Here is a 56,866-nt window from a genome sequence, read left to right on the forward strand (position 1 = left end):
TGCTTTTATATAACCACTATATCATTTTGAGCCGATCTGTATAGGTCTGGTAACAAGATCATAACGAATTATTTATGGAATTAATTAAAGTCTCGATAGCATTCGCATTTAGGCTTTAAGCTAAAAAACTAGGTCGCTTGTCTTGATACAAAGATGAATAGTTATGCAAATTAACGCGCAATATTTGGCATCACAGATTTTGGTTTTTGCATAAAAAAACCGGTCAGTAATCCTGACCGGTTTTAACCACTTTTTAGCGAAAAAACGTTAGATTATTTCTTAGTTTCAACCCATTTTCCGTCAACGAAAAATGCGGTCCAACCTGTCGCTTTGCCGTCTTTTTCTGAAGAGACATATTGCTGTTTAGTCTTACGACTGAAACGCACCATCGTCTTGTTACCTTCAGGGTCTTTCTGCGGTGCATCGGCCAGATAGCTCAACTTTTCAGGTAAGCGATCTTTGAAACGAGCTAACTCTTCCACCAGAGGTGCACGCGTCTCACGCGATTTAGGGAAGGTATTCGCCGCCAAGAACACACCCGCAGCGCCATCACGCAGCACGAAGTAAGCGTCTGACTTTTCACACGGCAATTCAGGCAGCGGCACCGGATCTTCTTTCGGTGGTGCTACGTCGCCGTTACGCAGGATCTTACGGGTGTTCTTGCACTCTTCGTTGGTACATGCCATGTACTTACCGAAACGCCCCATTTTCAAGTGCATTTCAGAACCACATTTTTCGCACTCAACGATCGGGCCATCGTAGCCCTTGATGCGGAACTCACCCTCTTCGATCTCGTAGCCGTCACACGCTGGGTTGTTACCACACACGTGCAGCTTGCGCTGATTGTCGATCAGGTAACTGTCCATCGCCGTGCCGCACTTGGCACAACGGCGCTTAGCGCGCAATGCGTTGGTTTCAGCATCATCGCCTTCCAGCACGTTCAGCACTTCGGCTTCTGGCACCAGATTGATCGTGGTTTTGCAACGCTCTTTCGGCGGTAGCGCATAGCCAGAACAACCCAAGAAAACGCCGGTGCTTGCGGTACGAATTCCCATCTGACGTTCACAGGTTGGGCAAGCAATGCTGGTCAGAACCATTTGGTTCGGACGCATACCGCCTTCTTCTGGATCTTTTTCAGCGACTGAAAGCTGTTTGCTGAAGTCTTGGAAGAAACCATCAAGCACGTTTTTCCAGTCTTCTTTGGCGTTCGCAACCTGATCGAGCCCATTTTCCATGTGCGCGGTGAAGTCATAATTCATCAGCTCACGGAAATTTTCTTCCAAGCGATCAGTGACAATCTCACCCATTTTTTCAGCGTAGAAACGGCGGTTGTCCACACGCACATAGCCACGATCCTGAATGGTTGAAATGATTGCCGCATAGGTAGAAGGACGACCGATGCCCCGTTTCTCCAACTCTTTAACCAACGATGCCTCGCTAAAGCGAGCCGGTGGTTTGGTGAAATGTTGGCTAGGTAAGAGCTGCTGCAACGTCAATTCACTACCAATTTCGACAAATGGCAATGTACGATCTTCGTCACCTTTACGCAGCTGAGGCAGAACTTTAGTCCAACCATCAAAGCGTAAAGTACGGCCTTTCGCTTTCAACGTATAATCACCCGCTTTCACGGAAATCGTGGTTGAATCGTATTTTGCCGGTGTCATCTGACAAGAAACAAACTGGCGCCAGATCAGCTGATAAAGCTTCTGAGCATCTGCTTCCATGTCTTTTAACTGTTCAGACAGCACGTTCACATCAGAAGGACGAATCGCTTCATGTGCTTCCTGCGAGTTGTCTTTGCTCGCGTAGGTATTTGGCTCTTTCGGCATATACTGCTCGCCGAAGTTTTCACCGATATACTCACGCACCATGCTTACCGCATCCTGACTCAGGTTAGTGGAGTCAGTACGCATATAGGTGATATGACCGGCTTCATACAGACGCTGGGCCATCATCATGGTTTTCTTCACGCCAAAGCCAAGACGCGTGCTTGCGGCCTGCTGCAACGTGGAAGTAATAAACGGCGCAGAAGGCTTGCTACTGGTTGGCTTATCTTCACGATCTAAAACCGTGTAATGCGCATTCTCAAGCGCCTTCACGGCGGTCTGAGTTTGATCGCCATTAACCGGTTTGAACGGTTTGTCTTTGTGATGCGTAACCTGCATTTGCAGAGCAACGGCATTCTTGTCGTTCAGATCGGCACGCAGTTCCCAATATTCTTCAGGAACAAACGCTTTGATCTCACGTTCACGATCGACAACCAAACGTACAGCAACCGACTGAACACGACCGGCAGATAGCCCACGGGCAATTTTTTTCCACAGCAGCGGAGAAACCATGTAGCCCACAACGCGGTCCATAAAACGGCGCGCCTGCTGTGCGTTAACACGGTCGATATTTAATTCGCCGGGTTTATTAAATGCCTGCTGAATCGCGTTCTTAGTGATTTCGTTAAACACCACGCGGCTATAACGACTTTCGTCGCCGCCAATCACCTCACGTAAATGCCACGCGATGGCTTCCCCTTCGCGGTCAAGGTCGGTTGCGAGATAAATGTGGTCAGCTTTTTCAGCTAATGTTTTTAACTCAGCAACAACTTTTTCTTTACCGGGGAGTATTTCGTATTGCGCTTTCCAGCCGTGATAAGGATCAACGCCCATACGATTAACCAGCGCTTCACGCTCATTCTTTTTGACTTTAGGCTTCGCTTTATCTTCAGCGGAGGCTGCGCCCTTTTTACTGGCTGAACCACTGGTCGGCAAATCGCGGATATGACCGACGCTGGACTTAACCACGTAGTCATTACCCAGATACTTATTTATCGTTTTAGCTTTTGCCGGGGACTCAACTATTACGAGAGCTTTACCCATAATTACCTTTACCTGAATGAATCCTTCTGTCTCCAGAAGCCTTTGTTCGCCATTATCATAGCGATTGAAAAATTCTTTTTTATATTGCGGCAGACCGCGCTGAGATCAAGCCATTTTTTGATAAATCGCTTCTAACTGCTCAACACGACTGCAATTTGCGGCACCAAAAACATAAGCGACGCACTCGCAACCTTATGACATGCGGAACTTTTATTCAAAACGCCAATCTTTCGTTCCGCCAAAGGTCAGAAAACCCATCACTCTACCGGATTGAGAACATCACGCAACTTAATTAGCACGGAATGGAGATTTTTACCAATTATCGGCCAAAACTTAGATCAAAATAACGCGATAATTTGCGATACCCCTAGCGTACGCAGTACTATATTAGGCAGTGTTATTAATAGACGACGTCATTTGTTGGAGAACGAAAAATGTTCGGTGAAACAACCCCAATCAAACGTGAAGCTCTACTGGCAGAAGCAAACCAAATCATTAAAGAGCACGAAGATTATATGCAGGGTATGGAAGCGACCGAAGTCGAGCAAAAAGGCGACGTATTAGTATTCCGTGGCGAGTTTTTCCTCGACGAAGACGGAATTCCAACCCGTAAAACGACCGCCGTGTTTAATATGTTCAAACATCTCGCTCATGTATTATCTGAAAAATATCATTTAGAAGATTAATTCATCATTCTGAATTAAATAGTTAAAAAAATGCCCCTTTAAAGGGGCATTTTAATTTCATTAACGTTACTCAATGTTAACAATATTCTCTTATATATCGTAACGCTGGCTACGTTGCCACCAACGTAACATCAGACGATCGGCACTGTTCGCGGCGCTATTGGTGAAGCGATCCATCATGCGTTTACGACGGGTATAACGCACACCGATCACGTCATGATTTTCCATTTCAGCAATCAACAGATCGTCGCTGGTACCAACGGAGTCGACCAAACCTTTCTCTTTCGCTTGGATCCCATACCAGTGTTCGCCGGTTGCGACGGAATTAATATCCAGTGAAGGTCGCTGCTGGCTGACAAACTCTTTGAACAGCTCATGGGTTTCATTCAGCTCTTCGCGGAATTTTTCACGCCCCTGCTCGGTATTCTCGCCCAACAGCGTCAGTGTGCGTTTGAACTCTCCGGCCGTATGCAGCTCCACGTCGATATCATTCTTCTTCAGCCAACGGTTGAAGTTAGGGATTTGAGCCACAACGCCGATTGAGCCAATAATAGCAAAAGGTGCGGCGACAATGCGGTCAGCGACACAAGCCATCATATAGCCACCGCTCGCGGCGACTTTATCCACCGCAACGGTTAATCGCACGCCCGCCTGACGTAAACGTTGTAGTTGGGAAGCGGCTAAGCCGTAGCCATGCACTACGCCACCGGGGCTTTCCAAGCGCAAGAGAACTTCATCACCCTGCTTAGCGGCAGCCAGTACAGCGCTGATTTCTTCGCGTAACGAACTCACCTCATGGGCGTCCATACTTCCTTTGAAATCGAGCACATACAGGCACGGTTTTTCTTTCGCCGCAATGCCCTGTTTGACCTCAGCTTTACGCTGTTTTGCTTTCTCTTTATCCTGCTTTTTCTGCTGCTTATACCACGCTTTTAAGGCGCTATCGTCCATGCGTGCTTCCTGCATACTGCGCTGCATATCACGATACTGCTCGCCTAAATCCGTTAGCAGTAATTCTCCGCGGCTCGCTCCCTTTTTATGTCGCAGGCTGACAAACAACACAATCAATGCCCCTATTGCGATCACAAAGGTCATCACCTTCGCCAAAAATAGGCCATACAAGGATAACCACTCCACATTCACCGCCTTGTTTAAGATTTTCTGATACAACTTATATTAGCGTTATTCCACTGTAACGCGTCCGCCAGTATGTAACATACTGGCGGACGCGTCATTTTCAAGGGGCTTATACGTAAAGTCCCTGTAAATTCAGCACATAATGTCCGCTCTAGGAACAATACCATTGACCAGCAACCGTGCAATAGGTCAAGATCGGCGACTATTGGTTACAGCAAATAAACAATTTAGTCATAACTTGCCGACCCAGCCGAAAAGCCTTGATGCTAAAGCGGCGTGAGGAAATACAACATGCACTATCAACCACAGCCTGAGCTTTTGCAAAACCGCATTATTCTTGTAACCGGCGCGGGAGACGGAATTGGCCGCGAAGCGGCACTGACCTACGCTCGCCACGGCGCACAGCTGATTCTACTTGGTAGAACGCTGAGTAAACTTCAGGCCGTGCAGGAACAAATACGCCAGCTTGGTTTGTCGCCTGCGGCCATCGTTCAATTCGATCTGTTAACGGCGAAGCCCGCCGACTATCAGAAACTCGGCGCAGAATTAGCCTCTGCCTATCCCTATCTCGATGGCGTATTAAACAACGCCGGTTTGCTCGGCACTATCAATCCTTTAGCGGAACAAGACTATCAAGAGTTTTGTGATGTCATGCAGGTTAACGTTAACGCCTCGCTGCTGCTGTCGCAGGCACTGCTGCCGTTGCTGCTAAAAGCCCCCTCGGCTTCACTGATTTTCACCAGTTCAAGCGTGGGCAAAATCGGCCGTGCGGGATGGGGCTCTTACGCCATTTCCAAATTTGCCACCGAAGGCATGATGCAGGTATTGGCTGACGAATATAAGAACACCAATTTGCGGGTAAACTGCATTAATCCAGGCGGAACACGCACCGGAATGCGCGCGTCAGCGTTCCCAGACGAAGATCCACAAAAGCTCAAAACGCCTGCCGATATCATGCCGCTCTATCTCTATTTGATGGGTGACGACAGTCGCCGGAAAACGGGAATGAGTTTTGATGCTCAGCCAGGGCGAAAAGCAGGCCCTGCAGAATAACCACACATCATGTTAGCGTTGCTATTTATACCGACGTACAACAATAAATTAATAGGTTAGGAGAAAGCATGTCTGAAGAACGCCACCAGCAGCGCCAACAACGTATTAAAGAAAAAGTGGATGCCCGTATTGCCGCCGCACAGGAAACTCGCGGCATCGTGATGATTTTCACCGGCAATGGTAAAGGTAAAAGTACGGCGGCCTTTGGCACCGTAGCGCGCGCTGTAGGCCATGGGCATCGCGCGGGCGTGATTCAATTCATCAAAGGTTCATGGGAAAACGGTGAACGAAATCTGCTTGAGCCACACGGCGTTGAGTTTCAGGTAATGGCGACCGGTTTTACGTGGGAAACACAGAATAAAGAGACGGACACCGCCGCCGCACTTGCGGTTTGGGAACACGGCAAACGCATGCTGAAAGATGAAAGTTTAGATCTCGTGGTCATGGATGAGCTGACCTACATGGTGAGTTACGGCTACATCGAGCTTGAAGAGGTGCTGACAGCGTTGAAACAGCGTCCAGCGCATCAATCCGTGATTATTACCGGACGAGGCTGTCATCGCGAGCTGGAAGAACTGGCGGATACTGTGAGCGAAGTTCGTCCGGTGAAACACGCATTTGAAGCCGGTATCAAAGCCCAGAAAGGTATCGACTGGTAATGACCAAATGCCGAAGCTGCCCTTGCAGGCTTCGGCATATTAATCAGACAATCGCTTTACCACTATTGTTTAAACAATGAATAACGCTGAATCCTTCGCGGTAATCGATTCTGCTATGCGCTCCCTGCTCGATGCGGAAATGCCACATAGCACGGTCTTCTAGTTTGAGAAGCTGCGTGCAGATGATCGAGATAACGCCTTGATGTGCAACGATCAACACGCGCTGCCCCGCATGATTTTGCTGAATATCGGCCAAAGCCAATCGTACCCTTGCAGAGAAATCACGAAATCCCTCCCCGCCCGGCGGAACGGTTCGCTGCCAATCGGCACACCAAGCAGCGTAGTGCTCAGCATCCTGTTGCTGTAATTCTTTGTGGTGACGAAGTTCCCACTCGCCAAATGCCATTTCGTCCAATCCGATAAGTTGGACAAATTCAGCATCGGCACCGAGTATTCTCTGCGCAGTTTGATGAGTGCGTTGCAAGCCGCTGGTATACACCACGTCGAACGAAACTCCCGCCAACTGCGCCGCAACCGCATCAGCCTGCTGCTCGCCCAGCGCCGTGAGGGCCAAATCGCTGCTGCCGCAATACACACCGTCTAGATTGGCCTGAGTCTGACCGTGGCGTACTAGATATAACTCCATCAGTGCTCCTTGGATTCAGATTCGCGGTGCTCTAAATTTTGGATTTAAATAACCGCAAACAGGAAGATAAGGCCGAATAGTTCGTTGCCCGCACCGATGGTATCACCGGTTTGCCCACCAATACGTTTATTGATGAAGCTACGGTATAGCAGCGCAAACAGATAAGTAATGATCGCTGCCAATCCACCGTGCCAGCTGGCAAAGCCCAGCGTCATTAATAGACCAATAATCAGCGCAATCGCGTAATGCTGGCCGCCGATTTTCCCGATATACAGGTTTCCCATGCCATTTTCACGCGCATATTTTTGCTGATACATCAGAACAGGCAGCAATGCGCGGCTCAGCGCCGGAGCCGCGACTAGCAAGGTGTAAACGTTATGTCCGGTCTGCGTTAGCTGATAGATAATCGCCACCCGAGCCAAAATCACAAAAATCAGCGCCAGAGCACCGTTCGAGCCAATACGGCTATCGCGCATGATCTCGAGAATACGCTCACGTGGACGCGCCGAGAAAATCCCATCGCAGGTGTCGGCCAAACCGTCTAAATGAAACGCGCCCGTGACCAATGTGGTCGCCAGCACCGCGGCAACCGCTGCCAACAAAGGGCCATAAACCGGCAATACCACGGCAAACGCCAGCGCGCTCAGTAACCCAACGATCAGGCCAACAAACGGAAAATAGACCACGCCTTTGGCGTAATCATTCATATCGAGATTATCTGTCCAGCGGGCAGGCACGGGAATGCGGGTCATAAACTGCAGTGTGGCGAGGAATAGTTTCATTATTACGGGTCAGTCCATGTCGTCGGTAAGCAAGAGCAAGAGAATTAACTCTCTGATTGCCTTCTATATTAATACCAGACGCTTATCTGGCGCTAGCGCCAGATCGCAGATATAAAAAAACCGCGGCGGATTAACGCTACGGTTTGATATTTGCTTGGCAATTCTACGTTGCAGCAACGCGCTGTGATTAGCCGCGTTTGTTTCCTTTGCTGGTAGCCGCTTTATTACCCGCTGCGCTACGCGTAGAAGACGTGCCTTTATTCGCTGAACCAGAACGACGGTTTGGCGCTGCAGCTGCAGCACTGCCACCCTGACCATGACGTTTAACCGCACGGCGGATCTGATTCGCTTTCATACGACGACGTTCACGCTCAACCGGCAGCTTGCTCACGGTTTCCGCGTTCAGCTCAACCAATTCGCGCAGATAGTTGATGTCGTTAAGTGGAAGCTCTGCCCAGCCGCCGCGTGGCAGGCCTTTTGGCAAAGGCAAATCGCCATAACGAACACGGATCAAACGACTCACCTGCACACCAACGGCTTCCCACAAACGACGAACCTCACGGTTACGCCCTTCGGTTAAGGTCACGTTGTACCACTGGTTAATTCCTTCACCGCCTTGGAAACTGATGGTTTTAAATGATGCAGGACCATCTTCTAACTGTACGCCACGGCTTAATTGACGAATTTTTTCATCATCAACCTGACCGAACACACGTACCGCATATTCACGCTCAACTTCACGGCTTGGATGCATCAAACGGTTTGCCAGTTCGCCATCGGTGGTGAACAACAGTAAACCAGACGTATTGATATCCAGACGGCCTACGGCGATCCAACGAGAACCGCGCAGTTTTGGCAAACGATCAAATACCGTTGGGCGACCTTCAGGGTCGCGACGGGTACATAGTTCGCCTTCTGGCTTGTAATATGCCAAAACGCGACAAACAGATTCGGTTGATTCGCGGATTGACACAACGCGTCCATCAACACGAATTTTCATAGCCGGAGTAACCTCAACACGGTCACCAAGCGTTGCTAATTTACCATCAACGCTGACACGGCCTTCTTTAATCATGGCTTCAATTTCACGGCGTGAACCATGACCAGCATTGGCAAGAACTTTCTGTAACTTTTCGCTCATTGAGCAACCTCTAATGTCGCCTTCACAGGCGTCGTGGGGTATTGTGGATGTCTCTGAAATTCAAACAATTAATTGAATTTTAACGCGGCATTATACACGAAAACGTGAAAATGTCCGAACGCTATGCTTTTTTATCCGCGAGGAAAAGGTATAAAAGCGCCAATTTTCTCGGCGGTATAGCGATTCACATCAACGCCTTGCCGCTGAATTTCTTCGCGTAAACCACGAGGAGGAGCATCCAAAGCTTCGTCGGCTAACTCAAATACGCCCCAATGCATGCCAAAAGCTCGCTGACAACCTAGTTCCTGAAATAATCGAACCGAATCCGCGGGATCCATATGCTGAGAATGCATAAACCAGCGCGGTTCATAGGCGCCCAACGGCAGCGCTGCCAACGAAAAGGGCCCTAATCGTTCGCCAATCTCTTTGAGCCGTGGCGTATAACCACTGTCGCCAGCGAAATAGAAGCTATCGGTTAAATGCGATAGCACCCACCCGCCCCACAGGCTACGATTGCGATCCCAAGGCGTTCTCATACTCCAGTGTCGTGCGGGCACATAATGGACCTGCACATCGCCTACCGCACGCTGATCCCACCAATCCAGTTCGTGAACGTGTATCGCACCACAACGGATAAACCACCGTTTCAGCCCAAGCGGCACCATGAAAATCAACGAGGGAAAACGCTTCAACAGCGCATCGATAGTCTGTTTATCAAGATGGTCGTAATGATTATGTGAGATCAAAACCGCATCAATATCTGGCAGTTGTTCAACATTGATAGGCGGCGGCGTTTTTCGCTCTGGCCCGTAGAAGTTCAGCGGTGAAGCTCGCTGGGAAAGCACGGGATCAATCAGGACCTTTTTGCTCCCCATTTTCACCAGCATCGCTGCGTGACCCAGCCACCACACGCCATCCTGTGACTGTTCCAGATCAACCTGCTGCCACCAGCGCTCAACGAGCCCGCGATATCCCTGCTCAGGCTTTAGCGGCAGTCGATTCTTTTTGCGTTCGTTTTGCCAACGTTTTAAATCACCAGAACGATGCTCATTGGGCTCAGGATTGGTAAAACCCTCTGGCGTGTGGTGTGTTTTATTAGGATCATAATAAGGATTTTTCTTCACTCGACGCCCTCTTAGGTGACAACGTCACTTGAATATAGTCAAAATAGCGCCATATTTCCTGATAGCGACCAAAACAAAATAACCACATGGGTGCCGCGTTAAGAATAACTTAATAACTACAGACTATTCTCGATGTCAGCTTTTGTCAGCCACGTAAAGTAGGCTAAAGGTGCTGGGGTTTTGAAAGAATTCTCTTTAGTCTCATTTTCAAGAAACAAACGACGGGTGGATCACAAATTGGCCCGTTAGCGAGTCATCAGGAGTTAATTAAATATGAAAAATAATAAGTCACACACTCGCACTCAACGTCTGCGCAGCGCTCTACAGGGCCAGATGCAATATTGGAAAATGTACCTATCGCTGAAGTCTCGCCAGATGGGGCTCAGCGGTAAAATGCGCCAGATGACGCTTATCGTATCGGCGGTAATGATGGTCGCCATGCTGATGGCAGGCTTCGTGCTCTTTAACCTTGTGGTTCTGAGCGTTGCCTTAATTGGCGCACTAGTTTCACTCTTCCGCCCACGCCAGCGTCCCTTCACCACGCAGGGTCCGAGAGTGATCTAGATTGAATTGAATTCACTTCATGTAGCGTGAAGTTATAACAAAAAAGTGGTAAACAAACCGGGCCGCCTCTCCAGCGGCCCGTTTGCTTTTTATTCTGCTGATAATCTCAATTTCAATAAGCCATAGAGTCAAACGAAACATTCTGGAATAATGAGGCCGACGCAACAGGAGGTCATATGAGTTTCAATCTAGCCGATCTTCCTCAGGAAGAGATGGACAAAGTTAATGTCGACTTAGCCGCAGCTGGCGTATCGTATAAAGAACGCTATCACATGCCGGTTATCGCGGAACTGGTTGAGCGTGAGCAGCCTGAACATCTGCGCACCTATTTTCGTGAACGACTGGCTTATTATCGCACCCTACGTATTGATACCCTGCCATACGAACCGCCAATGAAATAATGCCTGCGTAAGCTACTTTCCACCGGCTAAATCAAGAAAACTGCCGGTGGAATAAGACGCCTCATCCGACAACAACCAAACGATGGCTGCGGCAACTTCTTCAGGTTCACCACCACGCTGCATCGGTAATGAGGCTTTTATTCGATCAACACGATTGGCCTCTCCACCATCTGCATGCATTTCCGTATAAATAAACCCCGGCCGTACACCGTTAACGCGGATCCCTTCCCCTGCCACCTCTATTGATAATCCTTTCGTCAGCGTATCCATCGCACCTTTGCTGGCCGCATAGTCTAGATATTCGAAGGGAGAACCACTTTTGGCTGCCGCAGATGAAACGTTAACAATCGCCCCACCGCGCCCTCCGTGGCGTTTCGCCATGCGCTTAACCGCTTCTCGGCAACACAAAAACGTTCCGGTCACGTTAATATGCAGAATCTGGTTAATTCTCTCTGCCGTTAAGCCTTCTATTGTGGACTGAGTTTGCAAAATTCCAGCGTTATTCACCAGTGCATCCAGCCGCCCCCAATGGTGTTCAATTTGGTTAAACATATTGCAGACGGCTATCTCATCCGCAATGTTGGCGCAGACCAGCAAACTTTCCTGCCCTAAAGCCTCTATTTCCAGCGCCAGCGCCTGTGCTGCCACATGGTTTTGAGAGTAATTGATACACACGCGATACCCACGTTTGGCGAGCAATAATGCTGTTGTCCGCCCTATGCCGCGGCTGGCACCGGTCACGAGAGCAACGGGAGATGAATTCACGGCCATTCCTTGTTAAATTAATGTTTGTAAGCCAGTGTAGCTGAGGTTGAAACGCCTTCAAGTATGATGGGTATAGTGGTAAACGCCATGATGTCGTAATATGTAGTAGACGGCATGTTGCTAATGAGAACGATTACCGGAGAACGAATGACGCAGAACGAACGCAATATTGCCCTAGTATGTGCGCTAAGCGAGTGGATAGAGCAACATCTAGGCCGCGATATTTATCTGGATGAGCTGGCTCGCTACTCTGGGTATTCACTGTGGCATATGCAGAAAATTTTTCGTGAAACCACCGGCATGTCCTTAGGCCGCTATATTCGCGAACGTAAACTGTCTGGCGCAGCAAAACGGTTACGCCACACCGAAGAGTCGATTATCGATATCGCGGTCTACTACGGCTTTGCCTCGCAGTCGCATTTCACCTACATGTTCCGCAAGCATTTCGATATCACGCCAACCAACTACCGGCTCCAGACCGACATTCAGCTGTCTACTATTCAGCCCCTGCACGTGATGTATAAACAAAGCGCCTGAATTCACTGAGAAACAGCACTATGCCAACCTCGTTACGTCACGTTCTCGGCGCTGTTCTGCGCGATCGTTTACTGCAATTTCTTTTGCTTGCTGGCGTCATTTTGGCCTGTTTTACGTCTTCCCCGCTGCGTGATTATCCTCGCTGGATTGATTGGCCCACGATTACCACCTTACTCGGACTGCTGCTACTGACGAAAAGCGTTGAGATGAGCGGCTATTTCGATTGGCTGGGCCGAAAAATGATGGCTCGCCTTAGCAATGAGCGAACGTTAGCGCTGTTTATGGTTGTGGCTTCTGCGCTACTTTCCACGTTTCTTACTAATGATGTCGCTCTTTTTATCGTGGTTCCGCTCACCATCACCTTAAAAAAACTCAGCGCCTTACCTGTTACCCGTTTAATCATCTTTGAAGCATTAGCGGTTAACGTGGGTTCTTTGCTGACGCCAATTGGCAATCCACAAAATATATTGCTGTGGAATCATAGCGGCCTGTCGTTCAGCGCCTTTATTGGGCAAATGTTGCCTTTGTCTGGCGTGCTGCTGTTTCTGCTATTGCTGTTCACGCTGATGTTTTTCCCAAACAAAACTATTCGTCCTCCGGCCGTTCGCCAAGACAGCCCCCGTAAGCGCGGACTATTGCTGGCCTGTGCTGTGCTCTATGGCGTGTTTCTCGTTAGCGTCGATTTAGGCATGCCCTACCTCGGACTGTTAATCGTGCTGGTCGCTTTATTATGTTTGTCCCCTAAAGTCATTTTGCTGGTCGATTGGGCGCTTATTTTCATTTTCATGGCGATGTTTATCGATGTGAAATTACTGACTCAGCTACCAGTGTTATTACCAGTCACGGAAAACATGCAGCATCTTTCAACGCTCGGTACATACACGATCGGCATTCTGCTCTCTCAGGTGATCAGCAACGTACCGGCTACCATTTTGCTGCTGGGTTTTATTCCTGCCACCACTACGCTGGCCTACGCCGTAAATATTGGCGGATTTGGGTTTGCGCTGGGATCCATGGCCAATCTGATTGCCTTACGCATGGCAAATGAAAAACGCATCTGGCTGACGTTTCATCTTTTTTCTATCCCCGCTCTCGTTATCTCTGCGGCGCTTGGCTGGTGGTTAATCTAAACTGATAAGCACTGCGTGATTTTTAGGCTTTATTCCATTTGGTTATTGATAATCGCAGAATGTGATTTAGCAAACCGCAAACAATGGTTTAGCTTCATCATCAATAACGGAACGCAATTACCTGCGTTTTTTTTAAACAAATAATTTAAGTAAGACATTGGGATACCTATGAAAAAAATGACCTTGGCTCTGCTTGCAACCTCATTATTTGCTACCTCTGCACTGGCTCAAGCGGCCGATGATCTGGCGGCAATTAAGTCTGCCGGCGTGATGAAATTCGGAACAGAAGGTACCTACGCGCCTTACACCTACCATGACAAAAGCGGCAAGCTGGTTGGTTTTGACGTGGATGTCGCACGTGCCGTAGCAGAGAAAATGGGCGTTAAACCAGAGTTTGTTGAAGGTCGTTGGGATGGTTTGATTGCCGGTTTGAGCGCCAAACGCTACGACGCGGTCATTAACCAAGTCGGCGTTACCGACGAGCGTAAAGCCAAGTTTGATTTCTCTCAGCCTTATATCGGTTCTAAAGCGGTGCTGGTTGTCCGTGATGACAACACCACCATCAAAAGCTTTGCTGATTTAAAAGGCCAGAAAGCGGCTCAAAGCCTGACCAGTAACTATTCAAAACTGGCGACTAAAAACGGCGCGGATTTAGTGCCTACCGACGGTTTCAACCAATCATTGGATCTCGTGTTAAGCGGTCGTGCAGCGGCAACGTTAAACGATAACCTGTCATTCTTGGATTTCAAAAAACATAAGCCAGATGCGAAAGTTAAAATCGTCGCTACCGATGAAAATACCGAGAACTCAGCGATCCTGCTGCGTAAAGATCAGCCAGAATTAGTGAAAGCGGTCAATAAAGCGCTGGATGAAATGAAAGCTGATGGCACTTATAAAACGATTTCTGTACGCTACTTCGGTCAGGACGTTTCTCAATAATCGTCTTTAACACTATCGCCAAAATAGTGACAAGCCTGCCTCTGTGAATCCTTAACTGGGTATCACTTCATGAGGCGGGCTGTTGTATTTAAGAGGATCGTATTTAGGACGATCGCGTTTAGGCATACTGTTTTTAGACATATCGTTTCAAGACCTATTTTTTAGACTTACTGTATTAGGAGTACGGCATATGGCATGGCTACACAGCCTGACTGACTATATTCACGGCCTTGCCTGGCTACAGCTGATGATTGATTCGTTTTGGAGTCTGCTATCTGCGGGACTGCAATTCACGCTGCCTTTAGCGATCCTCTCTTTTATTGGCGGGATTATCCTTGGCTTTATCACCGCATTGGTGCGCCTCTATGCGCCAAAACCAGTCAAGTGGATTTTTGATTTCTACGTATGGGTTATTCGTGGCACGCCGCTGTTAGTGCAGTTGTTCTTAATCTTTTATGGTTTACCGAGTGCGGGGATCACCCTAGATGCATTTCCGGCGGCGCTCATTGGTTTCACGCTCAGCGTGGGTGCCTATACCTCTGAAATCATCCGTGGGGCGATTATCTCGGTACCTAAAGGCCAGTGGGAAGCCTCTTATTCTATCGGTATGAGCAGTTCACAGGCCATGCGCCGCGTGATCCTGCCACAGTCGGTATTCGTATCACTGCCACCGCTGTCTAACTCATTTATCTCGCTTATCAAAGATACGTCATTGGCTGCGGTGATCACCGTTCCTGAGATGTTCTTGGCAGCACAGCGCATTGTATCTGTCACTTACGAGCCGTTGATTTTATATGTAGAAGCAGCGCTGATTTATCTGGCGTTCAGCACGGTGCTAGGTAAATTGCAAAACAAGCTGGAAGTGTACTACCGCCGCTACGAGTAAGTTTTTGTTATCTGCCCTGCGCACATCGTTTTCTGATTACGTTCATTCCGCATCATCTCCCCCAAAGAAATGGCGCTTTATCTTTGGGGTATTCCTTTTATCTTTGCTTAAAGCTCAATTATTTTTCGAATAAATCACTGTCTTTGGTCTTCGCCATTAGTAAACTCTGAATTATTAGAAAATCTGAACATTCACACACAAACCCTATGGTTTAACTGGTACATTATTCAATTGTTAATCAATTAGGAATGGTGGTTCAGTGGTTCAGTGACTCAATATGACGTAATTCGATTCTTTGCTATCGACGGAGCAAAAACTAAGAATGGTGGTCGAGTTGTTGCTAACAGATGTGCAATGAAATATCACGAACGCAGCATGGCAATCGAAGGCGATGAGGTGGTTTATCCTGATGCGCATACAGCTTATTTGGAGCGTGATGAAAGCACCATGATGGAAAGTATTGTTGAGGGGGTTAAATACACTGTGGCGGCTAGTGGGACTCGCGTAAGCAACGGGGATGAAATCATTGATGCTGGTCAACAAATGTCAGCAATGATAAGGCTAGCCAATGGGGAGATCACATGTGGTTATTTCGATCCGGAAGAGATTGAATTACTAAAAGCTGCTGGGAAAATCTAATTTTCAGTTCTAGGGAGAAGGCTTCACATGAGTCAGAAAGGATATTTTATCCGCGTAGGTGATAAGACAAGCTGCGGCGGTACGGTTAGAGGTGGTAATCCTAATTACAATATGCACGGCCGAGCTGCTTCGAGGCATGGCGATCTCGTCACATGCGGAAAGGATGGCAAGACATACCGAATCATCGGTGGCATCCCTGGTATGCTGGATAATAATGTGCAACTAGCTGGTACGCTCGATAGCATTAGCAGTTGTCCATGTAGGGCTAAACTTCTTTCATCACTCTCGAGCGCGACATATGAGAAAACTAGCCGTGCAGAAGTAAGAATGGCGGCTGCGCCACAATCGGAGGCGCCAACACAATACGCCCAAGCGGCGAAAGCCAACCCGCACCCTCTTAATAATTTAGTTGGCACAATCGGCGGGACGTGTGAAAAAGAAGATGATCCATTAGCTAATGGTGTATTTGTGTGGACTGAAACACATGAAGCCGGCCATGCTTTTATTTCTGTTCACATTAATAGTGAAGTATTTGTATTTACTTACGGGCGTTTTGCTAGAAGAAGCATGATTGGTTTTATTGGAGACGGCATATTAAATTATTTAGTCGATGATGATGCGATTGATTACTATACAACTGAACTTTATAAAATGTCTGCACGTGTATTTAGGATTGATGATGCCGGCATACAATTAACTAAACAGTTATTTGAGGCACGCTGGAATACAGGTAAATCAGTAGCGGATTTAGATGATGCAAAAGAAATAACCAAGCGTAGAGGAAGGCTTATTGATACTTACGATTTGACGGGAAGCAATTGTGCGACTCACTCGGTTACAGTTCTTCGTCAGGCTGGCAGCAAAATATTTGGGACTAGTTACACACCTATGACAACTCAATTCCCAATTGAAGGTGAAGAGGATTTCGCTATCCCAGTGTCTTTACAGAATTATCTTGTAAAGAGAAGTCAAAGTCTGAAATTTATGGATGTGATTGAAGTTACCAATAAATTTAAAAATAAATATCAAAACGCTGGCTTGGTTGAAATTGAAGAAACTGTACAAGGAAAGGTTGTTCACGAAACCGCAGGGGCAATATCTGGGGCTGGCTCCTCAAGCGGCTACTCTGGCGGCACAATAGGTGGAATTCTAAAAGGGTCATATGATGTCGATTAAAGGTTTGCTACGATGGGGAAGTATATTCCTCATCATGATTACATACATATGCGCTTTAGCACTAATAATTATGGACTACGGTGTCACTTTAAAATACGGAGGCATAGATCCGCATGAACAAGTTACCGCAGTCAGATGCAACTCTATCATTGATCAAATATCAATAAGTTTTGTTGAGCTTACATATATTGCATTCTTTGGATACTTAATCTCCATAGTTTTAATCCTTCTTGTTTTTAAAAAGGTGAGATAGAAAGAAGCCACTAGAGTTATCGGTAGTTTGCTAAAAGGATTATATGATGTCGATTAAAGGTTTGTTGAGATGGGGGAGTATTTCTCTCATTACGGTAATTTATAGCGTTTTTTTATTTGGACTTGTTTTGGGGTATTACACTACCCTGAAATATGTAGGTATAGAACCTCATGAACAAGTTACAGCTGTTCGATGTAATGCCGTAATTGATGATTTAACTATAAGTTTTGATGCACTTACGAACGCTGCATTTTTTGGGTATTTTATCTCCATCGCTTTAATTCTTCTTATTTTTAAAAAAGTGAGATAGAAAAAAGCCACTAGAGTTACTGGTGGCTTTTACTTCTATAACTCTAAATGTTATTATTTTGAAATCATTAGGCTTATTTGGTATTTAAATATAAAGCAGAGATATAGTTTTCAACTAGGGTGATAATATATAATTTATGTCAAGTCAGGGAAGGTTAATGAATAAAAATCACTCTGTAAGAGGATGCTGTTTAAGTGGTAACACAACAGATTTTGATATAAAATGAAAGTGGTTAATTTGACGAATGATTCAAAAAAACACATGAGGCGATTGGTGAGTAAAATGGATTTAATTACTATGGCATTAGGAGTTACATCCTTCTTGGTTTTTTTGCTGCTATTATTTATTCAGTCATCAATAACAAAAATCATAAAACCTTATGTTCCTTATTTATTAAAGAATTTGGTTTTTTGCCTGGGGGGATTATACTCGCTCAAGCGGGTGGTATTTTCCTAACCTTTCAAAAAGATCTTTTCTTTTTATTCCCATTAATAGTTTCTGAAGATAATTTTATAGTTAGAGACATGAAGTCTGAACACTACAACTTCGTTAGAACGCTACCTAGTGAAATAACTCTATGGATAAAAATAAAATATATATTATTCTCTGTTAGCATAATATTAATGCTAATTTCATATATTTCCTACAGCTTATTAACAATAAGCTGAGTAGCGTCAGAGACCTAACTTAGAGAGTTATACTAGAGTGCAGGCATGTTGGTGGAGAAGCAGGCTCTAATCTAGGAGAAGGTTTTGGAGAATATATATATGAATCGAGAGGTGAGTAATTGAAATCATTAATTATGTTTTCATCACTTTTCAGTTTTACTGTCATAGTGATAGCCTTCATTTATTCAGAATTAAAAAATAATAAACACAAGGAACTATGTAATGAGTTCCTTGAACAGTATCACTACATACCCGCAGATGTCTTGGCCTATCAAAGTTCTGGTATCCTATTCACATTCCAAAAGGATATTTTTTTCCTTATGGCGGCAATATTCAATGATGATAGCTTTTTTGTTAGAAATTTAGATAAAAACATATATTCTTTTATAAAAAAACAACCATCCAAAAAAATATTTTGGATTAAAGCTAAGTTTTTAATTTTGATATTTGGATTTATATCGCTTATTGCTAACTATATCGCTTTTACTATCTTCATAAAATAAAAATATTCATGAAGTGAGATTGTTGGCGTAGGAGTTGTTAAGCATATAGGCCATTAACTTGGTAGTTCCAGTGGTGAATTGTTGGGTGATAAGGTATATGAAACTTATGGTAAATAATATCTTTAGTACAACTGAAGTGAACAAGTTACAGCTGTTCGATGTAATGCCGTAATTAATGATTTAACTATAAGTTTTGATGCAATTACGAACGCTGCATTTTTTGGGTATTTTATCTCCATCGCTTTAATTCTGCTTATTTTCAAAAAAGTACGCTAGGTTTACAAAGACTATCAAGATTTCTGTTGATCTTCGCAGCTCCCAAGCTCAGCCGTTTATCTTTTACCTCTTGTAAAAACACCTTAAATCAGTATGGAACAGCAGCAATAAAATCACCTTCCACAAAGTAACTGAAACAGAAATCTTCCCGACAAGATACGCCCGCAAAAAAGAAAACCCGCCGTCATTTACTGAAAATCAGCAAACGAATCGAGCGGGTGCAAATGCATGAGAAACTCTATGTCGAAGTTATTCAACAACTTGATAATAGCATCACACATTTAATTAACAATTTGTTTTCCTTGTTTTGTGAGCAGGATCATTAAATTACCCTGTTTTCCGGTTTGGTATCGCCCATCCCACGCGCCCCAAACTCCACCGGTACATCCCTGTACCGGTGACTCTCCCAGCCAAAACTTAAACAATTAAAAGAAAAGAGAGAAATAAAATAAAAAGATAAGAAGACAAAAATATCTTTTGTCTTTTTTATGTTTAAAGGGTGCGTTTTAGAACCACCAGCAGGGATGCTGGTGGCAGGTTGAGGGCGCACAGGACGTACGCTCCGAGACCGGTCGGACAAACGACTCGGTAAAAAGCGCGAGAGTCGAGAGGTTGCGCGCTGGCAACCTTTCGTCGAACGCCTACGTCAGCCGTCTCATAGAAACGCAAATGCACACGAGCGGACGAAATCTTTCACCGCCCTCACATAAAAGATTCTATATACAAGGCGGCGTTGCTTGAGCCGCCTCACTCGGACACCCACGCCAGCGTTTTCATGGAAACACATGTGCTCATAGGCGTTCGAAACCTTTCACTGCTCTAACATAAAAGAACGTAGAGAGCTATATACTCGGTCTTCCGTCAAAACTAGTGTGCCTGCTCCTGCTGAGCAAACTTCAACTCAATCAGCGCTATTGCCTTTTGCACGCCGCGCTTGGTGACAGGGTCGATGCTGGCCTTGTCAAAATTGATACTCTTCAGCTGGCTGGCCATTTTTTCGCGCACTTCGGTAGGCGCAATCACGTCAATGACGTCTAAAATCTGCTTAATCACCAGCTGGCAGGCAACCAGATCGGACGCCAGTTCTTCACTCTCAGTCAGCATCTGAGACATACTTTTTCCTTTTTGAATTCAAATTTACACGTGTGAAATCAACAGAGTATTTTTCCCTGCGGGTTTTTACATAAATGGCTTCGGATCGCCCGCGCCAACGCGCACCACTTCCGGTGAATCTTCGGTCAGATCAATCACCGTGGTTGGCTGCTGGCCTAAGAAACCACCGTGGATCACCAAGTCCACCACTTTACCCAGTGAATCTTGGATCTCTTCTGGATCGGATTCTGCAAAGTCATTGCCCGGCAGCATCAGCGTGGTCGACATTAACGGCTCACCGAGTGCAGCCAACAGATCCAGCGCAATTGGGTTTGACGGCACGCGCAAACCAATCGTCTTACGCTTTTCGCTCATTAGGCGACGCGGCACTTCTTTCGTGGCTTTCAGAATAAACGTGTAGTTGCCCGGCGTATTATTCTTGATAAGACGAAATGCGGTGTTATCAACAAACGCATAGGTCGAGATTTCAGACAGATCGCGACACACCAAGGTGAAGTTATGATTGCTGTCTAACTGACGGATACGGCAAATACGTTCCATCGCGTTTTTCTCACCCAGCATGCAACCCAGCGCATAGCCGGAGTCCGTTGGATAGACGATAACGCCGCCCTTACGCAGAACTTCCACACACTGACTAATCAGGCGCGGCTGAGGGTTATCCGGGTGAATATAAAAAAGCTGACTCATTGTAATTCCTCATTATTCAGGACGCTGTCGATAGCTCAGAAAGATCAATAGCCTAAGTTACCAATCTCGCCATACAGGCTCAACGCCCGTCGGGAGCCACAATTTGCGGCCCAACTCAATCCATGCGCAGGGCTGGTGAAAATCAGAGCCCTGCGAAGCTAATAGCCCGAACTGCAACGCATACGCGGCCAGCTGCGAACGTTCATTAGGGGCTTGTTGGCACTGTGCGACTTCCATCGCATCGCCACCCCAGCTTTTAAAATCGGCAAGCAGACGTTTCAACCACTTGTTGCTTAGCTGATAGCGGCCCGGATGGGCCACCACGGCCTGTCCACCCGCATGGTGAATCGCAACGATGGCCTCTTCAATTGTACACCACTGAGGCGGAGCGTAACCGGTTTTACCACGCGCAAGATAATGTTTGAAAACACCCCCAACGTTGGTTGCATAGCCTTGCTCAACAAGATAGCGGGCAAAGTGACCACGTGTGATCTCAGCACCATCGGCGATACGCGTCGCTCCCTCAAGCGCTCCGGGAATACGCGCTTTCTCAAGCCGCAGCGCGATCTCTTTCGCACGCGCCTGACGCCGAGTCACCTGTTCACTCAGCAACGTTTGTAACTCAGCGCTGTCAATATCGACGTTAAGCCCAACAATGTGGATTTCATGATTCTCCCACAGCGTTGAAATTTCCACACCCGCAATCAGCTCAAGTTCAAGCTCTTGCTCAACAATAGCTTGGCGTGCGGCGGGAATGCCTGCCGTAGTGTCGTGATCGGTGATTGCCAACGTGGTCACGCCCATTTCTGCAGCGCGAGACACCAACTCTGCGCTAGAAAGTAAACCATCAGATGCCGTGGTGTGGCTGTGCAGGTCAAACAGGGGTTGAGGTGACAGCGTCACTTCTTCTGATTCAAGCAGTGTATCTTGCAAAATAGCCATCCTATTGCGGTATCTGGCCCTATCATACCTAGGATGCCTAGCCGAGCGCTAACCTATTCACCTAATTCCTAAATCATTCTCTTACGCTGTACTCCTTTTCTTATTTCTCCTGGATTGAAATTTATTCATTTAAAAGGTGTTGACACATAACCATGAAACTAGTTTACTAGTACGCAGGTTCGGTACTAACCCACACTTTTTTAGTATCGACAGAAAATTAAGGTGAATGAGATGCGTAAGATTTCTTTAAACGGTCAGTTTTCAAATCAGGTGCAGGTGTCCGCAATGACCCTTTCTGCACGTTGGTGGCGCGACTCATTCGGTTGGGCGGAGTAACTGTGTTACGGATATGACATCCAGCACATCCCGCCCGCACCCTGCGGGCTTTTTTATAGCCAAAATTCAGCAAAAAACTCTTTTTAAAGAACACTAGCGAACAAGCGGACATAATAATGACTTCAACAAAACCCACTTTGACCTTGTTAACGCAAACGGCAGCCTATCGTAACGATCCAACGACGCTGTTTCACCTGCTGTGTGGCGCTCGCCCCGCAACGTTGCTGTTAGAATCTGCCGAGATCGACAACAAACAGGATCTGAAAAGCCTGCTGGTTATCGATAGCGCCCTGCGTATTACCGCGATGGGCCGCAGCGTCACCCTTCAGGCATTGACCGAAAACGGTCGTGGCCTGCTTCCGTTGTTAGACGCGGCATTGCCCGCAGATGTTGAAAACGAGATATCCCCAAACCAGCGCGTTCTGCATTTCCCTGCCATTGATACTTTGCAAGATGAAGATGCGCGTTTGAAATCACGCTCGGTGTTTGACGCACTGCGTACTCTGCTCACGCTGGTTATCGTGCCTGAACAGGAACGTGAGGCCATGTTTATCGGGGGCCTGTTCGCCTATAATTTGGTGGCGGGCTTTGAAAATCTTGCGGCACTAAACAGCGATCAGCGTTGCCCTGATTTTTGCTTCTATCTGGCTGAAACCTTGTTGGTACTCGATCACCAGCACCGCAGCGCTCGCCTGCAAGCCTCCGTGTTTACAGAGAATGCCGCTGAAGCACAGCGCCTACAGGCTCGTTTAGAGCAGCTAACCCAGCAGATGACGCAAGAGGCTGCGCCAATTACCCATCCTCGCGTTGAGAATATGCAGCTGAGCTGCAATTTGAGCGACGACGCTTTTGGTGCCGTTGTCAGCCAAATGCAGCAGGCCATCCGTATCGGCGAAATTTTCCAAGTGGTGCCTTCACGCCGTTTCAGTCTGCCGTGCCCTTCTCCACTGGCGGCATACCATACGCTGAAACACAGCAATCCAAGCCCGTACATGTTCTTCATGCAGGATAACGATTTTTCTCTGTTCGGCGCCTCACCAGAAAGCGCGTTGAAATATGACGCGACCAATCGCCAGATTGAAATCTATCCAATTGCAGGCACCCGCCCACGCGGACGCCGCGCCGACGGTGAATTAGATCGCGACTTAGACAGCCGCATTGAGCTTGAAATGCGTACCGACCATAAAGAACTGGCGGAGCATCTAATGCTGGTCGATCTGGCGCGTAACGATCTGGCGCGCATTTGCGAACCAGGCTCACGCTATGTCGCAGACCTGACCAAAGTTGACCGTTACTCGTTCGTCATGCACTTAGTTTCTCGGGTGGTCGGCACCCTGCGCCAAGATCTGGATGTGCTGCACGCCTATCAGGCCTGCATGAATATGGGCACCCTGAGCGGCGCACCAAAAATTCGTGCCATGCAATTAATTTCACAGGCAGAACAAACTCGCCGTGGTAGCTACGGGGGCGCCGTGGGCTATTTCACCGCACACGGTGATTTAGATACCTGCATCGTGATCCGCTCGGCCTACGTAGAAGACGGTATTGCCACCGTTCAAGCCGGTGCTGGCGTTGTTTTAGATTCTGTTCCACAGGCGGAAGCCGACGAAACCCGTAATAAAGCCCGTGCAGTGCTGCGAGCCATCGCCACCGCTCATCACGTGAAAGAGGTGTTCTAATGGCTGACATTCTTCTGCTCGACAATATCGACTCATTTACCTACAACTTGGTCGATCAGCTGCGCTCTAGCGGCCACCGCGTGGTGATTTACCGTAATCAAATTCCTGCGGATGTGATTATCAGCAAACTGGCTGAAATGGAAAATCCGGTACTGATGCTCTCTCCAGGCCCCGGCACACCGTCTGAAGCCGGATGTATGCCTGAGCTATTAACTAAGCTGCGCGGCAAATTGCCTATCATCGGCATTTGTCTGGGTCATCAAGCGATTGTGGAAACCTACGGCGGCCACGTGGGTCAAGCGGGTGAAATCCTGCATGGCAAAGCATCGCAGGTTGAACACGACGGCGAAGGCATGTTTGCCGGTTTGCCTTCTCCGCTGCCGGTTGCACGCTACCACTCACTGGTCGGCAGCCAGATCCCGCAAGGGTTAACGGTCAATGCCACCTTTAACGGCATGGTGATGGCTGTTCGTCAGGATGAAGATCGCGTATGTGGTTTCCAGTTCCACCCAGAATCCATTCTTACTACTCAAGGCGCTCGTTTGTTAGAGCAGACGTTGGCTTGGGCATTAGTCTAAATACGATAAATATAAACAAAATCAAAAGACTAACTTATAAAGAATTGACGGAGTAAACACCATGCAAGCCACATTGATCAAACCAACTATTTTTACGCATCAGCCTATTTTAGAAAAACTGTTCAAATCGCAGTCGATGACGCAAGAAGAAAGCCACCAGCTATTTGCCGCTATCGTGCGCGGTGAGTTAGAAGACAGCCAACTGGCAGCGGCGCTGATTAGCATGAAAATGCGCGGTGAACGTCCTGAAGAAATTGCGGGGGCTGCCAGCGCCCTATTAGCTGATGCCCAACCGTTCCCGCGCCCAGACTATGACTTTGCGGATATCGTTGGCACCGGCGGCGACGGTACGAACAGCATCAACATCTCTACCGCGAGCGCTTTTGTCGCGGCCAGCTGCGGCGCTAAAGTGGCTAAACATGGCAACCGCAGCGTTTCCAGCCGTTCAGGATCGTCTGATTTATTACAGGCCTTTGGCATTCGCTTAGACATGAGCGCCGAAGATTCACGCCAAGCGCTAGATGATTTAAATGTCTGTTTCCTGTTTGCGCCGCAGTATCACACCGGTTTTCGCCACGCGATGCCGGTTCGCCAACAGCTGAAAACCCGCACCATTTTTAACGTGCTCGGCCCACTGATTAACCCTGCGCGTCCACCTAAGGCCCTGATCGGCGTTTACAGCCCTGAATTGGTGTTGCCGATTGCTCAGGCGCTAAAAGTGTTGGGCTATAAGAATGCCGCGGTGGTTCACGGGGGGGGAATGGACGAAGTGGCTATTCACGCACCGACGCAGGTGGCTGAGTTAAACAACGGTGAAATCGAAAGCTATCAGCTTTCTCCGCAAGATTTTGGCTTACAGAGTTATTCGCTGAATGCGTTACAAGGCGGAACCCCAGAAGAAAATCGTGACATTCTGGCGCGCTTATTACAAGGTAAAGGTGATGCAGCGCACGCTGCGGCAGTCGCCGCTAACGTAGCTTTGCTGTTGAAATTGTTCGGTCAGGATAATCTGCGCCACAACGCGCAGCTGGCACTGGAAACCATCAGAAGCGGGACAGCATTTGAGCGAGTGACCGCATTGGCAGCACGAGGCTGAGTATGTTGCAAGGTAATCTTTCACCACAGAAGCAAGAAACCGTATTAAATCGCATCGTTAGCGATAAAGTCGTCTGGGTTGAAGCACGTCAATCCCAACAGCCTCTGGAGAGTTTCCGCGGGAGCATTGAGCCGTCATCGCGTTCGTTTTACGACGCGCTGGCGGGCAACCGTACCGCGTTCATTCTGGAATGCAAAAAAGCCTCGCCGTCAAAAGGCGTGATCCGTGAAAACTTTAATCCGGTTGAAATCGCCACGTTATATCGCGATTTTGCCGCAGCAATCTCGGTGTTAACGGACGAAAAATATTTTCAGGGCGACTTTGACTACCTACGTCAGGTCAGCTCCACCGTTCATCAACCGGTGTTGTGCAAAGACTTTGTGATTTCCGAGTATCAAATCTATCTGGCTCGTCATTATCAGGCCGATGCGATTTTACTCATGCTCTCCGTGCTTGATGATGAGCAGTACCAACATCTGGCCGCCGTAGCTCATAGCTTAAATATGGGCGTATTAACGGAAGCCAGCAATGAAGAAGAGCTGGATCGCGCTATCGCCTTGAAGGCCAAGGTGGTCGGTATCAATAACCGTGACCTGCGCGATCTGTCGATTGATTTAAACCGCACGCGCCAAATGGCACCGCGTTTGCCGCAGGGTGTGACCGTTATTAGCGAGTCAGGCATCCATACCTACAGCCAGATCCGTGAACTGAGCCACTTTGCCAACGGATTCTTGATTGGCAGCGCGTTGATGTCTGAGCCTGATTTAAGCCTGGCGTTACGCCGCGTGCTGTTGGGAGATAACAAAGTCTGCGGCCTGACTCGCGCCGAAGATGCGGCCACTGCCTACAACGCCGGAGCCGTATACGGCGGTTTGATTTTCGTTGGCAGCTCGCCGCGCTACGTTGACATCACTCAGGCACGTGAAGTGATTGCCGCTGCGCCATTGAAATACGTTGGCGTGTTCCGCAACGCCAAACTGGAAACGGTTCGACTCACCGTTGAGCGTCTCGCGCTGCATGCCGTTCAGCTTCACGGGGATGAATCACAGGAATATATCCGCGAGCTGCGTCAGCTATTGCCGGTTAACTGCCAGATTTGGAAAGCGATCAGCATCAGCGACCACATTCCTGCGCGTAATTTGCTGCATGTTGACCGCTATGTTTTCGATAATGGCAACGGCGGCACCGGTGAATCCTTTGATTGGAATCTGTTGGCAGGGAAAACGTTGGATAACGTCATGCTCGCCGGTGGTCTTAACGCCAGCAACTGCATTCTTGCCGCGAAGCTTGGCAGTGCGGGACTTGATTTCAACTCTGGCGTAGAAACCGCGCCCGGCATTAAAGATCAGCAAAAACTAGAAGCCGTATTTCAAACGCTGCGCGCTTATTAATTAAATCAATAATTAGGTTGGTACATAACATGACACTACTAAACCCCTATTTCGGCGAATTTGGCGGAATGTACGTTCCCCAGATCTTGATGCCAGCACTGAAGCAATTAGAAGAAGCCTTTGTCAGCGCGCAGAAAGATCCTGAGTTTCAAGCACAGTTCATCGATTTATTGAAAAACTATGCAGGCCGCCCTACTGCACTGACGCTGTGCCGTAACTTAACCAAAGGCACTAAAACTAAGCTGTACCTGAAACGTGAAGACCTGCTGCACGGCGGCGCGCATAAAACTAACCAAGTGCTGGGCCAAGCATTGTTGGCTAAGCGCATGGGCAAAACAGAAATTATCGCCGAAACAGGCGCTGGACAACACGGCGTGGCTTCTGCGCTAGCCTGTGCCCTGCTCGGTCTGAAATGCCGCGTATATATGGGTGCTAAGGACATTGAGCGTCAATCGCCAAACGTCTTCCGTATGCGTTTAATGGGCGCAGAGGTTATCTCGGTGACTAGCGGTTCCGCTACGCTGAAAGATGCCTGTAACGAGGCGCTGCGCGACTGGTCTGGTTCGTACGATAAAGCACACTACATGCTCGGTACCGCGGCTGGCCCACACCCATACCCAACCATCGTACGCGAATTCCAGCGCATGATCGGGGAAGAGACCAAGGCACAGATTTTAGGCTTTGAAGGCCGCTTGCCTGATGCGGTTCTCGCCTGTGTTGGCGGCGGTTCGAACGCTATCGGCATGTTTGCAGATTTTATCGTCGAAGAATCAGTACGTTTGATCGGCGTTGAGCCCGGTGGATTAGGCATTGAAACCGGACAACACGGCGCACCACTCAAGCATGGCAAAGTCGGGATCTACTTTGGTATGAAGTCACCGATGATGCAGACCGAAGAAGGCCAAATCGAAGAGTCTTACTCCATCTCTGCGGGCTTAGACTTCCCTTCTGTCGGTCCACAGCATGCTTATCTGAACAGCATTGGCCGCGCTGATTACGTGTCCATCACCGATGATGAAGCACTGGATGCCTTCAAACGTTTGTCGCGTGAAGAAGGTATCATTCCTGCGCTGGAGTCTTCTCACGCCTTAGCGCACGCTTTAAAAATGATTGAGCAAGATCCGGATAAAGAACAACTGCTGGTGGTGAACCTTTCAGGCCGCGGCGATAAAGACATTTTTACCGTTAACGATATTTTGACTGCGCGGGGAGAAATCTAATGGAACGCTATCAACAACTGTTCGCTGAACTCAAAACGCGTAATGAAGGTGCTTTCGTTCCTTTCGTCACCCTTGGCGATCCCACTCCCGCGCTCTCTCTGGAGATCGTAAATACCTTAATTGATGCCGGTGCCGATGCGTTAGAATTAGGAATACCGTTCTCCGATCCGCTGGCTGACGGCCCAACCATTCAGGACGCAACGCTACGCGCTTTTGCGGCCGGCGTGACGCCGACGCTCTGTTTCGAACTGCTGGCTGAAATTCGTAAAAAGCATCCACAGATCCCAATTGGCTTACTGATGTATGCCAACTTGGTATTCCACAACGGAATTGACGAGTTTTATCAGCGTTGTGCCGAAGTTGGCGTGGATTCTGTATTGGTTGCCGACGTGCCAATCGAAGAGTCTATGCCGTTCCGTCAGGCTGCATTACGCCACGGTATTGCCCCTATTTTCATCTGCCCACCGAACGCCGATGATGATTTGCTGCAAGGCATTTCCGCGCAGGGACAAGGCTACACGTATCTGCTTTCTCGCGCTGGCGTTACCGGGGCAGAAACCCGTGCTCAGTTGCCGCTGCATCATTTGGTGGCGCGTTTAGATGAGCTGAAGGCACCGCCAGCGCTGCAAGGTTTTGGCATCTCTGAACCTTCTCAGGTAAAAGAGGCGCTCGACGCCGGTGCCGCTGGGGCAATTTCTGGATCCGCTATTGTCAAAATCATCGAAAAAAACCAGCACCAACCCGATGTAATGCTGAAAAAATTGCATGATTTCGTCAGTGGAATGAAAGCCGCTACCCGTCGTTAAGATAGCCGTTTAGATAAACATCACCTCAACAACCGTGCCGTATTCGTACCGCACGGTTTTTTTGTATTAGTGACGCTTACATATTGATAAGCCTGTTTTTTAAAAATGGATTATAGTGATTACGGATGACATGACGACTAATCATTAGATTAGGTTTTAAATCGGTCGTTCCAACTATAAACAGCAAGGAGAAACATTGATGAAATGGGTTAAAGCGATTACCACTTTTTGCGCAGCGGCGATTTTTTCTGTTGCATTGGCAGGCTGTGCGCCAACGGCCAAACAGGAAGGCACCGGCGGTTATATTGATGATACCGTTATTACGACCAAGGTGAAGTCTGCACTATTGGCAGAGAAATCTCTCAAATCAACCGAAATCAGCGTTGAAACCTTCAAAGGCCGCGTGCAGTTGAGCGGTTTTGTTTCTTCATCTGCGGATGCCAACCGTGCAGTTTCCGTCGCAAAAACGGTGAAAGGCGTGCGCGTTGTTGAAAACGATATGCGAGTTAAGTAACCGCTTCTCGCGATCAAAAAAGGCGCTTTACGCGCCTTTTTTATTGTCTGTAACTTTTTGTCTGCTTTCTGCGTCTGCAACACTGAACGTTTTATTGTCCCTGCTACACACTTCTGATTAGAAGCGATAGCCAACGGCAAACATGAATACAAATGGGTCAACATGTGTATCAATGCTTTGCTTTTGGTTATTTCCATCTCTGAACTTGATGGTGGTATCAATATCCATGTACCACAGTGATGCGTTGATCATCCAGTCTTTATCCACCAGATAGTCTAAGCCCACCTGGCCCGCAGCGCCCCATGAATTATCCACGCTCAGATCGTGCAAGCCTAAGCTTTTGCCCGTGTTATTAAACTTCGCATCGTAGAAATTGGTGTAGTTGATACCCACACCGACATAAGGACGCAGCTTGTCTTCCGCTTTACCGAAGTACCACTGAGCCATCAACGTTGGTGGTAGTTGACGTGTAGACGCGATGTCACCGGTCGCCTGCAACCCTACTTTGTGCTGGAACGGCGTTGCTCCCAGCAATTCAACACCAATGTTATCGGTAATCAAGTAGCTGAACGTTAGTCCCAACTGGGTATCGTTATCGATCTTGAATCCACCCAGCCCCATCACGTTATCACTGCTTTCCGTTGGACGCACCGTCGCGGTACCGGCACGAACAATAATATCACCCGCCTGATGAGCCATAGCGAAAGATGGTGCCAGCGTTGCTGCCACACATAGCGCAAGTGTAATTTTTTTCATCATCCCTTCCCTTTATATGGTTATCACTGCGTGCGGAAATATAACCAAAAAGGATGATGCGTGATCTAACACAGATCACATCAATGACATTGTTTTTCACAAAATGACATGTATTAAACATGCATTAATTATATGATTTTACGTAAATTGATGTGGATCAATTTTAACGAGTTATAAACATACCTCACGCATCTCATCTAAGTTGATTGACGTAAAATTAACCTCAGAGTAATTTTTCTATTCCGATTGTTTTGGTTCGAAACCATAAGGAGTGGTGGGAAATCAAGATGAGTAACACACAAACAATTCCAACGATCTCACAACATAATCCCTGCATCTCATGTGGCGCATGCTGCGGTTTTTTCCGCGTTTCATTTTATTGGGCCGAAGCGGATGATGCCGGAGGCCTTGTGCCCGCTTCACTGACCGAGCAGGTCAACCCTTATATGCGCTGTATGCAGGGCACCAACACGAAAAAACCACGCTGCGTGAATTTGCGCGGAGAAATTGGTCAGAATGTTATGTGTTCGATGTACGAGAACCGCCCCTCACCCTGCCGAGAATTTTCTCAATCTTGGGAGTTTGGAGAACCTAACGAAGCCTGCGATCGCGCCCGCGCCGCCTATGGGCTTACTCCGCTTGCTCCGCCAAACGCTGAAGAAATCGCCAGTAAAATAGCAGCGGGGTGCCACTTCCCCGGTTAACAGGGTACAATCGGCGCACATTGATTATTCTAAATCCCTTAATAACCTGATACTGCCGCGATCCTGCTGCTGTTTTAGTCAATTAGGGGGTCGTTGCAAATGCCAAGGAGCGCCTGCATGCCAATCACGGCCCGTACATTGTACCGTGACAGTTTTAACTTTTTCCGTCATCAGATAAGCACGCTGTGCCTGTTAGCGCTGTTAACCGCGTTTATTTCGGTGATCCTGAATCAGGCATTCACGCCGGGTGCAGACGATCTGAGTATTCTAGCCGGTGCTGATGGAACGCTAACGTCCGGTATGGGGCTGCAGGAAATGGTGCAGCAGATGACGCCCGAGCAACAGATGGTGCTGCTTAAAGTATCCGCTGCGGCCAGTTTCTCCGCGCTGATTGGTAATGTGCTGCTGCTCGGCGGTATGTTGGCGTTAATTCCGTTGGTATCTCAAGGACAACGCCTCAGCGCTCTGCGTGCGATTGGTACTTCTGCACCAATGCTGCCACGTCTGTTACTGCTGATGTTCCTGTGTACGTTGATGGTTCAGCTTGGTATTACCGCCTTTATCGTGCCGGGTATCGTATTGGCCGTTGGGCTAGCGTTAGCGCCGATGATTATGTCCGAAGAAAAGGTCGGCGTAATCAGAGCTATTCGAAGCAGCTTCCGCCTATCATTCGCCAATGTGCGTTTGATAAGCCCTGCCATCATGCTCTGGCTGGCGGCAAAACTGGCGCTGCTGCTGTTGGTAGGTGTGCTTTCTGCGCTGCACCCAACGGTGGGAATGGTGATTATGGGCGCGCTGAGTAATCTGGTTTCTGCGATGCTGATTATCTATCTGTCTCGCCTTTATATGCTGGTGAGACAACCGGCGTAATCAATACGTGATAGCAAAATGGGAGCCACGGGCTCCCATTTTTTATGGTGATACTTTAAAGTTCTATTGGCGGCTGATGTAAAGCGCTCTTATCTTCCAGCGCCAGGACCTTGGTTTCACTCGGCGGCGATGGTTCGCAGTTTACGCATTCGCTACTCTGAATAAACTTAAGCGCCAAATAGAGATCGGAAACAAACAACAGTCCTTTCTCTTCGCCCTTCGCGCGGTTTGCGCTGAACCAGCGCTTAAGGTCGGTTCTTCTCCCCGCTAAGACTAACTTGACGTTACGCTGTTTTAAATCGCGTTTCAGCTCATCAATAGCTGAGATCACGCTGATATCGGGATAGGTAAAACTGGCGACCGCATCAATCACCACCCAGCGCGGCTGAAACGGCATGCCGTCAACCAAATTAAGCACTCGTCTTTTGAAATAGCTGACGTTGAAATAGGTCAGCGGCGAGTTAAACCGATACATCAACACGCCTTCGACCGCTTTAACATGCGCTCCGTTGCCTAGCGAGTGGATCATACCCTCTTCGTTCACGCCCAGCAGTTGTTCCGTTGGACGAAACACGGTGCGCAAAAACTGGAGTAGACCGAGTAAAACGGCCAAACCGATCCCCGGCATAACCCCTACTAACATCACGCTGGCAAAGGTAAACAGCGCCAAACGAAACGCCGGTGGATTTCGACGGCGTAGCTGAATAATCGTGCGGAAATCCAGCAATGACCACGACGCATAAACCAACACCACGCCCAGAGCCGAGACGGGAATGTACTGCAACGGAGAGGTAAAGAACAACACCACTACGCCAATCACCACCGCCGCCACAATGGAAACAAGCTGGCTTTTACCGCCGTTGGCATCGTTCACTGCCGTACGCGAGCTGGTGCCGCTGATAGCAAAGCCCTGTGACAAACCAGAAATGATATTGGCGATACCCAGCGCTCGGAACTCGGCGTCGGCGTTAACTTCATAGCCATTTTTGGCGGCAAAGCTGCGTGCAGTAAGCATCAGACTAACAAAGCTAATCAACGCCAGGTTAAGCGAGGGGATCACCAAATCACGCAGCAAACCGGGCTGGAAACTTGGCCATTGCACAATCGGCAAACCATCACTGAATCCACCTATCGTACGTATGCCATGACGCGGCAACTCAAAGAGCCAAACCAACAACATTGCCAGACACATTGCGATAAGCGGCGCTGGCCAACTCGGGCGCAGTCGTCTCACGCCGATCAGCACCACCAGCGTGAGCAGTGATAACAGCATGGTCGGCCAGTGGCTCCCCAGTAAATCATGCGGCAACGACAACAAGCGTTCGATAAGCTCACGCGCTTTAGTTTGGAAGCCAAAAATTTTGCCTAGCTGATCGACAATAATGGTGATCGTCAGACCGTTTAATAATCCGGTGAGAATAGGCCGCGACAGTAAATCGGCCAGCGCGCCTAGACGAAAACGGCTGGCGATCAAACACCAACCACCGGTCATCAGCGTCATCATGATACACAGTTGCCATTGAAGCTCAGTGTTACCCGCGGCAAGCGGTGTCACAACCGCCGCGATCACCGCACAGGTGGCCGTATCTGGTCCCACAATGACCTGACGCGAGGAACCGAAAAGCGCATAGGCGATCATGGGGAACACGCAGGAATAGAGTCCAACGATAGCGCCAACGCCCGCTAAATCAGCGTAGGCAATCGCCACCGGTAAGGCCACGGCGGCAACCGAAAGCCCGGCACGAATATCACTTGTCAGCCACTCCCGCTGATACCCCATCAAGAGGGCTAAACCCGGCATCCAGCCGTTAATAAATTTCCATTTCATGTCGCTTACCTTCTTTACACGCTTGCTACATCATGCGTGTAAGCAACAAACTTATCAAGGTGATAGCAAGCATTATGCCATCTTGTAAGTATTTGCAAAAATAGCCGCCGTTGCATCCCACTCGGCGGCATTATGCGCGATAATGAGAACAGGTACGCGTTAGGGTTTTAATGCCTCGCCGCACTGAATCGGGTATAGTCGCTCGGTTAACTGATTTATGGACAGGTATATGAAGCAGCTTTTAGATTTTCTGCCCCTAGTAGTATTTTTTGTCTGTTACAAGCTTTATGACATTTACGTGGCCTCTGGTGCGTTGATTGCCGCCACCGCGGTAGCGCTAATCGTGACCTGGCTTAAATATCGTAAAGTGGAAAAAATGACGCTCATCACCTTCGTGATGGTGGCTATTTTCGGTACGCTGACGCTGGTATTCCATAACGATTTATTCATCAAATGGAAAGTGACCGTGATCTACGCACTGTTCTCCATTGCGTTGCTGGTAAGCCAAATCGTGCTGAAAAAACCGTTGATCCAACGCATGCTCGGTAAAGAGATTTCTCTGCCTGATATCGTATGGTCACGTCTGAATGCGGCATGGGCGGTGTTCTTTATGGCCTGCGGTGTCGCGAATCTGTATGTGGCGTTCTGGATGCCACAAAGCGTTTGGGTTGATTTCAAGGTCTTCGGACTGACCGCTCTCACGTTGGTCTTCACGTTATTAAGCGGCGTATACATCTACCGTCATATGACCGAAGAACAAAAACTCGGCAAATAAGGTTTTTCCTGAAGGCAATCTGCTTCAGGGAAGTGGTAACTGAAAAGAATAAGACTGACATTTATGAGCGAAAAACATCGTTTCCCTGAGGGAGAGCTTGTCCTTCGTACTTTGGCAATGCCAGCCGACACTAACGCCAATGGTGATATTTTCGGTGGCTGGATTATGTCGCAGATGGACATCGGCGGCGCAATTCTGGCAAAAGAAGTGGCAGAAGGACGAGTCGTTACCGTTGCGGTTAACGGTATCACCTTTTTGAAGCCGGTCGCCGTGGGCGATGTGGTGTGCTGCTACGCACGCTGTATCCGCACCGGTCGCAGTTCTATTACTGTGAATATCGAGGTGTGGGTGAAAAAGGTGTCCTCTGATCCTATTGGACAGCGTTACTGCGTCACTGAAGCCGTCTTTACCTACGTTGCAGTTGATGATGACAACAAGTCACGCACTTTGCCTGCGGGCAAAGAGAACTTCCGCGTTGGCTTCGACGATTAAGATCTTCGCGGCGATGTAAGCCTACAAAAAAAGCCAGTTCACAATGTGACTGGCTTTTTTATTGAGCTTGCAGCGGTTATTGAATTTCAGTATCACCGGTGATGCGGAAGATAATCGTTTTGGTCAATCCCTTCCCTTCACGACCCGTCGCAAAACGCCATTTCTTCAGCGCCTGTTTCACTTCGCGTTCAAACAAGTTGCGCGGCTCAGCGGAGATGATCTCCACGTTCGTCACTCGTCCATTGCTATCAACGTCATAACGAATCACAACCTTGCCTTCTTGTTTTAACGCAAAGGCACGCGCTGGATACATCGGTTTCACAATGCTTAAGGCCTGTGGGCCACTGGGTACTGCGGCAACCGCGGGGGCACTGGCGGTGTTGTTGCTCGCCTTCGTCGTTGATGTGCTGCTGTGCGTCGACGTGCTAGAGGCTGACGTTTCAGGCGACGTCACCGTGCGAGTTGGCGTCTCTTCACGCGGCTTTTCTTCAACCACTTTTTTCGGCTGAGGTTTAACGACCTCTTTCTTCACCGGTTTTGGTTTTGGCTTAATGACCGGCTTAGGCTCAGGCTTTGGTTCCGGTTTTGGTTCTGGCTTCGGTTCTTCTTTTGGCGGTGGCGGCGGAGCAGCCTCCGGTTTGGCATCTGGCTGAGGGATCGCGACAGGCGCCGGAGCGGCAAACATCGCAGGGTTAACCATTACCACATTGATCGGTTCCGGCTCCTCAGCGGGCATATGCAGCATTTCCTGCGCAGAGGCATACAGCAAACCAGCGATTAGCGTTGAATGCAACCCGATGGACAGCGTCGTTGGCCATGAAAGACGACGTGTCAGGAAAAACTTCTTCAGTGGTGATGTTTTCAGCGACAAAGTGTTAGCAACCTGGTTTGACGGATTGATTTAACCCAAATGTTCTTTACTCAATGAGCCTGCAAGTTTAAATGCAAATAGCAATCATGTGCAATGTGCAAAGGCGCCCAGAGCGAAAGAAAACGCGCGATTGACGGTTAAAACAGCAGCCCCGCAAACTCCTTAACAGCAAGATAACAGGCTTATTGCACCCTGAGTACAGATGCCGTAACGTGATGTTGTTTGTATCACACTCTTTATTCCAACAATCAGGATAGCCCTATGTTATATCTCATCTTCTCTCAGGATGTTCCCGACGCGCTGGATAAGCGAATGACCGCACGCCCTGATCATTTGGCTCGCTTGCAGGTCTTACGTGATGAGGGACGTCTGCTGACCGCCGGTCCACTTCCCGCCATCGACTCCAACGATCCCGGTGCGGCAGGTTTCTTAGGTTCAGCCATCATTGCCGAATTTGAATCGTTAGAGCATGCCAAAGAATGGGCCGATGCTGACCCTTACGTCGCGGCTGGCGTGTATCAGGCGGTTACCGTGGTACCGTATAAGAAAGTATTTTAAAACAGAACGTTATTGCCAAATTTTGGATATAAAAAAGGCCTGCTTGCGCAGGCCTTCCTTAATTCAGAGAAGTGCATTTAGCGGGGCTACATGGAGATTCCATTGATAATGCTAAATGCGCTTTTCTGTCACAATCAAGTGATGCTGCGCAGTCTACCCTTAAACATCGAACCCCGCAACATCCTGATAATTAGTACTTATGAGTTATACAAATAGCCGATTCAAAAATGATGATTAAACCGACAAAACGCTGAAAAAACGAGGCTTAATCGTTGATAAAAGCAGCGTCCACCACTAGGTTTTATCTGCTTTTGCATGGCCTATTGCAGCTATTGATAAAAATGCCCGCCAGATCCTAGACCTCAAACCCCAACTCTGGCAGGATAGTTCTCAAGGAAACACGGATAACTTATTGTTTATATAAGCCTGTTTTTTTAGGTTGGATGATCCGACGCGATGTTAGCGACATTCTCCACCGCGCTCAGAGTCAAAAAATCGATATCAATTTATTACGGATGTTTCACTTTCACCGAATAATGAGGAATTCACGATTATGGCGACAACGAAAAAAGCGACAAAATCCCACATTGGTCTTGATACCAAACAATCTGCCAAACTGGCAGAAGCCCTCAATAGCCTGCTCGGCAACTACCAAGTGTTGTACATGAACGTGCGCGGCTATCATTGGAATATCACCGGACCACAGTTTTTTGAACTGCACGTGAAATTTGAAGATACCTATAACGATCTGCTGCTGAAAGTCGATGAGCTTGCCGAGCGTATCCTGACGCTGGGTTATCAGCCTCGTCACGCGTTCAGCGAGTATCTAAAAACAGCGGATATTAAAGAAGACACTAACGTGACCGACGATAAAGGTACGTTAAAAGGTCTACTGGCGGGCTATTCGGTTCTGCTGACGCAGCAGCGTGAAATTTTAGAGTTGGCAAGCGAGGCCGGCGACGAAGGGACGTCTTCTTTGATGAGCGACTACATCAAAGAGCAGGAAAAACAGGTTTGGATGTTAAATGCCTATCTGGGCAAATAATCCCGTTTGAAGTTTTGCTCCAGCCCCGCGATGCGGGGCTGAATTTTTTCTACCACTCGTAAGCCACAGAATACAGCAATGAACGATGATGCTGAATTTTGTGTAAGCGGCGAACACTATAGATGTGTCGGTTTCTGCGGGATTGGCCTTCTAACCAGCAACTGCGTCGACGGTGTACCTGACGCAACATACGCCAGCGCCCTACTTCATTTCTACTACGTCGCATGACAAACGTCTCTCTGGGTGAGTGCGCGGGCATTATAAACCTATAGTGATATTTGTCACACAATCGATTTGCCTTCTTGGCTGTAAATCCTCAGCACATGCCCGATAATAATTTGTCTCAATGTTACAAGCCGTAAACTAATACGAATTTTAAATCGATGACTTTTATCCGCGAAAAGGTTTTACCTTTCAACAACAGTGCGTAAACTCAGTTGAGATAACGCTTTTTTGCGAAAGGATAACTCGCCTTTATGACAACGTTTTATACCGTAATTAGCTGGCTGACAATTTTTGGCTACTGGTTACTTATTGCCAGCGTGACACTTCGCATTTTGATGAAGCGCCGTGCGGTTCCTTCCGCCATGGCTTGGTTGCTCATCATCTATATTCTGCCACTGGTGGGGATCATCGCTTACCTATCATTCGGGGAACTTCACTTAGGGAAAAGGCGTGCCGAGCGCGCGAAAGCAATGTGGCCTTCGACGGCGCATTGGCTAGCCGATCTGAAAAGCTGTAAATCTATTTTTGCCACCGGTAACAGTGAAGTCGCCGCGCCGCTGTTTCAGCTATGTGAGCGTCGTCAAGGGATTGCGGGCGTTAGAGGTAACCAACTACAGTTGCTGACCACTAGCGATGATACGCTGAAAGCCTTAATTCGTGACATCGAGCTGGCGCGCAGCAACATTGAGATGGTGTTTTATATTTGGCAGCCTGGAGGATTAGCCGATCAGGTCGCCGAGTCGTTGATGGCGGCAGCGAGACGCGGCGTTCATTGCCGATTGCTGCTCGATTCTGCTGGCAGCGTCACCTTCTTCCGCAGCCCTTATCCTGCCATGATGCGAAACGCAGGTGTGGAAGTTGTCGAAGCGCTGAAGGTTAATCTGATGCGTGTCTTCTTACGCCGCATGGATTTACGCCAGCACCGAAAAGTGGTTTTAATCGATAACTTTATCGCCTATACCGGCAGCATGAACTTGGTTGATCCGCGTTTCTTTAAACAAGATGCCGGTGTTGGGCAATGGATTGACGTGATGGCGCGCATGGAAGGCCCCGTGGCCACCACCATGGGCATCATTTTCTCTTGTGATTGGGAAATTGAAACCGGTAAGCGTATTTTGCCGCCGGAGCCAGAATATCATTCACTGCCGTTCGAAGAAGAATCTGGACATACCATTCAGGTTATTGCTTCTGGCCCAGGCTTTCCTGATGAACTGATCCATCAAGCGCTGTTGACCTCGGTCTATTCTGCGCGTGAGCAGCTCATCATGACCACACCTTATTTTGTGCCGAGCGATGACTTACTGCATGCCATTTGCACCGCAGCACAGCGTGGCGTTGACGTTTCTATCATCGTGCCGAAGAAAAACGACTCCATGTTGGTGGGCTGGGCCAGCCGCTCATTCTTCACTGAATTGCTGGAAGCGGGCGTTAAAATCTACCAGTTTGAAGGCGGGCTGTTGCACACCAAGAGTGTGTTAGTCGACGGCCAGCTGAGTCTGGTTGGCACAGTCAATCTCGATATGCGTAGTCTGTGGCTGAATTTTGAAATCACCTTAGTGATTGACGACGATGGCTTTGGCGCTGACTTAGCCTGCGTGCAAGACGACTATATTGCCCGTTCTACCCTGCTTGACCACGCTGAATGGCTAAAACGTCCGCTGTGGCAGCGCGTTGTTGAACGACTGTTTTACTTTTTCAGCCCATTGCTGTAAATAGCTTGGCTAATTGATGACGAGACAGTACAGGACACTCTTATGATGGATTTAGATAATCGACTCACCGAAGACGAAGCCTTAGATCAGGCTTACGATATTTTTCTTGAACTGGCCGTCGACAACCTCGACCCTGCTGACGTTATTCTATTTAACCTGCAGTTTGAAGAGCGCGGTGCGGCAGAATTATTTGATCCCGCCGAAGACTGGAAAGATCACGTTGATTTCGACTTGAACCCTGACTTCTTCGTCGAAGTGGTGATTGGTTTAACCGATGGCGAATCCGAAGACATCACTGATGTGTTCGCACGCGTCCTGATTTGCCGCGAGAAAGATCACAAGCTTTGCCATATTTTGTGGAAAGAGTAAGTTTCCCCCACTTAATGCCAATCAAAACGCACAGCTTAAGCTGTGCGTTTTTGTTTTAATCATGAGTCTGTTTGCTCAGCCGTGTACTGCAAAACTTACAATACACCGCATCATCGTCATGACCTGATTTATGGCAGTGTTCACAATGGCGGACGGTACGTCGACGCTGCAATACTTCGGTCATATGCGCCGTTAACACCCCCGTTGGGATGGCAATAATAGAGTAGCCAATTAAGATCAACACCGAGGCTAAAATACGCCCCGCCGGTGTATGGGGCGTAATGTCACCATAGCCTACCGTCGTCATGGTCACTACCGCCCAATAAACGGATACAGGAAGACTGGTAAAACCGTGTTCAGGGCCTTCAATCACATACATCACCCCGCCAAATAAACACAGCAAGATCATAACGAAGGTAAAGAACACTAATAGCTTTTTGCGTACGCCAACGATGCTGTCCCACAACAACGCCGCAGATCCCATATACCTCAGCATCTTAAAGATGCGTAACACCCTTAAAACACGCAGCAGACGCAGCAACGTGACATATTCAACGGCCATGTTAGGGAAGAGAAGTAAACAATAGAGCGGAAGCGTGGTTAGCAGATCGACAATGCCTAAAAAACTCGACGCGTACTTTTTGGGCTTCGGCGTGGTCAGCAGACGTAGCAGATATTCAACGGTAAATACCACAGTGAAAAACACTTCTAGCTTTAGGCCAAGATCTTCACGCGCCACCAGCACACGCAACGGTTTTGGATCGCCAGACTCCATAAATACCAGCACGACGCTGGCCACAGCCATCGTGATCCAAAAGAATTCCATTTTGCGACCAAAGGCCGTGTGAGTGTCGAACAAACTTCGATATAAATTCTGGCGCCAAGTGCCTTTTTTCATGCCTGTCATGCTGACCCCAAAAGAGTTATTTGAGCGTAATCCCGCACTTTAGCATCACAATATCAAACAATGGCTTTATATAAGTGTCACTAACGGTAAAACATAACGTCACTTCGCTACACTCACTTGCCGCTACCAGAACTGATAGCGGCAAGAGGAATATCTACCAATCTACGATATTTTTCTCATCACCGAATTTATCTGTTCACAGCATTTTCCTGATTACATAGTGCAAAATGCCGTCATTGCGGTAATAAGCCAGTTCGTTTCCGGTATCAATTCGGCAACGGGTTGGCACCACTTCGCGTCGCCCATCGGCATAGGTGATTGTGACGTTAATCGTTTGTCCGGTCGTGAGATGCTGTAATCCACTAATATCCAGCCTTTCATCTCCGGTCAGATCAAGCGTCTTACGCGTTACCCCTTGCGGGAATTCTAACGGGAGAATGCCCATACCTATCAGGTTTGAACGGTGAATGCGTTCAAATGACTCGGCAATAACCACGCGCACGCCCAGCAAGCGCGGGCCTTTAGCCGCCCAGTCACGGCTCGAACCCGAGCCATACTCTTTACCGGCGATCACGGCGAGCGGCACGTTCTCCTCTTGATACTTCATCGCCGCATCATAGATTGCCATCTGTTGCTGAGTAGGAATATGACGCGTCACACCGCCCTCTACGTCGGGCACCATTTCGTTACGGATACGAATATTGGCGAACGTCCCGCGCATCATCACTTCATGATTACCGCGACGTGAACCGTAAGAGTTAAAATCGTTGCGCTCCACGCCGTGCCCCAGCAGATAGCGCCCTGCCGGACTTTCTGCTTTGATATTGCCAGCGGGTGAGATATGGTCGGTGGTCACAGAGTCGCCTAACATCGCGAGCAACCGAGCACCGTGGATATCCTCCACCGGTTCAGGCTCTGCCTGCATAGTGCTGAAAAATGGCGGATGGCGAATGTAAGTGGAATCCTCCTGCCAATCATAAGTGGCTGAGCCTTTCACCTGGATCCCCTGCCATACCGCATCGCCGTCAAACACCTGCGAGTACTCCTTACGGAACATATCGGTTTTCACCATCTCAACCGCAGTGGCGATCTCTTGGCCGCTTGGCCAGATATCCTTCAGGTAAACCGGTTTGCCCTGAGCATTGTGCCCTAGCGGATCGGCAGAGAGATTCACGTTCATATTTCCCGCCAGCGCATAGGCCACCACCAGCGGAGGTGATGCCAGCCAGTTGGTTTTCACCAGCGGATGAATACGCCCTTCAAAGTTACGGTTTCCCGACAGCACCGCGCCAACGGTCAGATCGCCTGCTTTAATGGCTGTTTCTATCGGCTCCGGTAGTGGGCCGGAGTTACCAATACAGGTGGTACAGCCATAACCAACCAGATTGAAACCGAGCTGTTCAAGATACGGCGTCAGTCCCGCCGCATCCAGATAATCGGTCACCACTTTCGAGCCCGGTGCCAGCGACGTTTTCACCCATGGCTGCCGCGCTAATCCCTTCTCAACCGCTTTTTTTGCCAGCAAACCGGCTGCCATCAGCACGCTTGGATTAGAGGTGTTGGTACATGAGGTGATCGCTGCAATCACCACAGCGCCATGCGTTAAGCGATGTTTCTCTCCCCCTAGCGTGAATTCTTCGAATTCCACGCGATTTTTTTGGCTGCTAATTTCTAGCTCTGTCGCCGCCTGAAAAGCCTGTGGAACCTTAGGTAACGGCACACGATCTTGTGGGCGCTTTGGCCCAGCCAAGCTTGACTCAACCGTGCTCATGTCCAGCGATAATGTACTGGTAAATACCGGCTCATCGCCGGCATGGCGCCATAGACCTTGTGCTTTGCAATAGGCTTCAACTAGCGCAATCTGTTCTTCGCTACGCCCACTCAGGCGCATATAGCCTAGAGTCACCTCATCAACGGGGAAAAATCCGCAGGTGGCACCAAATTCAGGTGACATATTACCGATCGTGGCGCGGTCAGCCAGCGGCAAATCGGCTAATCCATCACCGTAAAACTCAACAAATTTTCCCACCACGCCATGTTTACGCAGCATTTGCGTAACGGTCAGCACTAAATCCGTGGCAGTTATACCTTCACGCAGTTTTCCGGTAAGCTTAAATCCGACCACGTCAGGGATCAGCATCGATACAGGCTGCCCTAACATGGCCGCCTCGGCTTCGATTCCGCCCACGCCCCAGCCTAAAACTCCAAGGCCGTTAATCATCGTAGTATGAGAATCAGTCCCGACAAGCGTATCGGGATAGGCAAACCGCTGGCCGTTTTTCTGCTCATGCCAAACCGCCTGCCCCAAATACTCAAGGTTGACCTGATGACAAATGCCGGTTCCCGGTGGCACCACACGAAAACGGTCAAAGGCTTTCTGCCCCCAGCGTAGGAAAATATAGCGCTCGTGGTTGCGCTCCATTTCTAGCTCAACGTTTTCACCAAAGGCTTGTTCATTGCCAAAATGGTCCACGGTAACCGAGTGGTCAATGACCAGATCAACGGGCGATAGCGGATTCACTTGCTCCACGTTGCCACCCAGACGCGTCACGGCTTCACGCATGGCGGCAAGGTCAACCACTGCGGGCACACCGGTGAAGTCCTGCATCAGAACACGTGCAGGTCGATAGGCAATCTCTCTATCGGCATGGCCGGTTTTCACCCAGTCGACAATCGCCTGTAAATCGTCCTCCACCACGCTTTCGCCATCAAGGTGGCGTAGCAGGTTTTCCAACAGAACTTTCATGGATTTAGGCAGTTGGCGGATATCGCCCAGCTGTTTTTCAAGCTCTGGCAAACTGTAATAGTGGTACTCGGTATTCAGGGCACTCAGTGTTTTCTGACATTGCTGGGCAAGATGTGGCTGGCTCAGACGATTTTGACGATCGGATGACATAGCTTCTCCTTCCTTATCATGCTTTAAGCGGTGTTTCTCGGCGCTGAGCACCTCGGATACAGTCTCGTTCTAAAACGAATGCTCATCAGCCGGAAACAATCTCCTGATAACGCTGTGGCTATCTTTAAAGATAACACAAAGAGATGGTAACGTTTTAGCAACATCACCCCATGACTGCGATAGGCGATAAAAATGAGGAAGTACGATTTGGATCACGGAAAGAAATTTTGTGCTGATATCTCTCTAAGTGCTCAATAATAAGAAACAAAAAAGCCTCCACAAGGGAGGCTCTATATTTCGCATTGTCACTATTTATAAATTATTGCTCACCGGCAACCATTGCTGCGTGACGCTGTTCCATTTTTTCGATACGTTTTTCGAAATTCTGGTTAAATTCTTTTTTCTGTTCTGGGGTCAGAACATTATACATTTTGTTTTCCATCTTCATGCGTTCCAGCATCATATCGTTGCGTTCTTTGCTGTTAGCTTCGATTTGTGCACGCGCTGCACTTTCATCAAATTTATCGCTGGCAACCAGCTTATGCATATCTTTGAAGTGCTCGCCCATCATTGGCTTTTTGTGCTCTGAGCGGAACTCTTTAGCGATGGTTTTCATTTGCTCACGCTGCTGGTCTGTTAGCTTCAAACCTTCAAACATACCGCCGTGGCGCGGGCCTTGCTTGCCCATCTGATGATGCATCATCATTGGTGCGCCGCCGTCAGCCTTCGTTGCAACTGGAGCCGCTGGGGTTGTTGGTGTTGCGGTGGTTTCAGCCGCGTTTGCCATTGAAGCGCCCAGAGCCAGAGATGATGCCAACATTAAAGCAGTTAATTTACGCATAATTATGATTCCTCAAATAGTGTGTTCGTTGTTGCGTTGATGGAATTAAGTCTATAGGTCTAAATATATAGTAGTTACACGCTGAGTAAATAAACGAAAGGAGAAAAATCAAAAAACAGGCAATTATGGAGAGAGTGTGAAGATTGAGGATTTATTTTAAGCACAACGCTAAGATAAACCTTAAAATAACAAATCTGCGAGTTTTATTCCAGCGCCGTTTAATATTAAAAGCCCCTGCGCTGCTATTTAAAGTTACGTTGATTGTCGCTCAAAAGTGTCGAATGCATCCTACCTGTAAATATTTCGCAGCAGACATGGATAACCATCCTGCCCTCCACACCACGCTTTGTGATCCAGTAGCCAAATTCACAACATCGAACCCATAAAAACAAAACAGTGTTTCATTTTTAATTGAATTGCGTATCAGAAGGATCTAACATGCCTGCATCGACACGAGCAGAGCCCCTGACTGTTCATGCTAATCAAACACTCAAACGAATATCGACGAGGTGAAAGATGGAAGTCCGTCAAAGCATTCATAGCGATCATGCCAAGCAACTCGACACTGAGGGTCTGCGCCGCGAGTTTTTAGTTGAAACCATTTTTGATGCCGATCAGTACACCATGGTGTATAGCCATATTGACCGCATCATCGTTGGCGGTGTTATGCCGGTGCAAAAAAACGTCACTATCGGTACTGAAGTGGGCAAACAACTCGGCGTGAGCTATTTTTTAGAACGCCGTGAGCTCGGCGTTATCAACATCGGCGGGCCAGGAACCATCACCGTTGACGGTGAATGCTATGAAATTGGCCATCGTGAAGCACTGTACGTCGGTAAAGGCGCACGCGATATTCTCTTCACCAGCGTAAACGCCAGCCAGCCCGCAAAGTTCTATTACAACTGCGCACCGGCTCACACCACTTACCCAACCAAAAAAATTACGCCAGCTGAGGCTTCACCACAAACGCTCGGCGATGCGAAAACCAGTAACCGCCGCACTATTAATAAATATATGGTTCCTGACGTGCTGCAAACCTGCCAGCTTTCCATGGGGCTGACCGAGTTGGAAGAAGGGAATTTGTGGAACACCATGCCGTGCCATACCCACGAGCGCCGCATGGAGGTCTATTTCTATTTCAACATGGATGATGATTCCTGCGTTTTCCACATGATGGGCCAGCCGCAAGAAACTCGCCATATTGTGATGCACAACGAACAAGCCGTCATTTCACCAAGCTGGTCCATTCATTCCGGCGTCGGCACCAAGGCATATACCTTTATTTGGGGCATGGTTGGCGAAAATCAGGTCTTCGACGATATGGACCACGTTGCCGTTAAAGATATTCGTTAAGCCTTAGCTCACTCATTTCTGCGGCTGCAACGTAATAGCTAGCCGCTTTTAAAGGATATACACATGATTCTTGATGCATTTTCATTGCAGGGTAAAGTTGCGCTAGTCACTGGCTGTGATACCGGTCTTGGTCAGGGAATGGCCGTCGGTTTAGCACAGGCTGGCTGCGATATTATTGGTATTAACATCGTTGAGCCGGCTGAAACTATTGCACAGGTGACTGCGCTAGGCCGTCGTTTTTTGAGCCTTACCGCTGATTTGCGCGATACATCGGTTATTCCCGATCTGGTCGCCCGCGCGGCCGGTGAGTTTGGACACATCGATATTCTGGTGAATAACGCAGGCATTATCCGCCGTCAGGATGCACTGGAATTCAGTGAGAAAGATTGGGACGACGTGATGAATTTGAACATTAAGACCGTGTTCTTTATGTCTCAGGCCGTTGCTCGTCAGTTTATCGCTCAGGGCAAAGGCGGCAAGATCATCAACATCGCCTCGATGCTCTCTTTCCAAGGCGGAATTCGCGTGCCGTCTTACACTGCCTCTAAAAGCGCGGTAATGGGAGTGACCCGTTTGCTGGCCAACGAATGGGCTAAGCATCAGATTAACGTCAACGCTATTGCCCCCGGCTATATGGCGACTAACAATACGCAGCAGTTGCGTGCTGACGAAGCGCGTAGCGAAGAGATTTTGGACCGAATCCCCGCGGGCCGTTGGGGATTGCCTGAAGATTTAATGGGCCCAGCGGTGTTCTTAGCGTCACCGGCGTCCGACTACATCAATGGCTACACGATTGCCGTCGATGGCGGTTGGTTAGCGCGTTAATTTCCGTACTTTCGCCACGCTGGCGCCCTGCCAGCGTGGTCATTAAGTTTCATCCTACATTGACACCCCACGCTTCACGCCGTAACGTCCGCACCTGTCCAGAGAATTAAATAACCAGCGTGGTATCGTTGTGAATACTGATAAATCCTCTTTGAACGTGTTAGCCGCAGGCAGTTTGCGTAAAGCGCTGACGCCTATTTTATCTCAGTTTAGCCAGCGGCATCATGTGAACATCAATGCACAATTTGGCCCTGCCGGATTGCTACGTGAACAAATTGAAAGCGGCGCTGAGTGGGATCTGTTTGCTTCCGCCAACCAAGAACATCCGCAAACGCTACTCGATCTTGGTTTGGCACACAGCGTAATGCCCTTTCTACGTAACAAGCTGTGTTTAACCACCCACCGAGCCAGAATAACGCCAACGACAAACTGGCTAGATTTACTGACCGACCCGAGCATTATCGTCGGCACCTCGACGCCTGGCTGCGATCCTTCTGGCGACTATACGTGGCAGCTTTTCGATCGTGTCGAACACCACCGCTCGGGCGCTGGCGAATATTTGAAATTGAATGCAAAACAGCTGGTGGGCGGGAAAGGCAGTTTGCAGGTTCCTGCAACGGAAATCGCTTCTGCATGGTTGATTCGCCAAGGGCTGGCTGATGTTTTTGTCGGTTATGCACACTATGCGCAATGGCTACAGAACGATGCCGATATTGCAGCGGTCACCATTCCCGACGCCGACAATATATTCGCCACCTATGCGTTGGCGCTGCACAGTGACGTTGCTCAGCCACTGGCAGAATATCTCTTGTCCAACGGCGTTCAGCAGCAGTTTGTCAGCGCAGGATTTTCGCGGCGCTAGTCTGCATAAAGATCGAATATCGGGGTAAGCACCGGCTGGGCTTCTGCATCGGACGCCACCGCCGCCCGCTCCACTCTGACGCCATAGGCCTTGAGCAAATTATCCTCGGTGAGCATTTCTTTGCTGTCACCATATGCCCACCGTTGATTATCGAGCAACAAAAGGCATTTTTGCGCCACCAGTTGCGCATGTGCCGGATCATGGGTGGTGAACAGTACGCTAATCTGCCGTTGCTTCGCCAATTGGTAGATCAAGCGCAACACCGCCTGCTGGTTATATAAATCCAAGGCAGAAGTCGGTTCATCGAGGATCAACATCTCACAACCGGTGGCTAACGCACGGGCAATCATCACCAGCTGGCGCTGCCCACCGGATAAGGTTTGGAAACTGTGTTCGGCCAAATGCCCAATTCCTAGCGTATCTAACGCATCTCGAGCAATCCGTTCATCTTTGGCCGTTGGCTGTTGTAGCAGGCCAACATTGCTCACTCTGCCCATTAAGACGATCTCAATAACTCGATATGCAAAGGCCGAGGAAAATGACTGAGCAACAAATCCGATCGGCGCACTGCGTGATATTTCTCCCGCCAAAGGCGGTATAACGCCGGACAGCGTATTCAATAACGAGGTTTTCCCGCGTCCGTTAGCGCCAAGAATAGCCAACACTTCACCACGCCGACAACAAAAACTCAGCGCATGAAATAACGCTTTCTTATGACCAAATTCAAGTTCATTTACGCTTAGCGCGATCTCATTCACTGTGCGATCTCCATCGGGAGCGAATTAACAGCATGGCAAACAGCGGTGCCCCAATTAATGCGGTAATAATCCCCAAAGGAATTTCCGCCGCGCTCAATGTGCGTGCCACATCATCAACCAGAACCATAAACCCACCGCCGAGCCAGAATGCCGCCGGAAGTAAACGCCGATGGTCAGCGCCAACCAATAAACGTGCAAGGTGTGGGATCACCAAACCTATCCAGCCAATGCCCCCACTCACCGCAACCTGAGCAGCAACCAGCAGAGCACAAAGCAATAGCACCAACCGCCGTAAACCCGCAACGGAAACGCCTAGCGTACGTGCATCCGCATCGCCCAGAGACAAAATGTTTATCCGCCAGCGCAGGCGAAACAGTAAAAAACTCGCCAACGCGAGCGGAATAACCATCATCAAAAGCTTGTGCCAATTGGCGGTGGCAAAACTCCCCAAGAGCCAGAACACAATGCTCGGCAGCTTTTCTTCGGTATCTGCCATATATTGCAACAGGCTCACCAGTGCAGAAAAAAAACCGCTGAGAATAATGCCGGAGAGGATCAGCATCAGGCGATTTTCATTACCTAACGTTGACGCTATCGCATACACCAACACCAGCGCTAGCAAACCAAAGGCAAAGGTCGAGCTCATCAACCACAGTGGTGAAAGACCCAGCAAAATTGCCAGCGTGCCACCGAAAGCCGCGCCGGAGCTCACGCCGATGATATGCGGATCAACCAACGGATTATGAAACACACCTTGCAAACAGGCACCGCACAACGCTAATGCCCCACCCGCACAGCACGCCATTAAGATACGCGGCATGCGCACCGTCCAGATGATTTGTCCGGCCAGATCTTGTGTCTGCATGGGGGACATTAGCGCATGCCAAACATTCATCGGTGAGATTGAATATTGCCCCACTCCCAATGAAAAGAAGGCGACAATCAATGTCGCCATCGGCAGTAGCATATTAAAACGTGGTTTATTCAACAGAGGCATGTGGCGTAGGGACCCACGAAGTACGGTAAAAACGTTGGTAATAATCGTTCGCGGCTTTATTGATATCAATATCGGTAAAACGAGCCGGATAGAGTTTCTTAGCCATCCAAAGTTCCCCGATGGCTAAGGCTTCAGGCATTGGGTATCCCCATGCTTTGGCATACTCAGGCATGAGATAAACACGCTGATTTTTCACCGCATCGATACCCTGCCATGCCGGATCGTTGCGAATTTTATTAATCTCATCAGGATAGCGATCCTGCACAAAAATCACCTGCGGGTTCCAAGCCAAAATCTGTTCGATCGAAACTTGCTTATAGCCCTTAATGCTGGCTGCCGCGACGTTCATCGCGCCTGCATGTTGCATCATTAAGCCGGTGTATTTTCCTGAACCGTAGGTGGTTAAATCAGGGTTCGCCATATAGACACGCACTCGCTGGCTTTCAGGTATATCCTTTAGGCCTTGAGCCACTTTTTCACGCTGAGTGAAGGTGTAATCAATCAGTGCCTCACCCTGCGGCTCACGATTAACCACTTTTGCGATAAGACGAATGCCGTCCTGAAGCCCCAAGTTATAAGCCTGTTCTTCATTCCCCATCCTAGGATTCAGTTTATCCTGTTCGCCCTGTGAATCACGACGTAAAGAAATCGCCACCACCGGTATTCCTGCTTTCTCAATCTGATTGATCATTTCCAGCGGTGCGTAGTTAGCCACGAAAACAACCTGAGGATGTTCTGACAGCAGGCTTTCAATATTGACCTGAGTCAGATCGCCTGGCATTGGCAACGTGGATAAGCGAGAGGAAAAACGCGCAAATTCAGGGCCAAGCTGCTTTTTCCAGCTCGATAAAATCCCAACTACATCGTCAGTGGCATCAAGCTGAACCAATAAGTTAAGCGTTTGGTGTTGCAGAACCACCACACGATTAACGTGATCGGGAATCGTTACCTGACGACCTAATTGATCGGTAATGGTGCGGTCAGCTAAGGATGAAAAAGAGACAAGCAGCAATGATACGCCAGTGATCATTGCACGGTTAAATTTTGGAAATGAGAGATTCATAATAGAAGGCTAAGGTTATGTTATATAGCAAACTATATAACGAACCTGCTTCTGCAAACAAGTTATCCCTTGGCGCATCAACAGTGTTGAGTCCTCAACTTGCGCCTCTGCGTATGACCAATAATTATAAAAATAATATAGATTTCATACTGATATAAAACATGAACAATAAATTCATTTTGTTCAGTTTTAGTTCATGTTTAAACATCCTACGATGGTTTTATCAGCGATAGGAGGTCAAATATGAAACAGATTTATAAATACTTAGATGAACTGAAAGACAGCTATCAGCAAGAACATCCGTCCAATAAATTACCGAGTGGGTTCTACCTCACACCGGAACAACGGTTGGAAATATTGAAAGAAATCTTGGCGCCCTACAGCGAAGAAGAAGAACAGTTATCAAAAGAAGCAAGATAAGGAAGGAAAGTGCAGGATCGAACAAATCTAAAAATCACAGCCAAACCACAGCGATGGAACGGTGCGGTTTGGCATATAAACGCACGCTCGACTACAGGCGCTTACGTATCGCATTCTCTGCGCTAAACATCCACAGTTCAGGCTGCCGATTAGGCGAAAACCGCACTTCATAACGATCTTTCAGCGGCGTTAAACGCCAGCTCATCAGCTTCTGATCACGCTTCGGTTTCAGGAATCGACGCCAGCCTAATGAACGGGTGGCCTGACGGTCGAGCATCCATGCGGCCGTTGGCGATAGCGGCAAACGTATAAAAGTATCTTCAACGCTGATATCACAAATACACATACGACTCTTCCATAACGTAATAATTGTTCACTGATGTTTTAACACCATCACTTGGACGAATTATCCCGTTAGGCCGTGTATAAGCCAAAGAGATAACACCTGAACTATGATGCGGATCACAAATAACAGCATGCTGATTTAACATTTCTGCAACCATCATGTGCGTAACATCTTACTGCGTTGGCTTAACGCCCTATCGTGTAAATTGCAGACAAAAAAAAACCACCCATTGGGTGGCTTTTTTTCAATCATGGTGCCGACTACCGGAATCGAACTGGTGACCTACTGATTACAAGTCAGTTGCTCTACCTACTGAGCTAAGTCGGCGAATTTGGCGGAAGGATAGAGATTCGAACTCTAGGAGCTATTACACTCGACGGTTTTCAAGACCGCTGCCTTAAACCACTCAGCCATCCTTCCAATGGGGGCAGATATTAGCGACCTTCCCGCTGGCTGTCCAGCGCTAAAATCTTTTTTTTGTTCAAGTGAACAATAATCAGCCCAAGCGAATTATTTTCAACCAGATATTGCTATTTATTAATCAGTTAGGCGTCTGCTTTCAATGTTTTTCATGCAATAATGCTTTGTATACAGCGTGAAATTTTCTTCGGAAAGTGACTTTTTTTAGGTTTTTTATGGCAAACCACACAAAAATATTAGTTAGCAGCTGCTTAATGGGCTTTCCGGTTCGCTATAACGGTAGCGCTAAACCGTTTATGCCTCCAGCGCTGTTACGCTGGCAGCAAGAAGGACGGCTTATACTTTGCTGCCCAGAGGTGAGTGCCGATTTCCCAACGCCACGCTTAAGCGCAGAAATACGTATCTCGTCGTTGGGGGAGCGTAGAGTGGTTGAATCTGATAGCCATGACGTAACTGCGGGCTATATGGCCGGTGCTCATATTGCCCTACGGCTTGCCCTTAAACATCAATGTCGCTTTGCATTGCTAACCGATGGCAGCCCCTCATGTGGCAGCTCACAAATTTATGACGGCACCTTTAGCGGAAAACGGATTGCGGGTATGGGTATCACGACATCACTGCTACGTGAAAATGGCATAGCTGTTTTTGGTGAATCTGAATTTTCAGCGCTGGAAGAGGCAATTCATTCCTTTGAGATGAAAACGGCCTTGTGAGGGGCCGTTTAGTCGCTAAAAATAGATATTACAGTTTTTTGCTCAAACGATAATCGAGAGAATAGCGCCCGGCACCTGTCACTATCAACAATAAAAGCCCACCGATAATACTGATATTTTTATAGAAATTGATCTCGTTAAGTACCATATCCATCCCGCTCAGTTTCCAGAAGGGGTGGCCAATAATTGAGGTACCTAAAACATAGAGTGCAAAGATAGCCGCAATCGGGCGAGTCCAAAGTCCCAAAATAATCGCCAAACCGAAGAAGAATTCAATAACGACGGCAATAATGGCTGAAATATACGGTAGCGGTGCGCCATAGCCCTGCATTGCAGACACAGCTAGCTCAAAATGAGCTAATTTCCACCAGCCAAAAATAATAAACAGCAGCATCAGCAGTATTCGGGAAAGTAAAATAAGAGAATCTTTCATACCGTCGCTCATTTTTAACTCCTTTTGTATAAAAAGAGGACAACCTGCCTATCTTTATATTAGAACACAATGGGGATTTATCGAGCGGCGAATGAAATAGGCCATACCGTAGGGTCGTATAGATATGGCCAAAGAGCGGGATAATCGTCGTTGTTAACTCACCGCATGAAATGTGGTCACGATCTCTAAAATACCATTAATGATAAATTGAACGCCCATACAGACTAATAAAAATCCCATCAGACGGGAAATAGCGTCAATGCCGCCCTTTCCAACCAGTTTCATAATGGCGCCCGAGCTACGCAAACACCCCCATAAGATAACGCTGACGGATAAAAATACTAATACCGGTGCGACCATTAATACCCACTCAGGGAAATCAGCGCCGTGCTTAATGGTAGACGCCGAACTAATGATCATCGCGATGGTCCCTGGCCCCGCAGTGCTTGGCATCGCTAATGGAACAAAAGCGATGTTAGCCGTTGGGTGCTTCTCCAACTCTTTGGTTTTGTTTTCAACCTCAGGGCGGTCTTCCATTTTCTGCTGAGGAAACAACATCCTAAAACCAATAAATGCCACGATTAATCCACCAGCAATACGCAGCCCAGGAATAGAGATCCCGAAGGTGTTCATGACCAGTTGGCCAGCATAGAAGGCCACAACCATAATCGCAAACACATAGACAGAAGCCATCAGCGATTGGCGATTTCGCTCCTCGCGATTCATATTTCCAGCTAGGCCAAGAAATAACGCGACTGTTGTCAGCGGGTTAGCCAACGGCAACAAGACCACCAACCCTAGTCCAATTGCTTTAAATAATTCAATCATGAGTCATTCTATCCTTGAGGTATTTTTCTAACACATAGTGATTGCAGCATCCCGAGTATATGAAATCGACACTACCCTTGCTATGCCGATCATCAACCCCTATTTTTATTCGTTGATTTATCCAGCTCATTACGTATCTGTGCATGACTGATTAACGCGAAGATAAAGGTGCCACCGATTATATTGCCAGCCAACGTCGGTAACGCAAATGGGTATAAAAACGCCTGCCAATGCAGGTGTCCGGAAAATATGAGATAAAGAATTTCTACTGACCCAACAACAATATGCGTTAAATCCCCTATCGCAACGAGATACGTCATGATAATAATCACCCAAATTTTTGCTGCTCCAGCTGATGGGAACATCCATACCATCGAGGCAATAATCCAACCAGAAATAACGGCGTTAGCAAACATCTCCGTTGGAGAATTATTCATCACCTGCTGACTAATGGTGACAAATGCTTCACGTGTTTCTACATCGAATACTGGCAGATGCCAAAAAATAAACGCAACTAATCCTGTGCCAAGCAAATTACCGCATAGAACCAATCCCCATAGCCGCATCAACAAAATAAGATTCGTTTTGTTAGGTTTATTCATCACGGGGAGCACTGCCGTTAGCGTATTCTCGGTAAACAACTGCTGGCGTGCCATGATGACGATAATAAACCCAAAGGTATAACCAAAATTCTCTAACAAAAAGGCGCCGGGAACACCATCAAGTTTGACATGAAAAATTCCCTTCGCCATCAACGATGCTCCCATAGAGAGCCCCGCGGCGACCGCCGACCACAGAAGCGCCCAAATATCACGCTCCAGTTCTTTAGTCCCTTCTTGGCGAATAATTTCGTGAACCGCAGCAGCACGAGACGGCAGCCGCTCTTCATCGGTATTAATCGGCTTCCCCTGCTTCTCTTCTTCGTTATCAACCTTTAAATCATCTGTCGGTTTCTCATCGACAATCTCGTCTCGCTTTGGCTCATCATTCATTCTGCACTCCTCCTAGTTCTTAGATTAAGCGTAGACGCTCATTTGAGATGCAGTACTTCAGATTTTCGATATAACAATAAGCCAGGCTTTTGAATGAAAAACCGACTGGAGCATTCGCTCAATGGAATTTATAATGTGACCAATATCACATTTTAGTATTAAGTAAGGGTTTGGTTACATGGGTACTGTTATGACTGGGCTGATCGTAGCTCGCTGGGAAATTATGAGCACTTTTATGATGTTTATTGCCAGCTCACTAAATGTCAAATTCCGCCGAAAAGGCCATCGCATTGTCGCCTTTGCATTCAGCGGGATTGGTTTTGCAACCGCATGCTGGCTGGTTTTGACACTCTCTGGCACCACAATTAACACGGCCGGCATGAGCCATTTTTGGGCCGTTGCAAAAGATGTGTTCGTCGATGTCATGAGTCAACCGACTGCCTATAGCATGATGTAACACACACGGCATGCTTTAGAGAATTTCCAAAAAAGCATGATGCCGCAGGCATTCATATATCGTCATGCATCACTGCCTGATACGCTGACGCCAACTAGAAGCGAGGCCTTGAGCATTTTCATTGCCGTATTCCAACGGCTTGAGCTGTGACGTGCAACAGCATATTTTGCAACGGACTGTGCAATTTTAACTCTTTTCGTATTCATGGTTTGGCTCCTCTGATAACTGAGCGTTGTCCCCACACACTCATCGCTATTAGGAAAAAGCCTATACCTTTCTGCTTCAAGCTGTGTTTTTGAATTGTAAGTTTTCTTCGAAAACTATATCCAAAAAACATAATTTAAAGACTTAGCGCTATAAAACGCAAAAGGGCCGCAATGCGGCCCTTAGTTTAGTCAGAGATTTTAATCTAACTTTGGATGCTGATCGATAAGGCGTTGTTTTTGACGCTCCAACTCCCCAATCTGATCGTTAATATCTTCAACTTTCTGCTCAATGTTGTCATACGTTTCTTGTAACAACTCTTTGGCTTCAGCACGGTCAGATGCCGCTGGCGTCGCACCACGCAAAGGTTTATTGGCGGTTTCTTTCATAAAGATCCCGGTAGCCAAACCTATCAATGCAACGACCATGAGATAATACGCTGGCATATACAGGTTATTTGTCGTCTCAACTAACCACGCGGCAATCGTTGGCGTTAAACCTGCCACCAACACCGAGATATTGAAGGAGATCGCCAAAGCACTGTAACGGATATGGGTTGGGAACATGGCCGGTAGCGTCGATGCCATAACACCGGTGAAGGCATTCAGTAATACGGCAAGGATAAGTAGGCCTAAGAAGATCAACCCAATAACATCGCTGTTAATCAGTTTAAAGCATGGGATCGCCAGCAACAGTAAACCCACGCTGCCGAAAATAATAAAAGGCTTACGGCCAAAACGGTCACTCATCAACCCCATCACTGGCTGCACAAACAGCATACCAATCATGATAGCAATGATGATAAGTACTCCATGGTCTTCGGAGTAATGCAGGTTATGGGATAAATAACTCGGCATGTACGTCAGCAGCATGTAATAGGTTACGTTGGTTGAAATAACCACACCTACGCACGTTAATAAGCTTTTCCAATGCTGGGAAACGATTTGTCTAAATGAAGTCTTAGGGGGATTTTGAATCGCATTGCGATCGTCTTTTTCCATTTTATCAACATGCTGCTGGAATGCAGGAGTTTCTTCCAACGCATGACGCAGATAGAGGCCAATTAAACCCAACGGTGCCGCAATAAAGAACGGAATACGCCAGCCCCAATCAAGGAAGTCCTGCTCCCCTACAATGCTAGATATAAGTACGACGACACCGGCACCAAGCACAAAACCCGCTATCGAACCGAAATCCAACCAGCTTCCCATGAATCCACGTTTTCTATCTGGGGAATATTCAGCAACAAAAATTGCCGCACCAGAATATTCACCACCTACAGAAAAGCCCTGAGCCAATTTAGCTAATAGCAGCAAAATCGGTGCCCAAATGCCGATTGAAGCATAGGAAGGGATTAAACCAATACAGAATGTACTGACAGCCATGATAATAATCGTGACTGACAGAACCTTTTGACGACCAAATTTATCGCCCAATGCGCCAAAGAAAACACCACCAAGAGGTCGGATTAAAAATGGAACGGAGAATGTTGCTAGCGCGGCAATCATCTGAATGCCAGGGTCTGCGCCGGGGAAAAATACCTGACCAAGTGCATATGCCACAAATCCATATACACCAAAATCAAACCACTCCATTGCATTACCCAGTGCAGCAGCGGTAATGGCTTTTTTTAATTTTTCATCATCAATAATTGTAATGTCGTTAATGTGTAGCGGCTTTGCCTGCTTTCTTCTTAATCTCATTATCGTTTCCTTGCTAAATTTTGTGCCACACAGCGAAAGCCATCTCGCTGAAGCGCACTATGGTCACTTATGCCCTGAAGGCGTGGCCTAAATCGCCGTCAATATGCGTTATTGGAGAGCCATTTCTCCGCTAAGC

At 48.0% G+C, this 56,866-nt stretch carries 57 protein-coding genes, 2 tRNA genes and 2 pseudogenes; 33 read left to right on the forward strand and 28 right to left on the reverse strand.

Features of this window, described 5'->3' with window-relative positions:
• Nucleotides 1-272: 272 nt before the first annotated feature.
• A complete protein-coding gene (gene topA, locus U0008_RS11595; RefSeq protein ID WP_025796836.1) occupies nucleotides 273-2,870 on the reverse strand; it encodes a type I DNA topoisomerase in 2,598 nt (865 codons plus the stop codon).
• 434 nt (nucleotides 2,871-3,304) lie between these two features.
• On the opposite strand from topA, the gene U0008_RS11600 reads away from it, so the two are divergent.
• Nucleotides 3,305-3,556, forward strand: coding sequence for a YciN family protein (locus U0008_RS11600; protein WP_004094879.1), 252 nt, complete (start codon nucleotides 3,305-3,307; stop codon nucleotides 3,554-3,556).
• Nucleotides 3,557-3,646: 90 nt separating this feature from the next.
• Here the strand turns inward: U0008_RS11600 and sohB are convergent, their stop codons facing one another.
• Nucleotides 3,647-4,693 (reverse strand): protease SohB, encoded by a 1,047-nt coding sequence (gene sohB / locus U0008_RS11605; RefSeq protein WP_043493416.1) that lies wholly within the window; start codon nucleotides 4,691-4,693, stop codon nucleotides 3,647-3,649.
• A gap of 291 nt (nucleotides 4,694-4,984) precedes the next feature.
• Here sohB and U0008_RS11610 point away from each other — a divergent pair, with 291 nt between their 5' ends.
• Both U0008_RS11610 and cobO read left to right on the forward strand, forming a co-directional pair.
• Nucleotides 4,985-5,746 (forward strand): YciK family oxidoreductase, encoded by a 762-nt coding sequence (locus tag U0008_RS11610; protein ID WP_025796842.1) that lies wholly within the window; start codon nucleotides 4,985-4,987, stop codon nucleotides 5,744-5,746.
• Nucleotides 5,747-5,814: 68 nt separating this feature from the next.
• Nucleotides 5,815-6,405 (forward strand): cob(I)yrinic acid a,c-diamide adenosyltransferase, encoded by a 591-nt coding sequence (cobO, locus tag U0008_RS11615; RefSeq protein WP_043493419.1) that lies wholly within the window; start codon nucleotides 5,815-5,817, stop codon nucleotides 6,403-6,405.
• A 43-nt stretch (nucleotides 6,406-6,448) separates the two neighbouring features.
• Here the strand turns inward: cobO and U0008_RS11620 are convergent, their stop codons facing one another.
• The 4 genes from U0008_RS11620 to U0008_RS11635 all read right to left on the reverse strand — a co-directional run bounded on the left by U0008_RS11620 (nucleotide 6,449) and on the right by U0008_RS11635 (nucleotide 10,098).
• Nucleotides 6,449-7,051: an adenosylcobalamin/alpha-ribazole phosphatase gene (locus tag U0008_RS11620; RefSeq protein ID WP_043493421.1), complete on the reverse strand. Its 603-nt coding sequence runs from the start codon at nucleotides 7,049-7,051 to the stop codon at nucleotides 6,449-6,451.
• Nucleotides 7,052-7,095: 44 nt separating this feature from the next.
• On the reverse strand, nucleotides 7,096-7,833 hold the full coding sequence (gene cobS, locus U0008_RS11625; RefSeq protein WP_043493423.1) for an adenosylcobinamide-GDP ribazoletransferase: 738 nt from the start codon (nucleotides 7,831-7,833) through the stop codon (nucleotides 7,096-7,098).
• Between the two features lie 187 nt (nucleotides 7,834-8,020).
• The gene (gene rluB / locus U0008_RS11630) at nucleotides 8,021-8,974 is read right to left on the reverse strand and encodes a 23S rRNA pseudouridine(2605) synthase RluB (RefSeq protein ID WP_025796850.1); all 954 of its coding nucleotides are present in this window, start codon (nucleotides 8,972-8,974) and stop codon (nucleotides 8,021-8,023) included.
• A 131-nt stretch (nucleotides 8,975-9,105) separates the two neighbouring features.
• The gene (locus U0008_RS11635) at nucleotides 9,106-10,098 is read right to left on the reverse strand and encodes an MBL fold metallo-hydrolase (protein ID WP_043493426.1); all 993 of its coding nucleotides are present in this window, start codon (nucleotides 10,096-10,098) and stop codon (nucleotides 9,106-9,108) included.
• Nucleotides 10,099-10,371: 273 nt separating this feature from the next.
• On the opposite strand from U0008_RS11635, the gene U0008_RS11640 reads away from it, so the two are divergent.
• Together U0008_RS11640 and U0008_RS11645 are read left to right on the forward strand one after the other, a co-directional pair.
• On the forward strand, nucleotides 10,372-10,662 hold the full coding sequence (locus U0008_RS11640; protein WP_043493427.1) for a hypothetical protein: 291 nt from the start codon (nucleotides 10,372-10,374) through the stop codon (nucleotides 10,660-10,662).
• A 176-nt stretch (nucleotides 10,663-10,838) separates the two neighbouring features.
• Entirely contained in the window at nucleotides 10,839-11,063 is a 225-nt protein-coding gene (locus U0008_RS11645; RefSeq protein WP_025796857.1) for a DNA polymerase III subunit theta, read from the forward strand.
• Nucleotides 11,064-11,075: 12 nt separating this feature from the next.
• Here the strand turns inward: U0008_RS11645 and U0008_RS11650 are convergent, their stop codons facing one another.
• Nucleotides 11,076-11,834 (reverse strand): SDR family oxidoreductase, encoded by a 759-nt coding sequence (locus U0008_RS11650; RefSeq protein ID WP_043493430.1) that lies wholly within the window; start codon nucleotides 11,832-11,834, stop codon nucleotides 11,076-11,078.
• 141 nt (nucleotides 11,835-11,975) lie between these two features.
• On the opposite strand from U0008_RS11650, the gene U0008_RS11655 reads away from it, so the two are divergent.
• From U0008_RS11655 to U0008_RS11685, 7 genes are all read left to right on the forward strand, one after another.
• A complete protein-coding gene (locus tag U0008_RS11655; protein ID WP_025796861.1) occupies nucleotides 11,976-12,365 on the forward strand; it encodes a helix-turn-helix domain-containing protein in 390 nt (129 codons plus the stop codon).
• 20 nt (nucleotides 12,366-12,385) lie between these two features.
• Nucleotides 12,386-13,495 carry an SLC13 family permease gene (locus U0008_RS11660; protein WP_043493436.1) on the forward strand — a complete coding sequence of 370 codons (1,110 nt, stop codon included), beginning with the start codon at nucleotides 12,386-12,388 and terminating at the stop codon, nucleotides 13,493-13,495.
• A 168-nt stretch (nucleotides 13,496-13,663) separates the two neighbouring features.
• On the forward strand, nucleotides 13,664-14,434 hold the full coding sequence (locus U0008_RS11665; RefSeq protein ID WP_040044839.1) for an amino acid ABC transporter substrate-binding protein: 771 nt from the start codon (nucleotides 13,664-13,666) through the stop codon (nucleotides 14,432-14,434).
• Between the two features lie 190 nt (nucleotides 14,435-14,624).
• On the forward strand, nucleotides 14,625-15,320 hold the full coding sequence (locus U0008_RS11670; protein WP_025796867.1) for an amino acid ABC transporter permease: 696 nt from the start codon (nucleotides 14,625-14,627) through the stop codon (nucleotides 15,318-15,320).
• A 354-nt stretch (nucleotides 15,321-15,674) separates the two neighbouring features.
• A complete protein-coding gene (locus U0008_RS11675) occupies nucleotides 15,675-15,959 on the forward strand; it encodes a hypothetical protein (protein ID WP_327058428.1) in 285 nt (94 codons plus the stop codon).
• Between the two features lie 27 nt (nucleotides 15,960-15,986).
• Nucleotides 15,987-17,135: a PAAR domain-containing protein gene (locus tag U0008_RS11680; RefSeq protein ID WP_043493440.1), complete on the forward strand. Its 1,149-nt coding sequence runs from the start codon at nucleotides 15,987-15,989 to the stop codon at nucleotides 17,133-17,135.
• A 296-nt stretch (nucleotides 17,136-17,431) separates the two neighbouring features.
• The gene (locus U0008_RS11685; RefSeq protein WP_151200917.1) at nucleotides 17,432-17,698 is read left to right on the forward strand and encodes a hypothetical protein; all 267 of its coding nucleotides are present in this window, start codon (nucleotides 17,432-17,434) and stop codon (nucleotides 17,696-17,698) included.
• Between the two features lie 2,314 nt (nucleotides 17,699-20,012).
• Here U0008_RS11685 and U0008_RS11690 read toward each other — a convergent pair.
• From U0008_RS11690 to rnm, 3 genes are all read right to left on the reverse strand, one after another.
• Nucleotides 20,013-20,258, reverse strand: coding sequence for a DUF2766 family protein (locus U0008_RS11690; RefSeq protein ID WP_004093204.1), 246 nt, complete (start codon nucleotides 20,256-20,258; stop codon nucleotides 20,013-20,015).
• A 66-nt stretch (nucleotides 20,259-20,324) separates the two neighbouring features.
• Entirely contained in the window at nucleotides 20,325-20,945 is a 621-nt protein-coding gene (locus U0008_RS11695) for an L-threonylcarbamoyladenylate synthase (protein ID WP_040044834.1), read from the reverse strand.
• 57 nt (nucleotides 20,946-21,002) lie between these two features.
• Nucleotides 21,003-21,887, reverse strand: a complete 885-nt coding sequence (rnm, locus tag U0008_RS11700; protein ID WP_043493453.1) for an RNase RNM — start codon at nucleotides 21,885-21,887, stop codon at nucleotides 21,003-21,005.
• A gap of 452 nt (nucleotides 21,888-22,339) precedes the next feature.
• Between rnm and U0008_RS11705 the strand changes: the two genes are divergently transcribed.
• From U0008_RS11705 to U0008_RS11730, 7 genes and pseudogenes are all read left to right on the forward strand, one after another.
• On the forward strand, nucleotides 22,340-23,902 hold the full coding sequence (locus U0008_RS11705; protein WP_043493455.1) for an anthranilate synthase component 1: 1,563 nt from the start codon (nucleotides 22,340-22,342) through the stop codon (nucleotides 23,900-23,902).
• Nucleotides 23,902-24,475: pseudogene (locus U0008_RS22545) on the forward strand (glutamine amidotransferase-related protein); the annotation flags it as partial. The gene U0008_RS11705 and the pseudogene U0008_RS22545, both read left to right, overlap by 1 nt.
• A 105-nt stretch (nucleotides 24,476-24,580) precedes the next feature.
• Nucleotides 24,581-25,576 (forward strand): annotated as a pseudogene (gene trpD / locus U0008_RS22550) (anthranilate phosphoribosyltransferase); the annotation flags it as partial.
• 2 nt (nucleotides 25,577-25,578) lie between these two features.
• Nucleotides 25,579-26,967, forward strand: coding sequence for a bifunctional indole-3-glycerol-phosphate synthase TrpC/phosphoribosylanthranilate isomerase TrpF (trpCF, locus tag U0008_RS11715; protein ID WP_043493457.1), 1,389 nt, complete (start codon nucleotides 25,579-25,581; stop codon nucleotides 26,965-26,967).
• A gap of 29 nt (nucleotides 26,968-26,996) precedes the next feature.
• Nucleotides 26,997-28,187, forward strand: a complete 1,191-nt coding sequence (gene trpB / locus U0008_RS11720) for a tryptophan synthase subunit beta (RefSeq protein ID WP_040044830.1) — start codon at nucleotides 26,997-26,999, stop codon at nucleotides 28,185-28,187.
• The gene (trpA, locus tag U0008_RS11725; RefSeq protein WP_040044829.1) at nucleotides 28,187-28,993 is read left to right on the forward strand and encodes a tryptophan synthase subunit alpha; all 807 of its coding nucleotides are present in this window, start codon (nucleotides 28,187-28,189) and stop codon (nucleotides 28,991-28,993) included. Before trpB ends, trpA begins: the two co-directional genes overlap by 1 nt.
• Before the next feature lie 199 nt (nucleotides 28,994-29,192).
• Nucleotides 29,193-29,507, forward strand: a complete 315-nt coding sequence (locus tag U0008_RS11730; protein ID WP_025796889.1) for a BON domain-containing protein — start codon at nucleotides 29,193-29,195, stop codon at nucleotides 29,505-29,507.
• A gap of 117 nt (nucleotides 29,508-29,624) precedes the next feature.
• On the opposite strand, the gene ompW is transcribed toward U0008_RS11730, so the two are convergent.
• Nucleotides 29,625-30,263, reverse strand: coding sequence for an outer membrane protein OmpW (gene ompW / locus U0008_RS11735; RefSeq protein WP_025796891.1), 639 nt, complete (start codon nucleotides 30,261-30,263; stop codon nucleotides 29,625-29,627).
• 314 nt (nucleotides 30,264-30,577) lie between these two features.
• On the opposite strand from ompW, the gene U0008_RS11740 reads away from it, so the two are divergent.
• Nucleotides 30,578-30,967, forward strand: coding sequence for a YkgJ family cysteine cluster protein (locus U0008_RS11740; protein WP_172625180.1), 390 nt, complete (start codon nucleotides 30,578-30,580; stop codon nucleotides 30,965-30,967).
• A 117-nt stretch (nucleotides 30,968-31,084) separates the two neighbouring features.
• Entirely contained in the window at nucleotides 31,085-31,837 is a 753-nt protein-coding gene (locus tag U0008_RS11745) for a YciC family protein (protein WP_025796895.1), read from the forward strand.
• Nucleotides 31,838-31,892: 55 nt separating this feature from the next.
• Here the strand turns inward: U0008_RS11745 and U0008_RS11750 are convergent, their stop codons facing one another.
• Nucleotides 31,893-33,665, reverse strand: a complete 1,773-nt coding sequence (locus U0008_RS11750; RefSeq protein WP_043493463.1) for a SulP family inorganic anion transporter — start codon at nucleotides 33,663-33,665, stop codon at nucleotides 31,893-31,895.
• A gap of 229 nt (nucleotides 33,666-33,894) precedes the next feature.
• Between U0008_RS11750 and U0008_RS11755 the strand changes: the two genes are divergently transcribed.
• On the forward strand, nucleotides 33,895-34,440 hold the full coding sequence (locus tag U0008_RS11755) for a septation protein A (protein ID WP_040044824.1): 546 nt from the start codon (nucleotides 33,895-33,897) through the stop codon (nucleotides 34,438-34,440).
• A gap of 63 nt (nucleotides 34,441-34,503) precedes the next feature.
• Nucleotides 34,504-34,932 (forward strand): acyl-CoA thioester hydrolase YciA, encoded by a 429-nt coding sequence (gene yciA, locus U0008_RS11760; RefSeq protein WP_025796902.1) that lies wholly within the window; start codon nucleotides 34,504-34,506, stop codon nucleotides 34,930-34,932.
• Nucleotides 34,933-35,008: 76 nt separating this feature from the next.
• On the opposite strand, the gene U0008_RS11765 is transcribed toward yciA, so the two are convergent.
• Nucleotides 35,009-35,668 carry a TonB family protein gene (locus U0008_RS11765; protein ID WP_043493836.1) on the reverse strand — a complete coding sequence of 220 codons (660 nt, stop codon included), beginning with the start codon at nucleotides 35,666-35,668 and terminating at the stop codon, nucleotides 35,009-35,011.
• A 396-nt stretch (nucleotides 35,669-36,064) separates the two neighbouring features.
• Between U0008_RS11765 and U0008_RS11770 the strand changes: the two genes are divergently transcribed.
• Both U0008_RS11770 and U0008_RS11775 read left to right on the forward strand, forming a co-directional pair.
• Nucleotides 36,065-36,361 (forward strand): YciI family protein, encoded by a 297-nt coding sequence (locus tag U0008_RS11770; protein ID WP_025796906.1) that lies wholly within the window; start codon nucleotides 36,065-36,067, stop codon nucleotides 36,359-36,361.
• A 553-nt stretch (nucleotides 36,362-36,914) separates the two neighbouring features.
• Nucleotides 36,915-37,406, forward strand: coding sequence for a Dps family protein (locus U0008_RS11775; RefSeq protein WP_025796909.1), 492 nt, complete (start codon nucleotides 36,915-36,917; stop codon nucleotides 37,404-37,406).
• Between the two features lie 49 nt (nucleotides 37,407-37,455).
• Here the strand turns inward: U0008_RS11775 and U0008_RS11780 are convergent, their stop codons facing one another.
• On the reverse strand, nucleotides 37,456-37,632 hold the full coding sequence (locus U0008_RS11780; RefSeq protein ID WP_071603101.1) for a YciY family protein: 177 nt from the start codon (nucleotides 37,630-37,632) through the stop codon (nucleotides 37,456-37,458).
• A 250-nt stretch (nucleotides 37,633-37,882) separates the two neighbouring features.
• On the opposite strand from U0008_RS11780, the gene cls reads away from it, so the two are divergent.
• Together cls and U0008_RS11790 are read left to right on the forward strand one after the other, a co-directional pair.
• Nucleotides 37,883-39,343, forward strand: a complete 1,461-nt coding sequence (gene cls / locus U0008_RS11785; RefSeq protein WP_025796911.1) for a cardiolipin synthase — start codon at nucleotides 37,883-37,885, stop codon at nucleotides 39,341-39,343.
• Between the two features lie 45 nt (nucleotides 39,344-39,388).
• Entirely contained in the window at nucleotides 39,389-39,712 is a 324-nt protein-coding gene (locus U0008_RS11790) for an HI1450 family dsDNA-mimic protein (RefSeq protein WP_035502449.1), read from the forward strand.
• 55 nt (nucleotides 39,713-39,767) lie between these two features.
• On the opposite strand, the gene U0008_RS11795 is transcribed toward U0008_RS11790, so the two are convergent.
• The 3 genes from U0008_RS11795 to spy all read right to left on the reverse strand — a co-directional run bounded on the left by U0008_RS11795 (nucleotide 39,768) and on the right by spy (nucleotide 44,356).
• The gene (locus U0008_RS11795) at nucleotides 39,768-40,619 is read right to left on the reverse strand and encodes an ion transporter (protein WP_051874143.1); all 852 of its coding nucleotides are present in this window, start codon (nucleotides 40,617-40,619) and stop codon (nucleotides 39,768-39,770) included.
• A gap of 196 nt (nucleotides 40,620-40,815) precedes the next feature.
• Nucleotides 40,816-43,515, reverse strand: a complete 2,700-nt coding sequence (acnA, locus tag U0008_RS11800) for an aconitate hydratase AcnA (RefSeq protein ID WP_080723946.1) — start codon at nucleotides 43,513-43,515, stop codon at nucleotides 40,816-40,818.
• Nucleotides 43,516-43,834: 319 nt separating this feature from the next.
• The gene (gene spy, locus U0008_RS11805; RefSeq protein ID WP_043493465.1) at nucleotides 43,835-44,356 is read right to left on the reverse strand and encodes an ATP-independent periplasmic protein-refolding chaperone Spy; all 522 of its coding nucleotides are present in this window, start codon (nucleotides 44,354-44,356) and stop codon (nucleotides 43,835-43,837) included.
• Nucleotides 44,357-44,872: 516 nt separating this feature from the next.
• Here spy and kduI point away from each other — a divergent pair.
• The 3 genes from kduI (at nucleotide 44,873) to modA (ending at nucleotide 47,396) form a co-directional block, all read left to right on the forward strand.
• Complete coding sequence (gene kduI, locus U0008_RS11810) at nucleotides 44,873-45,709, forward strand: 5-dehydro-4-deoxy-D-glucuronate isomerase (RefSeq protein ID WP_043493467.1); 837 nt, start codon at nucleotides 44,873-44,875, stop codon at nucleotides 45,707-45,709.
• A 63-nt stretch (nucleotides 45,710-45,772) separates the two neighbouring features.
• Nucleotides 45,773-46,534, forward strand: coding sequence for a 2-dehydro-3-deoxy-D-gluconate 5-dehydrogenase KduD (gene kduD, locus U0008_RS11815; RefSeq protein ID WP_043493469.1), 762 nt, complete (start codon nucleotides 45,773-45,775; stop codon nucleotides 46,532-46,534).
• 130 nt (nucleotides 46,535-46,664) lie between these two features.
• A complete protein-coding gene (modA, locus tag U0008_RS11820) occupies nucleotides 46,665-47,396 on the forward strand; it encodes a molybdate ABC transporter substrate-binding protein (RefSeq protein WP_043493471.1) in 732 nt (243 codons plus the stop codon).
• Here the strand turns inward: modA and U0008_RS11825 are convergent.
• The 3 genes from U0008_RS11825 to U0008_RS11835 are packed head-to-tail and all read right to left on the reverse strand — an operon-like array spanning nucleotide 47,393 to nucleotide 50,181.
• Nucleotides 47,393-48,154, reverse strand: coding sequence for an ABC transporter ATP-binding protein (locus tag U0008_RS11825; protein WP_043493473.1), 762 nt, complete (start codon nucleotides 48,152-48,154; stop codon nucleotides 47,393-47,395). The two genes, modA and U0008_RS11825, sit on opposite strands and share 4 nt — an antisense overlap.
• Nucleotides 48,147-49,151, reverse strand: a complete 1,005-nt coding sequence (locus tag U0008_RS11830; protein WP_043493476.1) for a FecCD family ABC transporter permease — start codon at nucleotides 49,149-49,151, stop codon at nucleotides 48,147-48,149. The genes U0008_RS11825 and U0008_RS11830 overlap by 8 nt, the downstream gene beginning before the upstream one ends.
• Nucleotides 49,135-50,181, reverse strand: a complete 1,047-nt coding sequence (locus U0008_RS11835) for an ABC transporter substrate-binding protein (protein ID WP_226929890.1) — start codon at nucleotides 50,179-50,181, stop codon at nucleotides 49,135-49,137. The genes U0008_RS11830 and U0008_RS11835 overlap by 17 nt, the downstream gene beginning before the upstream one ends.
• Nucleotides 50,182-50,457: 276 nt before the next feature.
• On the opposite strand from U0008_RS11835, the gene U0008_RS11840 reads away from it, so the two are divergent.
• Nucleotides 50,458-50,634 (forward strand): hypothetical protein, encoded by a 177-nt coding sequence (locus U0008_RS11840; RefSeq protein WP_166493260.1) that lies wholly within the window; start codon nucleotides 50,458-50,460, stop codon nucleotides 50,632-50,634.
• 91 nt (nucleotides 50,635-50,725) lie between these two features.
• On the opposite strand, the gene U0008_RS11845 is transcribed toward U0008_RS11840, so the two are convergent.
• From U0008_RS11845 to U0008_RS11855, 3 genes are all read right to left on the reverse strand, one after another.
• Nucleotides 50,726-50,980: a hypothetical protein gene (locus U0008_RS11845; protein ID WP_025796933.1), complete on the reverse strand. Its 255-nt coding sequence runs from the start codon at nucleotides 50,978-50,980 to the stop codon at nucleotides 50,726-50,728.
• A gap of 251 nt (nucleotides 50,981-51,231) precedes the next feature.
• Nucleotides 51,232-51,307: transfer RNA gene (locus tag U0008_RS11850), tRNA-Thr, on the reverse strand.
• A gap of 5 nt (nucleotides 51,308-51,312) precedes the next feature.
• Nucleotides 51,313-51,400 (reverse strand) — tRNA-Ser (locus tag U0008_RS11855).
• 215 nt (nucleotides 51,401-51,615) lie between these two features.
• Between U0008_RS11855 and U0008_RS11860 the strand changes: the two genes are divergently transcribed.
• Nucleotides 51,616-52,113 (forward strand): 2-thiouracil desulfurase family protein, encoded by a 498-nt coding sequence (locus U0008_RS11860; protein WP_043493482.1) that lies wholly within the window; start codon nucleotides 51,616-51,618, stop codon nucleotides 52,111-52,113.
• A gap of 28 nt (nucleotides 52,114-52,141) precedes the next feature.
• Here U0008_RS11860 and U0008_RS11865 read toward each other — a convergent pair whose 3' ends face one another.
• The 3 genes from U0008_RS11865 to U0008_RS11875 form a co-directional block, all read right to left on the reverse strand.
• A complete protein-coding gene (locus U0008_RS11865; protein WP_025796938.1) occupies nucleotides 52,142-52,558 on the reverse strand; it encodes a DoxX family protein in 417 nt (138 codons plus the stop codon).
• A 141-nt stretch (nucleotides 52,559-52,699) separates the two neighbouring features.
• Nucleotides 52,700-53,374, reverse strand: coding sequence for a MarC family NAAT transporter (locus tag U0008_RS11870; protein ID WP_043493484.1), 675 nt, complete (start codon nucleotides 53,372-53,374; stop codon nucleotides 52,700-52,702).
• 92 nt (nucleotides 53,375-53,466) lie between these two features.
• Nucleotides 53,467-54,366: a formate/nitrite transporter family protein gene (locus U0008_RS11875; protein ID WP_025796942.1), complete on the reverse strand. Its 900-nt coding sequence runs from the start codon at nucleotides 54,364-54,366 to the stop codon at nucleotides 53,467-53,469.
• Between the two features lie 178 nt (nucleotides 54,367-54,544).
• Here U0008_RS11875 and U0008_RS11880 point away from each other — a divergent pair, with 178 nt between their 5' ends.
• Nucleotides 54,545-54,823, forward strand: coding sequence for a YjcB family protein (locus tag U0008_RS11880; protein WP_043493485.1), 279 nt, complete (start codon nucleotides 54,545-54,547; stop codon nucleotides 54,821-54,823).
• Between the two features lie 62 nt (nucleotides 54,824-54,885).
• Here U0008_RS11880 and U0008_RS11885 read toward each other — a convergent pair whose 3' ends face one another.
• Complete coding sequence (locus U0008_RS11885) at nucleotides 54,886-55,029, reverse strand: hypothetical protein (protein WP_166493261.1); 144 nt, start codon at nucleotides 55,027-55,029, stop codon at nucleotides 54,886-54,888.
• 198 nt (nucleotides 55,030-55,227) lie between these two features.
• Nucleotides 55,228-56,730 (reverse strand): glycine betaine/L-proline transporter ProP, encoded by a 1,503-nt coding sequence (gene proP / locus U0008_RS11890; RefSeq protein ID WP_043493488.1) that lies wholly within the window; start codon nucleotides 56,728-56,730, stop codon nucleotides 55,228-55,230.
• Nucleotides 56,731-56,866: the final 136 nt, after the last annotated feature.

It is taken from the genome of Hafnia alvei, from assembly GCF_034424155.1.
Classification (GTDB): domain Bacteria; phylum Pseudomonadota; class Gammaproteobacteria; order Enterobacterales; family Enterobacteriaceae; genus Hafnia; species Hafnia alvei.

Bases quoted from the DNA above. Each gene is read 5' to 3' on its own strand.
- trpA (WP_040044829.1), top strand. From the start codon at position 28,187: ATGGAACGCTATCAACAACTGTTCGCTGAACTCAAAACGCGTAATGAA.
- trpB (WP_040044830.1), top strand. From the start codon at position 26,997: ATGACACTACTAAACCCCTATTTCGGCGAATTTGGCGGAATGTACGTT.
- U0008_RS11610 (WP_025796842.1), top strand. From the start codon at position 4,985: ATGCACTATCAACCACAGCCTGAGCTTTTGCAAAACCGCATTATTCTT.
- U0008_RS11640 (WP_043493427.1), top strand. From the start codon at position 10,372: ATGAAAAATAATAAGTCACACACTCGCACTCAACGTCTGCGCAGCGCT.
- U0008_RS11775 (WP_025796909.1), top strand. From the start codon at position 36,915: ATGGCGACAACGAAAAAAGCGACAAAATCCCACATTGGTCTTGATACC.
- U0008_RS11780 (WP_071603101.1), bottom strand. From the start codon at position 37,632: ATGCGACGTAGTAGAAATGAAGTAGGGCGCTGGCGTATGTTGCGTCAG.
- U0008_RS11665 (WP_040044839.1), top strand. From the start codon at position 13,664: ATGAAAAAAATGACCTTGGCTCTGCTTGCAACCTCATTATTTGCTACC.
- U0008_RS11655 (WP_025796861.1), top strand. From the start codon at position 11,976: ATGACGCAGAACGAACGCAATATTGCCCTAGTATGTGCGCTAAGCGAG.
- yciA (WP_025796902.1), top strand. From the start codon at position 34,504: ATGAGCGAAAAACATCGTTTCCCTGAGGGAGAGCTTGTCCTTCGTACT.
- cobO (WP_043493419.1), top strand. From the start codon at position 5,815: ATGTCTGAAGAACGCCACCAGCAGCGCCAACAACGTATTAAAGAAAAA.
- rluB (WP_025796850.1), bottom strand. From the start codon at position 8,974: ATGAGCGAAAAGTTACAGAAAGTTCTTGCCAATGCTGGTCATGGTTCA.
- U0008_RS11790 (WP_035502449.1), top strand. From the start codon at position 39,389: ATGGATTTAGATAATCGACTCACCGAAGACGAAGCCTTAGATCAGGCT.
- U0008_RS11750 (WP_043493463.1), bottom strand. From the start codon at position 33,665: ATGAAATGGAAATTTATTAACGGCTGGATGCCGGGTTTAGCCCTCTTG.
- acnA (WP_080723946.1), bottom strand. From the start codon at position 43,515: ATGTCATCCGATCGTCAAAATCGTCTGAGCCAGCCACATCTTGCCCAG.
- U0008_RS11840 (WP_166493260.1), top strand. From the start codon at position 50,458: ATGAAACAGATTTATAAATACTTAGATGAACTGAAAGACAGCTATCAG.
- U0008_RS11835 (WP_226929890.1), bottom strand. From the start codon at position 50,181: ATGATCACTGGCGTATCATTGCTGCTTGTCTCTTTTTCATCCTTAGCT.
- U0008_RS11745 (WP_025796895.1), top strand. From the start codon at position 31,085: ATGCCAATCACGGCCCGTACATTGTACCGTGACAGTTTTAACTTTTTC.
- cobS (WP_043493423.1), bottom strand. From the start codon at position 7,833: ATGAAACTATTCCTCGCCACACTGCAGTTTATGACCCGCATTCCCGTG.
- U0008_RS11880 (WP_043493485.1), top strand. From the start codon at position 54,545: ATGGGTACTGTTATGACTGGGCTGATCGTAGCTCGCTGGGAAATTATG.
- rnm (WP_043493453.1), bottom strand. From the start codon at position 21,887: ATGGCTATTTTGCAAGATACACTGCTTGAATCAGAAGAAGTGACGCTG.
- ompW (WP_025796891.1), bottom strand. From the start codon at position 30,263: ATGAAAAAAATTACACTTGCGCTATGTGTGGCAGCAACGCTGGCACCA.
- U0008_RS11695 (WP_040044834.1), bottom strand. From the start codon at position 20,945: ATGAGTCAGCTTTTTTATATTCACCCGGATAACCCTCAGCCGCGCCTG.
- U0008_RS11650 (WP_043493430.1), bottom strand. From the start codon at position 11,834: ATGGCCGTGAATTCATCTCCCGTTGCTCTCGTGACCGGTGCCAGCCGC.
- U0008_RS11875 (WP_025796942.1), bottom strand. From the start codon at position 54,366: ATGAATGATGAGCCAAAGCGAGACGAGATTGTCGATGAGAAACCGACA.
- U0008_RS11865 (WP_025796938.1), bottom strand. From the start codon at position 52,558: ATGAGCGACGGTATGAAAGATTCTCTTATTTTACTTTCCCGAATACTG.
- U0008_RS11680 (WP_043493440.1), top strand. From the start codon at position 15,987: ATGAGTCAGAAAGGATATTTTATCCGCGTAGGTGATAAGACAAGCTGC.
- trpCF (WP_043493457.1), top strand. From the start codon at position 25,579: ATGTTGCAAGGTAATCTTTCACCACAGAAGCAAGAAACCGTATTAAAT.
- U0008_RS11705 (WP_043493455.1), top strand. From the start codon at position 22,340: ATGACTTCAACAAAACCCACTTTGACCTTGTTAACGCAAACGGCAGCC.
- U0008_RS11870 (WP_043493484.1), bottom strand. From the start codon at position 53,374: ATGATTGAATTATTTAAAGCAATTGGACTAGGGTTGGTGGTCTTGTTG.
- U0008_RS11670 (WP_025796867.1), top strand. From the start codon at position 14,625: ATGGCATGGCTACACAGCCTGACTGACTATATTCACGGCCTTGCCTGG.
- U0008_RS11620 (WP_043493421.1), bottom strand. From the start codon at position 7,051: ATGGAGTTATATCTAGTACGCCACGGTCAGACTCAGGCCAATCTAGAC.
- spy (WP_043493465.1), bottom strand. From the start codon at position 44,356: ATGCGTAAATTAACTGCTTTAATGTTGGCATCATCTCTGGCTCTGGGC.
- proP (WP_043493488.1), bottom strand. From the start codon at position 56,730: ATGAGATTAAGAAGAAAGCAGGCAAAGCCGCTACACATTAACGACATT.
- U0008_RS11795 (WP_051874143.1), bottom strand. From the start codon at position 40,619: ATGACAGGCATGAAAAAAGGCACTTGGCGCCAGAATTTATATCGAAGT.
- U0008_RS11830 (WP_043493476.1), bottom strand. From the start codon at position 49,151: ATGCCTCTGTTGAATAAACCACGTTTTAATATGCTACTGCCGATGGCG.
- topA (WP_025796836.1), bottom strand. From the start codon at position 2,870: ATGGGTAAAGCTCTCGTAATAGTTGAGTCCCCGGCAAAAGCTAAAACG.
- cls (WP_025796911.1), top strand. From the start codon at position 37,883: ATGACAACGTTTTATACCGTAATTAGCTGGCTGACAATTTTTGGCTAC.
- U0008_RS11600 (WP_004094879.1), top strand. From the start codon at position 3,305: ATGTTCGGTGAAACAACCCCAATCAAACGTGAAGCTCTACTGGCAGAA.
- U0008_RS11845 (WP_025796933.1), bottom strand. From the start codon at position 50,980: ATGTGTATTTGTGATATCAGCGTTGAAGATACTTTTATACGTTTGCCG.
- U0008_RS11885 (WP_166493261.1), bottom strand. From the start codon at position 55,029: ATGAATACGAAAAGAGTTAAAATTGCACAGTCCGTTGCAAAATATGCT.
- U0008_RS11675 (WP_327058428.1), top strand. From the start codon at position 15,675: ATGAAATATCACGAACGCAGCATGGCAATCGAAGGCGATGAGGTGGTT.
- kduI (WP_043493467.1), top strand. From the start codon at position 44,873: ATGGAAGTCCGTCAAAGCATTCATAGCGATCATGCCAAGCAACTCGAC.
- U0008_RS11755 (WP_040044824.1), top strand. From the start codon at position 33,895: ATGAAGCAGCTTTTAGATTTTCTGCCCCTAGTAGTATTTTTTGTCTGT.
- U0008_RS11645 (WP_025796857.1), top strand. From the start codon at position 10,839: ATGAGTTTCAATCTAGCCGATCTTCCTCAGGAAGAGATGGACAAAGTT.
- U0008_RS11685 (WP_151200917.1), top strand. From the start codon at position 17,432: ATGATGTCGATTAAAGGTTTGTTGAGATGGGGGAGTATTTCTCTCATT.
- U0008_RS11765 (WP_043493836.1), bottom strand. From the start codon at position 35,668: ATGCCCGCTGAGGAGCCGGAACCGATCAATGTGGTAATGGTTAACCCT.
- U0008_RS11660 (WP_043493436.1), top strand. From the start codon at position 12,386: ATGCCAACCTCGTTACGTCACGTTCTCGGCGCTGTTCTGCGCGATCGT.
- U0008_RS11690 (WP_004093204.1), bottom strand. From the start codon at position 20,258: ATGTCTCAGATGCTGACTGAGAGTGAAGAACTGGCGTCCGATCTGGTT.
- U0008_RS11730 (WP_025796889.1), top strand. From the start codon at position 29,193: ATGAAATGGGTTAAAGCGATTACCACTTTTTGCGCAGCGGCGATTTTT.
- kduD (WP_043493469.1), top strand. From the start codon at position 45,773: ATGATTCTTGATGCATTTTCATTGCAGGGTAAAGTTGCGCTAGTCACT.
- U0008_RS11770 (WP_025796906.1), top strand. From the start codon at position 36,065: ATGTTATATCTCATCTTCTCTCAGGATGTTCCCGACGCGCTGGATAAG.
- U0008_RS11860 (WP_043493482.1), top strand. From the start codon at position 51,616: ATGGCAAACCACACAAAAATATTAGTTAGCAGCTGCTTAATGGGCTTT.